A 57,671-nucleotide genomic window follows, 5' to 3' on the forward strand; every position below is an offset into this window, starting at 1 on the left:
GTCGGGGCCACCGGTGGTGGGCGGAGGCGTCAGCGATCCGCCGCCGCCGGAGAAGGAGCCCCCGCCGCCGCCGATGCCGCTGCTGCCGAGGCCCGGCGCGCCGCCACCGAAGCCGCCGCCCGCGCCCCCGGCGCCGACGCCGCCGCCACCGCCGCCCGGCAGGCCGGACGGCGGCTTGCGGTCGTCGGGACGGTAGTCGTCGGAGCCGGTCTGCGGGGTTGGCACGACCAGTTTGGGACGCTCGGTCTCCACCGCGGCGGGCAGCGGCGACATCGCCGAGTTGGCCGCCTGCTGGTTGTCGCGGTACCAGTTGTCCAGGTGCGACTTGGTGTCCCACCAGCCGCCGCGCTTGTTGTCGTCGGCGTTGCCGTCGACCTTCATCGTCGCCTCGAGGTCGTCGGCCTTGTCGCGGAACGCGCCGTCGGCGTACGAGGCGGGGTTGCTCTGGTAGTCCTTGCGCAGGGCGGCCAGGAAGCCCGAGGCGCTCTCGCCGTCGCGCGCGTCGTCGAGCTCGGTGCCGTTGGGCAGGCTCCACTCGTTCCAGCCGAAGTCGTCCATGAGCGGGATCGGGATGCTCGCCACCGACTTGCGGATGTCACCCTCGATCCGCGACAGCGCCCCGCTGACGTTGCTGGCGTGGGTGATGAGCTCCTCGATCTCCTTGCCGATGTCGCCGAGGTGCTCGCGGTACGCGTCGCCGCCGCTGCCCTTCCACCCGCTGAGCAGGCCGGGCAGGCCGCCGCTGTGCGGGCGCTCCTGGCCGGGCGCGATCGGGCCGACGAAGGACCGCCCGACGAGCGCGTCGCGCAGGTAGCCCAGGCCGGTGGAGAGGTTGCTCCACCCGACCCCGACCGAGCCGACCGTCTCCGGGTCCGCCGACAGCGTCACCTCGCGGACGCACCGCTCCCAGGTTCCTCCAGCCATGACCTTCTCCCCCTCAGGCCGTGTACGGGTAGGTGGGCTGCTCGCCCGTCGCCGGCGGCGGGGCGGCGGACTCCAGCATCCGCTCGATCTCCTTGCCGTTGGCGGCGTTGCGGGCCTCGGTGTCGCGGAACGCCTTGGCGATGTCCTCGGTGCCCTGCTTCAGGGTGGCGAGCTTGGTGGAGAGCGCCTTGAGGTGGGCCTCCATGTTCGCCGTCGACTTCGTGAGCGCCTGCCACTGCATGCGAGCGTCCTCGTACGCGCCGAACGGCGTGCCGTTGGGCACCGTCTGCGCGTTGTTGCTGTCGCCCTTCATCCGCTCCTTGATGCGTTCCATCTCGTAGCTGATGGTGTCGTCGACGTACTGCTTGAGGCGCTCGACGTAGTCCGCCGCGGCGTCCAGGTCCTCGACGCTGACGTGCAGATCGCCGGTGTCCGGCGGCCTGATGTCACCCATGCTGCTGCCCTCCCCGCTGCCGGCGCACGGCCGGTCCAATACGGACGCAGCGTATCGAGAGACCGCCAGTCGGGGCACCCCCACCCCGTGTGACGGGACATCGACGGACGCGAAGTCCCGGAATGTGACGGAGCGCGGAACCCCCGTGGGGATTCCGCGCTCCGATGTGGTTCGGCGGTGCTACTGCTGGGCGCCGGTGGGCAGCTTCAGCCCGTTGACCGGGGTCAGCGGCAGCAGCTTCCGGCCGGTCGGGCCGATCTGGATCTCGGTGTCCATGGACGGGCAGACGCCGCAGTCGAAGCAGGGCGTCCAGCGGCAGTCGTCCTGCTCGTACTCGGCGAGCGAGTCCTGCCAGTCCTGCCAGAGCCAGTCCTTGTCCAGGCCCGAGTCCAGGTGGTCCCAGGGCAGGACCTCCAGCTCGTCACGCTCGCGGGTGGTGAACCAGTCGAGGTCCACCCCGAACGACGGGAGCACCTCGGCCGCCGCGTCCACCCAGCGCTGGTAGGAGAAGTGCTCGCTCCAGCCGTCGAACCGGCCGCCGTTCTCCCAGACCCGGCGGATCACCGCGCCGACCCGGCGGTCGCCCCGGGACAGCAGGCCCTCGATCAGCGACGGCTCGCCGTCGTGGTAACGGAAGCCGATGGCCCGGCCCAGCGAGCGGTCGCTGTTGATCGCCTGCTTGAGCAGCCTCAGCCGGCCGTCGATGACCTCCGGGCGCTCCATGGCGGCCCACTGGAACGGGGTGTGCGGCTTCGGCACGAAGCCACCGATCGAGACGGTGCAGCGGATGTCCTTCGATCCGGTCGCCGCGCGGCCGGCCCGGATGACCTCGTGCGCCATGTCGGCGATCTCGAGGACGTCGTCGTCGGTCTCGGTGGGCAGGCCGCACATGAAGTAGAGCTTCACCTGCCGCCAGCCGTTGGTGTACGCCGTCACGACGGTGCGGATCAGGTCTTCCTTCGACACCATCTTGTTGATGACCTTGCGGATCCGCTCCGACCCGCCCTCGGGGGCGAAGGTCAGGCCGGTCCGCCGGCCGTTGCGCGACAGCTCCTGCGCCAGGTCGATGTTGAAGGCGTCCACCCGGGTCGACGGCAGCGAGAGCGACACGTTGGTGCCCGCGTACTGCTCGGCGAGGCCGGAGCACATGTCGCCGATCTCGGAGTGGTCGGCCGACGACAGCGACAGCAGGCCCACCTCGTGGAAGCCGGAGAACTCCAGCCCCTGCTGCACCATCTGGCCGACCGTGGTGATCGAGCGCTCCCGCACCGGACGGGTGATCATGCCGGCCTGGCAGAACCGGCAGCCGCGGGTGCACCCGCGGAAGATCTCCACCGCGTACCGCTCGTGGACCGTCTCGGCCAGCGGCACGAGGGGCTTCTTCGGGTACGGCCAGGCGTCCAGGTCCATGGTCGTGCGCTTGTGCACCCGGAACGGCACGTCCGGGCGGTTCGGCACGACCCGCTGGATCCGGCCGTCCGGCAGGTAGTCCACGTCGTAGAAGCGCGGCACGTAGACGCTCTCGGTGCGGGCCAGCCGCAGCAGCAGCTCGTCCCGGCCGCCCGGGCAGCCCTCGGCCTTCCAGTCCCGGACGATCGCCGTGATCTCCAGCACCGCCTCCTCGCCGTCGCCGAGCACGGCGGCGTCGACGAAGTCGGCGATGGGCTCCGGGTTGAACGCGGCGTGCCCGCCGGCCACGATCACCGGGTCGGCGTCGGCGCGGTCGGCCGCGAGCAGCGGGATGCCGGCCAGGTCGATCGCGGTGAGCAGGTTGGTGTAGCCCAGCTCGGTGGAGAAGGAGACACCGAACACGTCGAAGTCGCGCACCGAGCGGTGGGCGTCGACGGTGAACTGCGGCACGCCGTGGGCGCGCATCAGCTTCTCCAGGTCCGGCCAGACCGCGTACGTCCGCTCGGCGAGCACGTCGGGCAGCTCGTTGAGCACCTCGTAGAGGATCTGCACACCCTGGTTGGGCAGACCCACCTCGTACGCGTCGGGGTACATCAGCGCCCACCGGACGCTCGCCGCGTCCCAGTCCTTGACCACGGCGCCGAGCTCGCCACCCACGTACTGGATGGGCTTGGTCACCTGGGGCAGCAGCGGCTCCAGCCGCGGCCAGACCGAATTGGCCGCGACCGGGCGCGGCGTCGTCGACGGGGCACTCATGATGCCCAAGGGTACGCGGTCCCCCGCCACGCCCACCCCCACCTGCACCCCCGGTCTGGTTGATCAAGAAGTTCGCGTCGGGATCGGCGCGGATTCCGACGCAGACCTCTTGATCGACGGGTGGGTCGGGCGGGATTCGGCGGGGGTGGCGGGACGGTACTAACCTCGCTACGGGCGCGAGAGGAGATTGCCGCGATGTCGCAGCCGCAGCCGGGGGCGGACCGGCCGGCCGACGGGGGCACGCCGGCCACCGGCCGGACCGGGGATCCGGTGGTCGCCGGACCGCCCGCCGACGGTCCGCCGCGAGCCGACGCCGCGCTCCCGAGCACCACGGAGGCGCCGTCCGCGCCGGAGCCCGCGCCGTCCGCCACACCGGACGCCGAGGCCCGGCCCGCCGCACCCGATCCGCAGCCGGCCGCACCGGCCGAGGCCGCCCGAGAGGACGAGCAGGCCGCGCAGGCCGAGGCCGCGGACGCGGAGGCCGCCCCGCAGGACGAACCCGACGCGCCGGATGCCGACGCCGACACCGCCGAGCAGGCCCGGCCCGCGGACCCCGACCCCACCCCGGTCGCGCCGGCCGCCGCCCGCGGTTCCGCCGCCGTGCCCGGCCCGCCCCGCGCCGCCGGCTCCGCCCGGGTCACGCCCCGCCCCGACCCCACCCGCGTGGAGCACCGCCCGGATGCCACCCGGGTCGAGACCCCGGCCGAGCCCCCCGCGCCGCGCTGGAGCGGTTCCGCGGCGGTTCCGCCCCCGCCGCCGCGCAAGCGCGCCTGGGGCGAGTCGGCCGAGCCCACGCCGGTGCCGCCGGCCGACTCGCCGGAGCACCAGGTCCCGGTGGACCCGTGGGCGGGCGTGGACACGACCGGTTGGGACCTGCACTCCGCCGACTTCCCGGCGCTGCCGCCGACGCTGCCCTACACGTCGCCGTACCCGGTGCCGCACCCGCCGCCCGCGCACGTCCCGCACCGACCCGCCCCGCCGGTGGCCGCCGCGCCGCCGGTCAGCCCGCCACCGGTCGGCCCGCCACCGGTCGCTCCGAACCTGCCGGTGACCCGGCCGGTCCCGCCGCCCGCGCCGCCGAAGCAGCGCCGCGGGAAGAAGAACCCGCCACCGGTGACCGCGCCGCCGGGGTGGGAGCCGCCCAAGGGGTACGTGGCCGTGCCGGTCCGCCGCCGGCGCCGCTGGCCGTGGGTGCTGCTGCTCAGCGTCGCCTGCTGCTGCGGCGTGCCGCTCTGGTGGGCCCAGCCGCTCTCCGCCCAGTACCCGGCGACCGCCAGCCTGCCCGACCAGCTCGGCTCGCTGCGGCTGCGCCAGGACGACCGCAGCCAGGCCGCCGCCGCGGAGCTGAAGCAGCAGGTACGCCAGGCGCACCTGCTCGCCGAGGACACCTTCGCCGGCATCTACACGACGAGCGACGGCAAGCGGGTGACCCTGTTCGGCGGCACCGGTTTCCGGCTCAGCCCGGAGTCGGACGCCAGGGCCGAGCTGGACCGCCTCGCCGACCGGTACGCGCTCGAACCCTCGGTGGCGGTGGACACCGGTGTCCGGGGCCGGTACGAGCGCTGCGCGGTGGGCCGGTCCGACGGCGACGCGGTGGTCGTATGCACCTCGGTCGACCACGGCAGCCTGGCCACCGGTGTCTTCACCCGACTGTCCGTCGAGGACAGCGGCCGGCTGCTGAACGACCTGCGGCAGCAGGTGGTGACTCCCGAGCAGTCCTGAGCGATCGTCACCGTTCGCAACGTATCGAACACGTAAAGGTTCCGTCTTCCTCCCGGGTCGGATCGGTCCGAGGGGTGACAATCAGGACATGTCGCGGCGTTGGCTCTTCGCTGACCAGCTGGGGCCGCACTTCCTCGACGAGCGGACGCAGCCGGTTCTCCTCATCGAGTCCAAGGCGGTCTTCCGGCGGCGGGTCTACCACCGGCAGAAGGCCCACCTCATCCTCTCCGCGCTCCGGCACCGCGCCGCCGAGCTGGGCGACCAGGCGATCTTCCTGCGCGGCGAGACGTACCGGCAGGCGCTCAAGCAGGTCCGGGAGCCGCTGGAGGTGTGCCACCCCACCTCGCGGCGGGCCCTGGAGTTCGTCCGGAACCTGGACGGGGTCACGGTGCTGCCGGCCCGCGGCTACGTGACCAGCATGGCCGACTTCGCCGACTGGGCCGACGTCCGGCGCGGCGCGCTGCGGATGGAGGCGTTCTACCGGTTCGCCCGGGAGCACCACGGGGTGCTGCTGGACGGCCGCGAGCCGGCCGGCGGCCGGTGGAGCTTCGACGCCGGGAACCGCGAGCCGCCACCGAGGGACGGCCGGCTCGGCGTCCCGGCCCCGTCGATGCCGAAGGAGGACGACATCGACGCGGAGGTCCGGGCCGACCTGGACCGCTGGGCGCGGGAGGGCATCCGGTTCGCCGGGCGGGACGGTCCCCGCCGCTTCCCGGCCACCGTCGGCGAGGCCCGCTCCCGGCTGCGGCACTTCCTCCGGCACCGGCTCGCCGCCTCCGGCCGGTACGAGGAGGCCATGCTCTCCACCGACCCGTGGCTGGCGCACAGCGTCCTGTCGTCCTCGTTCAACCTGGGCCTGCTGGACCCGCTGGCGGCGGTCCGGGGCGCCGAGCGGGCGTACCGGCGGCAGGAGGCGCCGCTGGCCGCGGTGGAGGGCTTCGTCCGGCAGGTGCTGGGCTGGCGGGACTACATCTGGCACACCTACTGGTACTTCGAGCGGGGCTGGCGGGACAGCAACGCGCTGGGCGCCCGGGGGTCCCTGCCGAGCTGGTGGCGCGACCTGGACACGGAGGCGGTCGACGCGCGCTGCCTCGCCGACGTGCTCACCGGCGTCCGGGACCGGGGCTGGGTGCACCACGTCCCCCGGCTCATGGTGCTCGGCAACTACGCCCTCCAGCGCGGCTGGCGGCCGTCGGAGCTGGTCGAGTGGTTCCACAGCCGGTTCGTGGACGGCTACGAGTGGGTGCTGACCGGCAACGTGGTCGGCCTGAGCCAGTACGCCGACCTGGGCCGGATGACCACGAAGCCGTACGTGGCCGGTGGCGCGTACATCAACCGGATGAGCGACTACTGCGGCGGCTGCCGCTACGACCCGCGCCAGCGGCTCGGCACGGACGCCTGCCCGTTCACCGCCGGCTACTGGGCGTTCCTGGCCGGCAACCGCGGCCGGATCCCGGCCAGCGCCCGGATGACCCGGGCCATGGCGCAGCTGGCGCTCCTCGGGGACCTGGACGCGGTGGTCGCACAGGAGCGGCGGCGCGGCAACGACCCGCCGTGACGCCTCAGGCGGTCGGGTCGGCGGTGGGCTCGGCGCGCTTGGGGGCGTACCGCGGCACGTACTCCTGGCCCGTGAGCTTCTGGATCTCGGCCATCATCTCGTCGGTCATCTCCCGCAGCGACGTGCGGTCGTCCGAGCGGCCGGTGAAGTCCAGCGGCTTGCCGAACCGGATGGTGATCTTTGCCCGGCCCGGGCGGGGCACCCGCGTGCCGATGGGCTGCGCCTTGTCGGTGCCGGTCACGCCCACCGGGATGATCGGCACGCCGGCCGCCACGGCCAGCCGGGCCGCGCCGGTCCGCCCCCGGTAGAGCCGGCCGTCGGGAGAGCGGGTGCCCTCCGGGTAGACGGCCACCAGGTCGCCGGCCTTGAGCACCGGGATGGCCGCGTCGAACGCGGACAGCGCCGCCCGGCCGCCGGCCCGCTCGACCGGGATGGCGCCCAGCCCGGTGAGCACGAACTTCGAGAACGCGCCCTTCACGCCGGTGCCGTTGAAGTACTCCGACTTGGCCCAGAAGGCCAGGTGCCGGGGCACCACCGTGCCGAGCAGCAGCTCGTCGGCCACCGAGAGGTGGTTGCCCGCGAAGATCGCGCCGCCGGTCGCCGGGATGTGCTCCAACCCCTCCACGTGCGGACGGAAGGCCAACCGCAGCGTGGGCGCCACGGTGAGCTTGCCGATGGTGTAGAGCAGGGGCACGGGTCCTCCGGCGGTCGTACGTGAACAGGCGCTGTCACGGTAGCGGACGGGTCCGCATCCGACGGATCGGGTGGTCAGCCCGTCCGCGGGGTGGTCCGGCGGCGCGGACGCCGCCGGACCTGCCCCGACCTCATACCCGCCGGACGGCCACCGTCACCCGCTCGCCCTCGCCGACCTCGCCGGCGAAGCCGTCGACGCCCTCGGCGAAGTCGACCGTGTCGGCCAGCACCTCCCGGGCCACGAAGTCGGTGTACGCGGCGACCGCCGCGCGCACCTCCTCCGAGGCGGAGACGGCCACCACGATCCGGTCCGAGACGTCCAGGTCGGCGTCCCGGCGGGCCTGCTGCACCACCCGGACCACGTCCCGGGCCAGCCCCTCGGCGGCCAGCTCCGGGGTGACCTCGGTGTCCAGCACGACCACGCCCTCGCCGCCGGGCAGCGGCGCGGAGTGCTCGGCGTCGGCGGCGACCAGGCGCAGCTCGTACTCGCCCTCGGCCAGCGTGACCCCGGCCGCGACCGGGGCGCCGTCGACCAGTTCCCACTCCCCGGCCTTGACCGCCTTGATCACCTGCTGGACGGCCTTGCCGACCCGCGGGCCGAGCGCCCGCGGCACCACGGTGAGCACCTGCTGGCAGTAGTCGGACACCGCATCGGTGAACTCGACGGCCTTCACGTTGACCTCGTCGGCGACCAGGTCGGCGAAGGGCCGCAGCTGGGCCGCGACCGGGGAGGCCACGGTCAGCTTCGACAGCGGCAGCCGCACCCGCAGGCCCTTGGCCTTGCGCAGCGACAGCGCCGCCGAGGCGACCGCCCGGACGTTGTCCATGGCGGCCACCAGCTCGTGGTCGGCCGGGAACTCCTCCGCCGACGGGAAGTCGGTCAGGTGCACCGACCGCTCGCCGGTGAGCCCGCGCCAGATCTCCTCCGCGGTCAGCGGCGCCAGCGGCGCCACCACCCGGCAGAGCGTCTCCAGCACCGTCCAGAGCGTGTCGAACGCGTCGGCGTCGCCCGCCCAGAACCGGTCCCGCGACCGGCGCACGTACCAGTTGGTGAGCGCGTCCAGGTAGGACCGCACGCTGGCGCAGGCGCCCGAGATGTCGTACGCGTCGAGCTGCCCCTGGACCGTCGACACCAGCTCGTTCGTCTTCGCCAGCACGTACCGGTCGAGCAGGTGCGTCGAGTCGGTGCGGCGCTTCGCCGAGTAGGAGTCGGCGTTGGCGTAGAGCGAGAAGAAGTACCAGACGTTCCAGAGCGGCAGCAGCACCTGGCGGACCGCGTCGCGGATGAGCGTCTCGGTGACCGCCATGTCGCCGCCGCGCAGCACCGGCGAGGACATCAGCATCCAGCGCATCGCGTCCGACCCGTACGCGTCGAAGACGTGGTAGACGTCCGGGTAGTTGCGCAGGCTCTTGGACATCTTGCGCCCGTCGGAGCCGAGCAGGATGCCGTGGCTCAGGCAGTTGCGGAACGCGGGCCGGTCGAACAGGGCGGTGGCCAGCACGTGCATGGTGTAGAACCAGCCGCGCGTCTGTCCGATGTACTCGACGATGAAGTCGCCCGGGTAGTGGTGCTCGAACCACTCGCGGTTCTCGAACGGGTAGTGCACCTGGGCGAACGGCATCGAGCCGGACTCGAACCAGCAGTCCAGCACCTCGGGCACCCGGCGCATCATCGACTTGCCGGTCGGGTCGTCCGGGTTGGGGCGGACCAGGTCGTCCACCGCCGGCCGGTGCAGGTCGGTCAGGCGTACGCCGAAGTCCCGCTCGAGGTCGGCCAGCGAGCCGTACACGTCGACGCGCGGGTAGTTCGGGTCGTCGGACTTCCACACCGGGATCGGCGAGCCCCAGAACCGGTTCCGGCTGATCGACCAGTCGCGGGCGTTGGCCAGCCACTTGCCGAACGAGCCGTCCTTGATGTGCCCCGGCGTCCAGTTGATCTGCTGGTTGAGCTCGACCATCCGGTCCTTGAACCGGGTCACGGCCACGAACCAGGAGGAGACCGCCTTGTAGACCAGCGGGGTGTCGCAGCGCCAGCAGTGCGGGTAGGAGTGGGTGTAGGTGTCCTGCCGGAGCACCACCCCCCGCTCCTTCAGCTCCCGGATCACCGGCTTGTTCACGTCGAAGACCTGCTCGCCCTGGTACGGCGGCACCAGCCCGGTGAACCGGGTGTGGTCGTCCACGGTGACGACGGTCGGGATGCCGGCCGCGTTGCAGGTGTTCTGGTCGTCCTCACCGAAGGCCGGGGCCAGGTGGACGATCCCGGTGCCGTCCTCGGTGGTGACGAACTCCGCGCCGAGCACCTGGTAGGCGTTCTCGCCGGCCTGGTCCACGAGGAAGTCGTAGAGCGGCGTGTAACGACGACCGACCAGGTCCCGGCCGTGCACGGTGCCGACCTGCTCGTAGCCCTCCAGCTCCTTGGCGTACGCGCCGAGCCGGGCCGCGCCGACCAGGTAGCGGTCGCCGTCGCGCTCCAGCACCGCGTACTCGATGTCCGGGCCGACGGCGAGCGCCAGGTTCGACGGCAGGGTCCACGGCGTGGTGGTCCAGACGCCGAGCCGCACAGGGCCGCGCACCAGCTCGGGGGCCGAGTCGTCGGCGGTCAGCTCGAACCACACGGTCAGCGTGGGGTCGTGCCGGTCCTTGTAGACGTCGTCCATCCGGGTCTCGGTGTTCGACAGCGGGGTCTCGCACCGCCAGCAGTACGCCAGCACCCGGAAGCCCTCGTAGACCAGACCCTTGTCGTGCAGGGTCCGGAAGGCCCACATGACGCTTTCCATGTAGTCCAGGTCGAGCGTCTTGTAGTCGTTGCTGAAGTCGACCCAGCGGGCCTGCCGGGTGACGTACCGCTCCCAGTCCTGGGTGAACTCCAGCACCGACGTGCGGCAGGCCTCGTTGAACCGGGCCACGCCGAGGTCGAGGATCTCCGCCTTGGTGGTGATGCCGAGCTGCTTCTCGGCCACCACCTCGGCCGGCAGGCCGTGGCAGTCCCAGCCGAACCGGCGCTCGACGTGCCGGCCGCGCATGGTCTGGTAGCGCGGCACCACGTCCTTGACGTACCCCGTGAAGAGGTGGCCGTAGTGCGGCAGGCCGTTGGCGAAGGGCGGGCCGTCGTAGAAGACGAACTCGTTCTTCCCGTCCTCGCCGGCGGGGCGGGCCTCGACCGACGCCTCGAAGGTCTTGTCGGCCGCCCAGTGCTCCAGGACCCGGCGCTCGACCGCGGGCAGGTCCGGGCTCGCCGGGACGCCGGCGGCGGTCGGGTCGTGCAACGGATAGGCCATCGGGGGTCGCTCTCCTCAGCAGCTCACATGTCCGTGTGGGTCTGCGAGGACGAACCCGTTCCCGGTACGCCGTGCCGGCGCGCCCGGGGCTGGGCCCGCGGTACCACCCCGCTTGGCGGCCGAGGTGCGACCGCCCGCTCGTTGGCCGGCTGTGACGGGCCGTCCCGTCCGGTTCTACTGAGCCGGGAACCCGGCCGTTCTTCCGGAGGCTCACCGGTGATGGCCGGGTCGTCGCCTGTGCCCACAAGCGTACTCGACCCACCCGCCGTTCCACCTCCGAGTATCGGCCCGGCCCGGCGATCATGAGGTTGACGGCGACATGCGAGATCGTCATCGCCGTCAACCTCATGATCGACGCGGAGGGGGTCGGGGTCAGTGGGTGGGGGCCGGGAGGGTGGTGGTCCAGAGGGAGGCGCCGGCGCGGTCGCGGAGGTGCACCGTCAGGGCGGCCGTCTCGCCGTCGATCTCGACCTCGCCGAAGTGCTGGAAGCCCTCCGCCGGCGACGTGTTGGCGCGGGGCGGGGCGTGCACGAAGACGGCCTGGGGGCCGAAGGTGCCGTCCAGGGCGTTCGGGCCGAACGCGCCGGCGTGCGCCGGGCCCGAGACGAACTCCCAGAACGGGGTGAACTCGCCGACGGCCGCCCGGGCCGGGTCGTAGTGGTGGGCGGCCGTGTAGTGCACGTCGGCCGTGAGGAAGACGAGGCCGGTCACCCCGGCCCGGTGCACGGCCCGCAGCACCTCGGCGAACTCCCGCTCGCGGCCCGCCGGCGCGCCCGGGTCGCCCTGCGCCACGCCCTCCTGCGCGCCCGGGCCGTCCGGCACCACGAGGCCGATCGGCAGGTCGTTGGCGACGACCTTCCAGGTCGCCCGCGACCGGGTCAGCTCGCGGACCAGCCACTCCCGCTGCTCCCGGCCGAGCAGGCCGCGCCCCGGGTCGGCGTAGGTGTTGCCGTCGTTCGGGTCCTTGTACGTGCGCATGTCGAGCACGAACACGTCCAGCAGCGGCCCGTACGACAGCTTGCGGTACAGCGGGCCGTCGGCGGGGGCCGGCACCCACTCGTGGAACGCCTGCCGGGCCCGGGCCGCGAGCACGTCCACCCGGCGCTCGGTGTACCGGTCGTCGTCGAGGATCTCCCCCGGGTACCAGTTGTTCAGCACCTCGTGGTCGTCCCACTGGTTGACCTGGGGCACCTCCGCGGCGAACGCCCGCAGGTGCTCGTCCAGCAGGTTGTACGCGAACTGCCCGCGGTACTCGGTCAGGGTCTCGGCGACCTTGCTCTTCTCCGGCGTGACCAGGTTGCGCCAGACCCGCCCGTCGGGCAGCGTGACGCTCTCGGTGAGCGGCCCGTCGGCGTAGACGGTGTCGCCGCTGCACAGGTAGAAGTCGGGGCGGCGCTCGCGCATCGACCGGAAGATGGCCAGGCCGCCGAAGTCGGGGTTGATCCCCCAGCCCTGCCCGACGATGTCGCCGGTCCAGACGAAGCGCACGTCCCGGCGCTGGTGCCGCCCCGGCGCCGTGGCGAACGAGCCGGCCAGCGGCTCGCTGCACAGGCCGGACCGGTCCAGGCTCTCCACCCGGACCCGGTAGTACAGCCGCTCCCCCGTCGGCAGGCCGCGCAGCCGCACCCGGCCGGTGAAGTCGCCCGTCGGGTCGAGCACCGGACCCCGCACCACCCGCGCCCCGCGCAGGTCGGGCCGGCGGCTCACCTCCACGAGCATCCGGCCGGGCCGGTCGGCCCGGGTCCAGACCAGCGCCGAGTCGGCGGTCACGTCGCCGCTCTGCACGCCGTGGGTGAGCAGCGGCCGCCCGGCCGGCCGCCAGGCGGGTGCGGCGAGCGCGCCGGGCGCGCCGAGCAGCGCGCCGCCGGCGACACCGGCGCCGGTCAGCAGGCCGGCGCGGAGCAGCGTACGTCGGTCGAATTGCGTCATGGGTCCTCCCGTTTCGACAGGTCGCCAGGTCGGTCTACCGGGCGGACGTGACCGGGGGCGGCGGGCGAGGTGACCGGCACCTCAACTGCGGCTGTCGAAACGCGGCAGCGGCCCCCATGACCACCGTCACACCACCGCACCGTCACACCGCCCCGGCCCGGATCCGTCGTGTGGGCGTAGGCACGAGACGAAGGAGGCGGCGATGAGCCGGATGGACACGGCGGCGGTGGCGCCGGAGGCGTACCGGGCGGTGCTCGGGCTGGAGAAGTACGTCCAGAAGAACGTGGACCACACCGTGCTGGAGCTGGTCAAGCTGCGGGCGTCGATGTTGAACGGCTGCTCGTTCTGCGTCGACATGCACAGCCGGGACGCGCTGGGGGCGGGTGAGTCCAGCCGGCGGCTGTTCGCCGTCGCGGCGTGGCGGGAGGCCCCCTTCTTCACCGAGCGGGAGCGGACGGCGCTGGCGCTGACCGACGCCGTGACCCGGCTCGGCGAGCACGGCGTGCCGGACGACGTGTGGGACGCCGCCGCGAAGGTCTGGTCGGAGAAGGAACTGGCCGATCTGGTGGTCGCGATCGCCACAATCAACGTGTGGAACCGGATCTCGGTGAGCACCCGTACCGAGCCGCCGCTCGAGGTGTGACCTCACCCTCGTCGGCGGCGCAGGCGGCCGGTGCGCTCACCGCGCACCGGCCGATGCTGCTCGGGCTGGCGTACCGGCTGCTGGGCAGCCGGCACGACGCCGAGGACGTGCTCCAGGAGGCGTACCTGCGGTGGCTGGCCGTCGACCGGGACAGCGTGGCCGAGCCGCGCCGCTACCTGTCGCGGGTCGTCACCCGGCTGGCCCTGGACCGGCTACGGGCCCGGCAGGCGGCCCGGGAGACCTACGTCGGGCCGTGGCTGCCCGAGCAGGTGCCGACCGATCCGTCCCCGTTCGGCCCGCTGGACACGGTCGAGCAGCGGGAGAGCGTCTCCACCGCGCTGCTGCACCTGCTCGAACGGCTCACCCCGCCGGAGCGCGCGGTGTACGTGCTGCACACCGCCTTCGCCCTGCCGTACGCCGAGATCGGCGAGCTGCTGGACCGGTCGGCGGCGGACTGCCGGCAGCTGCACCACCGCGCGGTGGCCCGGATCGCCGAAGGCCGGAAGCGGTTCACCGCCGGCCCGGCCGAGCAGCGGCGGCTGCTCGACGCCTTCCTGGCCGCGGCGCGCGACGGTGACCTGGCCCGGCTGACCGGGCTGGTCGCGGCCGACGCCACCGCCTGGAACGACGGCGGCGGCCGGGTCTCCGCGGCCCGCAACCCGGTCCACGGGGCGGACCGGATCGCCCGCTTCTTCACCGGCCTCTACCACCAGCGCCACCCCGACGTCCGGGGCGTCCCGGTCGAGCTCAACGGCGCGCCCGCGCTGGAGCTGAGCTGGCCGTCGGGTCCCCGCTACACGCTCTCGGTGGCCGCCGCGGACGGCCGGATCACCGCCGTCTACCTGATCGGCAACCCGGACAAGCTGCCGGGCTGAGGACGCGCGACGGCCCCGGCCCGCAGACGCGGATCCGGGGCCGTGGCGAAATCGGTCAGCCCAGTTCGGGGAACCAGAGGGCGATCTCGCGCTTGGCGCTGTCCACCGAGTCGGAGGCGTGCACCAGGTTCTCCCGGTTGGAGAGGGAGAGGTCGCCGCGGATGGTGCCCGCGGCGGCCTTGCGGCCGTCGGTGCTGCCGATCATCCCGCGTACCACCTCGATCACCTGGTCGCCGGAGAGCACCAGGGCCACCAGCGGGCCGCTCGTCATGAACGCCTTCAGCGGCGGGTAGAACGGCTTGTCCACGTGCTCGGCGTAGTGCTGGTCGGCGAAGTCGCCGTCCAGGGTGCGGGTCACCAGCGCGTCGATCCGCAGGCCCTTGCGCTCGAAACGGGCGAGGATCTCCCCCACCAGCCCGCGGCGGACCGCGTCGGGCTTGATCAGTACGAGCGTCCGCTCGTCCGGGCTGCTGCTGGACACGCTGGTTTCCTCCTGTGCGCGGAACCGGGTCGGGCTGGGTACGGTCAGCGTAGCGACCCGGTCCCGGCGCCGGCGCGGCGGCTGCTCCTTCCCTGGGTCGCCGCGGCGGCCTAGCCTGGCCCTGGAACCCCTGGGAGGTCCACTGTGGCGAATGGCGGGAACCGACCCATCGCGCCGGTGCGCAAGCTGATCGGCGCGGTGCTGGGCACCGTGGCCACGTTCGTGACCCTGTTCGGGCTGGGCATGACGAGCTGGGCCATCGTGGCGCTGGGCGTCGCCCTGCTGGTCCTGGCGATCGCCCTGGCGACGGTCCGGGGCGGCGGCCGCACCTGGGTGGTCGGGCTGGGCCACGTGCACAGCGCCTCCGAGCCGCCCACCCAGTACGCCTTCGGCCGCTGCGAGCTGCAACTGGTGATCGACGCGCCCGGCCTGCCGCCCCGGTCCAAGAAGATCATCGAGCCGCGGGTACCCGTCGCGAAGTGGCCCTCGCTGGGCCAGGCGTTGCCCGTCCGGGTCGCCCTGGACGACCAGCGGCACGTGCGCGTCCTCTGGGACGAGGTGCCCACCCACGCCGAGACGGCCGCCGCGGTCGCCGACCTCCCGCCCGAGTTCGCCGACCCGGGCCCGGTCGACGACGTGCTCATCGGGCAGGAGGCCCCGCCGTGGGCCGACCGGGCCCCGGAGGACGACTTCCGCGACGACTTCCGCGACGACTTCCGCGACGACTTCCCGCCCGCGCCCGACCCGCTCGTCGACGACCTCACCGTGCTGCCCGAGGACCGGGAGCCGGTCGTGGTGCACCAGCGCCCCGGCGGCGGGGTCGTGCTGGAGGGGCAGCTGGTCGAGCCGGCGCCGGCCGGCCCGCTCCCCCGTCGCGCCCCGACGCCGCGCCCGCCCGCCGAGGAGCGGTTCGACACGGTGGACCCCATCGACGTCCCGCTCGACGAACCGGCCGGCGAGGCGCCGCCCACTCCGGAGGAGCTGGACGAGGCGATCTTCGGCCCGGCCGGCGACGACGAGCCGGCCGAGGCCGCGAGCCCGATCAGCGGCGTCGGCATCACCCTGCTCGTCACGGACCTGGACCGCTCGCTGGACTTCTACCGGGACCTCGGCTTCGCCGAGCTGGACCGGGGCGAGGGCAACGCCGTCCTCTCCTCCGGCCCGACCCGGCTGGTGCTGCGCCGGGTGACCGGGGCGGCCCCGATGAGCCGCCGGCTCGTGCACGTCAACCTCGAGGTCGCCGACATCCAGGCGGCCTACCAGCGGCTGCGCGAGTCGGGCGTCCGGTTCACGTACGCCCCGCGGGTGGTCAACCGGGGCACCAAGCTGGAGGTGTGGGCGGCCGCCTTCCGCGACCCCGACGGGCACGGCGTCGCGCTCACCCAGTGGCGCACCCTCGCCGACGCCTGAGCGCTCAGCCGAGGATGACCCGTCGCACGTGCAGCGCGTACGCCCACACCAGGGCGAAGATGACGCCGAGCGCGAACAGCGACCAGTGCAGCAGCCCGGAGAGCAGCAGCAGGCCCTGGAGCACCGTGCCGGCGTGCCAGGCCCACGGCCGCTTCATCTGACCGGCCAGCACCACGCAGGCGACCGCCAGCGCGACGATCGCGGCGACGGCCGCGCCGCCGAGGTCGCCACCGACCACCCGGATCGGCTGGATGGCCAGCAGCAGCACCAGCGCCTCCAGCGCGAGGGTGCCGGCGCCGAGGCCCCGGACGGCCTTGTCGGGGTTGCGCAGCCCGGAGCGCCGCGGCCCGCCCTCGGTCGGGGCGCCCTCGGTCGGGGCGCCCTCGGCTTGGGCGCCCTCGGCTTGGGCGCCCTGGCCGGGGCGGTCGTCCGCCGGGCCGGTCATCGCTTGAGCAGCCGGCGGGCGTCGGCCACGGTCACCACCGATCCGGTGATCAGCACGCCCACCCCGGCCAGCTCACCCGGCACGTCGGACTCGGCCTCGGCGACGGCCGACTCGATGGCGTCCGGCATCTCCTCGGCCACCTGTACCCGGTCCGGCCCGAAGACCTCCCGGGCCAGCGCGGCCAGCTCGTCGACGGGCATCGCGCGGGGCGAGCTGTTCGCGGTGACCACGATCGAGTCGAGCACCGGTTCGAGCAGCTCCAGCAGGCTGGCCGCGTCCTTGTCGCCGAGCACGGCGAGCACGCCGACCAGCTTGCTGAACGCGAACTCCTCCTGGAGCGCGGTGACGGTGGCGGCCATCCCGTGCGGGTTGTGCGCGCCGTCGAGCAGGATCGTCGGGGCGGTGCGGACCTTCTCCAGCCGGCCCGGCGAGCTGGCTGCCGCGAAGCCCTCCCGGACCGTCTCGATGTCGAGCTGCCGCCGCGCGCCCGCGCCGAGGAACGCCTCGACCGCGGCCAGCGCCACGGCCGCGTTCTGCGCCTGGTGCGCGCCGTGCAGCGGGATGAAGATCTCCTCGTACACCCCGCCGAGGCCCTGGATGGTGAGCACCTGGCCGCCGACCGCCACGGCGCGGCGCAGCACGCCGAACTCGGCGCCCTCCCGCGCGACGGTGGCGCCCACCTCGGCGCAGCGTTCCAGGATCGGCCGGGCGGCCTCCTCCTCCTGCGCCGCCGCGATCACCGTGGCGCCGGGGTGGATGATGCCCGCCTTGTGCAGCGCGATGTCCTCGATGGTGTCGCCGAGCCACTCGGTGTGGTCCAGCCCGATCGGGGTGATCACGGCCACCCCGGCCTGGATCACGTTGGTGGCGTCCTCGGCGCCGCCGAGCCCCACCTCCACCACGGCCACGTCGACGGGGGCGTCGGCGAAGGTGGCGAAGGCCAGCGCCGTGGTCAGGTCGAAGTAGGTCAGCGGCTCGTCGAAGCGCTGGTCGACCAGCTCGGCGAGGGGCGCAACCTCGCGGTACGTGGCCACGAAGCGGTCCTCGCTCACCGGCTCGCCGTCCAGGCTGATCCGCTCCCGGACGGTCTCCAGGTGCGGGCTCGTGTAGCGGCCGGTGTGCAGCCCGAAGGCCCGCAGCAGCGCGTCGATCATCCGGGCCGTCGAGGTCTTGCCGTTGGTCCCGGTCAGATGGATCGACGGGTACGCCCGCTGCGGGCTGCCGAGCAGGTCGAGCAGGCTCTCGATCTTCTCCAGCTCGAAGCGCATGCGGGTGAAGCCGCGCGCGTTCAGCGCGGCCCCCACCTCGGCGAATTCGGTGCGGTCGCTCACGCGAGTTCACCCTTCGTTCGCGACTGCGGGGCTCGCAACCCCGGCTCACTCCTCGCGCTCACGCCGGCAACGCCTCCAGGGCGGCGTCGATCCGGACCAGGTCCGCCTCGGCCACCGCCAGCCGCTCGCGGATCTTGGCGACCACCGGCTCGGGCGCCTTGCCGACGAACGCCGGGTTGTCCAGCTTCGCCCGCGCCTGCGCGGCCTCCTTCTCGGCGGCCGCCCGGTCCTTGGTCAGTCGGGCCCGCTCAGCGGCCACGTCGATCGACCCCCGCGTGTCCAGCGCCACGCTGACCTCGCCGGGCATGGCGAGGGTGGCGCTGGCCTGGAAGTCGTCGCCGGGTGCGTCGAGCCGGACCAGCGAGCGGACCAGCGGCTCGTGCGTCGCGATGCCCGCGCCGGCCAGGCCGTCGAGCCGCGCGGCCACCCGCTGCGTCGGGCGCAGCCCCTGATCGGACCGGAACCGCCGGATCTCGGTCACCACCCGCTGGAGGGTGCCGACCTCGACCTCCGCGGCGTCGTCGACGAGGGTACGGTCGGACGCCGGCCAGGCGGCCGTCATCACCGTCTCCCCACCGGTAAGCGCGGTCCACAGCTCGTCGGTGACGAACGGGATCACCGGGTGCAGCAGCCGCAGCAGCTGGTCCAGCACGTGCCCCAGCACCCGGCGAGTGGCGTCGGCGGCCGGCCCGCCCTCGGCGAGCACCGGCTTGCTCAGCTCCACGTACCAGTCGCAGACGTCGTCCCACGCGAAGTGGTAGAGCAGGTCACAGACCTTCGCGAACTCGTACGCCTCGAACTGCTCGTCCACCTCGGCCGTGACGTGCGCCAGCCGGGACAGGATCCACCGGTCGACGGTCGACAGCTCCGCCGCGGCCGGCAGCGGCCCGTCGGTGTGCGCGCCGTTCAGCAGCGCGAACCGGGTGGCGTTCCAGAGCTTGTTGCAGAAGTTGCGGGAGCCCTGGCACCACTCCTCGCTGACCGGCACGTCCTGGCCGGGGTTGGCGCCCCGGGCCAGGGTGAACCGGGTGGCGTCGGCGCCGAACCGGTCGATCCAGTCCAGTGGGTCGACCACGTTGCCGAACGACTTCGACATCTTCTTGCCGTGCTCGTCGCGCACCATGCCGTGCAGGGCCACCACGTCGAACGGCTGCACGCCGTCCATCGCGTAGAGCCCGAACATCATCATCCGGGCGACCCAGAAGAAGAGGATGTCGTAGCCGGTGACCAGCACGCTGGTCGGGTAGAACTTCGCAAGGTCCGGCGTGCGCTCCGGCCAGCCGAGCGTGGAGAACGGCCAGAGGCCGCTGGAGAACCAGGTGTCCAGGACGTCCTCGTCCTGCCGCCAGCCCTCGCCGGTCGGCGGCTCCTCGTCCGGGCCGACGCAGACGATCTCGCCGGCCGGGCCGTACCAGACCGGGATGCGGTGGCCCCACCAGAGCTGCCGGGAGATGCACCAGTCGTGCATGTTGTCGACCCAGGCGAAGTACCGCTTGGCCAGCTCGGCCGGCTCGATCTTCACCCGGCCGTCGCGCACCGCGTCGCCGGCCGCCTTGGCCAGCGGGGCGGTGTTGACGAACCACTGCAGCGACAGCCGCGGCTCAACCGTCGTCTTGCACCGCGAGCAGTGCCCCACGGCGTGCACGTACGGCCGCTTCTCGGCGACGATGAGGCCCTGCTCGCGCAGCGCCGCCACGATGGCCGGCCGGGCCTCGTAGCGGTCCAGGCCCTGGAACGGGCCCGGCGCCGTGATGATGCCGCGCTCGTCCATGATCGTGAGCTGCGGCAGGTCGTGCCGCTGGCCGATCTCGAAGTCGTTCGGGTCGTGCGCCGGGGTCACCTTGACCATGCCGGTGCCGAAGCTCGGGTCGACGTGCTCGTCGGCCACGATCGGGATCCGCCGGTCGGTGAGCGGCAGGTCCACCTCAGTGCCGATGAGGTGCCGGTAGCGCTCGTCCTCCGGGTGCACCGCAACCGCGGTGTCGCCCAGCATGGTCTCGGCCCGCGTGGTGGCCACCACGACCTCGTCGCTGTAGCGGATCGAGATCAGCTCACCCTCGTCGTCGGTGTGCTCGACCTCGATGTCGGACAGCGCCGTGAGGCAGCGCGGGCACCAGTTGATGATCCGGTTCGCCCGGTAGATGAGCCCGTCGTCGAAGAGCTTCTTGAACATGGTCTGGACGGCCCGGGACAGGCCCTCGTCCATGGTGAAGCGCTCGCGGTCCCAGTCGACCGCGTCGCCGAGGCGGCGCATCTGGCCCAGGATGGCGCCACCGGACTCGGCCTTCCACTGCCAGACCCGCTCCACGAACTTCTCGCGGCCCAGGTCGTGCCGGGACAGGCCCTCGCCGGCGAGCTGCCGCTCGACCAGGTTCTGGGTGGCGATGCCGGCGTGGTCCATGCCGGGCAGCCAGAGCGCCTCGAAGCCCTGCATCCGCTTGCGCCGGTTCAGCGCGTCCATGAGCGTGTGCTCGAACGCGTGCCCCATGTGCAGCGAGCCGGTGACGTTCGGCGGCGGGATGACGATGGTGAAGGGCGGCTTGTCGCTGTCCGCCGACGCCCGGAAGTGGCCGGCGGCTACCCACTGCTCGTACCGTCGCTGCTCTACCTCGCCGGGCTGGTACTGGCCGGCAAGGGTCGGGGCGTCGGGGCGTCGGGCATCCAGTCTCTCGGTCACCCTGAAAGTCTACGGAGCGCTTTGGGAGACCCCGCGTGCGCCACCTGTTAGTTCGCGTACGGTGGCGTACATGTCCGACGCGCACCTCACCGAGCGTCCGGTCGACGAGGGCCCCGAGCCGGTCGACCTGACCGACGAGCCGATCCGGCTGAGCCGCCGCGACCCCGCCCTGGAGCCCGAGCGACGCCCGGTCTCCCGCCGGCGGAAGATCGCCCTGGCGGCCGCGCTGGTGGCCGGGCTGGGCGGCGCCGCGGCGCTGGGCCTCGGCGGCTGGCGGGTGCTCGCCGAGAAGGACACCGAGCTGAACGCACCGGCGACCGTGGCCGGGCTGACCCGGGACGACAGCGACCGGGCCCGCAGCACCGCCGACTACCTGCGCGACGGCTTCGCCGCCGACATCGAGTTGGACCACAGCTTCGGCACCGTCTACACGGACCCGGCGGACGCCAAGCGGTCGGTGCTCCTCTTCGGCGGCACCACCCTGCTCTGGCAGCCCGAGCGCGACCTGGACAGCCTCTTCGGGCTGATGGCCGACGAGACCGGCAAGGTGACCGGCCTGCGCAAGGTTGACGCCGGCGGCCTGGGCGGCGTCATGAAGTGCGGCACGACCAGCGGCGACGGCGGCGACTTCGCGGTCTGCGGCTGGGCCGACCACGGCAGCGTGGCGATGGGGATGTTCCCGGGCCGGTCCGTGGACGACTCCGCGGCGCTGTTCCGCCGGCTCCGCGAGGGCATCCAGCACCGCTGAGAAACGCCGCAGAAACGCAGTCAGGGCCACCCGTGATGGGTGGCCCTGACTGGAAGATTGTCCGGCGGTGTCCTACTCTCCCACACCCTCCCGAGTGCAGTACCATCGGCGCTGGAGGGCTTAGCTTCCGGGTTCGGAATGTTACCGGGCGTTTCCCCTCCGCCATGACCGCCGTAACTCTATGAACATGTCAAACAACCAGCCTGTGGTTGTCGTTTGTTCAGAGTTGCACAGTGGACGCGTAGCAGCTTGGTAGTCAAGTCCTCGGCCTATTAGTACCGGTCAACTGAACCCGTTACCGGGCTTACATTTCCGGCCTATCAACCCAGTCGTCTAGCTGGGGGCCTTACCCCACAAATGTGGGTGGGATACCTAATCTTGAAGCGAGCTTCCCGCTTAGATGCTTTCAGCGGTTATCCCTTCCGAACGTAGCTAACCAGCCGTGCCCCTGGCGGGACAACTGGCACACCAGAGGTTCGTCCGTCCCGGTCCTCTCGTACTAGGGACAGCCCTTCTCAAGTATCCTACGCGCACGGCGGATAGGGACCGAACTGTCTCACGACGTTCTAAACCCAGCTCGCGTACCGCTTTAATGGGCGAACAGCCCAACCCTTGGGACCTGCTACAGCCCCAGGATGCGACGAGCCGACATCGAGGTGCCAAACCATCCCGTCGATATGGACTCTTGGGGAAGATCAGCCTGTTATCCCCGGGGTACCTTTTATCCGTTGAGCGACACCGCTTCCACATGCCAGTGCCGGATCACTAGTCCCGACTTTCGTCCCTGCTCGACCTGTCAGTCTCACAGTCAAGCTCCCTTGTGCACTTGCACTCAACACCTGATTGCCAACCAGGCTGAGGGAACCTTTGGGCGCCTCCGTTACCCTTTAGGAGGCAACCGCCCCAGTTAAACTACCCACCAGACACTGTCCCTGAACCGGATAACGGTCCGAAGTTAGATACCCAAATCAACCAGAGTGGTATTTCAAGATTGCCTCCACCCATACTGGCGTATGAGCTTCACCGGCTCCCACCTATCCTACACAAGCTAACTCAAGTACCAATGTCAAGCTATAGTAAAGGTCCCGGGGTCTTTCCGTCCTGCCGCGCGTAACGAGCATCTTTACTCGTAGTGCAATTTCGCCGGGCCTGTGGTTGAGACAGTGGGGAAGTCGTTACGCCATTCGTGCAGGTCGGAACTTACCCGACAAGGAATTTCGCTACCTTAGGATGGTTATAGTTACCACCGCCGTTTACTGGCGCTTAAGTTCTCCGCTTCGCCCCGAAGAGCTAACAGGTCCCCTTAACGTTCCAGCACCGGGCAGGCGTCAGTCCATATACATCGAATTACTTCTTCGCATGGACCTGTGTTTTTAGTAAACAGTCGCTTCCCCCTGCTCTCTGCGGCCATACAACGCTCCACCCGCGCGGGGCTTCACGTCTCCGGCCCCCCTTCTCCCTAAGTTACGGGGGCAATTTGCCGAGTTCCTTAACCACAGTTCGCCCGATCGCCTCGGTATTCTCTACCTGACCACCTGTGTCGGTTTGGGGTACGGGCCGCTAAGAACTCGCTAGAGGCTTTTCTCGGCAGCATAGGATCACTGACTTCACCTGAATCGGCTCGGCATCACGTCTCAGCCTATATGGCGTGCGGATTTGCCTACACGCCGGCCTACACGCTTACCCCGGCACAACCACCGGCCGGGCTCAGCTACCTTCCTGCGTCACCCCATCGCTTGACTACTACCCGCCAGGTTCCCACGCTCGCCATCCGCAGTCCGAAGACTTTGGATGGTTCGGGTGGTTAGCACAACGAGGTTCGTCAGGGTCGCTCTTTCGCGGGTACGGGAATATCAACCCGTTGTCCATCGACTACGCCTCTCGGCCTCGCCTTAGGTCCCGACTCACCCAGGGCGGATTAGCCTGGCCCTGGAACCCTTGGTCATCCGGCGGAAGGGTTTCTCACCCTTCTTTCGCTACTCATGCCTGCATTCTCACTCGTGCCGCGTCCACAACTAGGTCACCCCGTTGCTTCACTCGCGGCACGACGCTCCCCTACCCATCCACACACCTGCACAAGGAATCAAGTCCAAGCGAGGTTGAAATGTGAATGCCACAGCTTCGGCGGTGTGCTTGAGCCCCGCTACATTGTCGGCGCGGAACCACTTGACCAGTGAGCTATTACGCACTCTTTAAAGGGTGGCTGCTTCTAAGCCAACCTCCTGGTTGTCTATGCGACCCCACATCCTTTTCCACTTAGCACACGCTTAGGGGCCTTAGCTGGTGATCTGGGCTGTTTCCCTCTCGACTACGAAGCTTATCCCCCGCAGTCTCACTGCCGCGCTCTCACTTACCGGCATTCGGAGTTTGGCTGATTTCGGTAAGCTTGTGGGCCCCCTAGACCATCCAGTGCTCTACCTCCGGCAAGAAACACGCGACGCTGCACCTAAATGCATTTCGGGGAGAACCAGCTATCACGGAGTTTGATTGGCCTTTCACCCCTAACCACAGGTCATCCCCCAACTTTTCAACGTTGGTGGGTTCGGCCCTCCACGCGGTCTTACCCGCGCTTCAGCCTGCCCATGGCTAGATCACTCCGCTTCGGGTCTAGAGCATGCGACTAAAACGCCCTATTCAGACTCGCTTTCGCTACGGCTCCCCCACACGGGTTAACCTCGCCACATGCCACTAACTCGCAGGCTCATTCTTCAAAAGGCACGCCGTCACCCCGCAAGGCTCCGACGGATTGTAGGCGAACGGTTTCAGGTACTATTTCACTCCCCTCCCGGGGTACTTTTCACCATTCCCTCACGGTACTCGTCCGCTATCGGTCACCAGGAAGTATTTAGGCTTACCAGGTGGTCCTGGCAGATTCACGGCAGATTTCAGGGGTCCGCCGCTACTCGGGAACACCCACAGGAGGTCAACAACTTTCACCTACCGGACTATCACCGTCTACGGTCAGCCATTCCAGACTGTTCGACTAGCCATTGACTTTGTAACTCCTCGAACGAGTGTCAGCTCATTCAGCAGGGTCCCACAACCCCGACCACGCAACCCCTGACAGGTATCACACGCAGCCGGTTTAGCCTCAATCCGCTTTCGCTCGCCACTACTCACGGAATCACTAGTTGTTTTCTCTTCCTACGGGTACTGAGATGTTTCACTTCCCCGCGTTCCCCCCACACACCCTATGTGTTCAGGTGCGGGTGACACCACATGACTGGTGCCGGGTTTCCCCATTCGGACACCCTGGGATCACAGCTTGGTTGACAGCTCCCCCAGGCCTATCGCGGCCTCCCACGTCCTTCATCGGCTCCTGGTGCCAAGGCATCCACCGTTCGCCCTTGACAACTTGACCACAAAGATGCTCGCGTCCACTGTGCAATTCTCAACAAACAACCAACCCACAACCCGAACCGCCCCACACCTCGACCTCAACAGATCCGGTTTGCGGGGCCAGGCCATGCCTGGCGCCTCACGGAGCTCCGCTCCGCTCAAGGCTCTGAAAGACAACCGTAGTTGTTCTTTCAGGACCCAACAGGGTGCTTACCGCCGGCCCCCAGCCGCACCACCAGACCGTTCCCTACCAGCAAGCTGGTCGTACTAGATCAAAGTGGCCGTTGCCAGGATCCGACTCGCCAGTGTCTCCGCCATTGAGCACCCCGACCCGACATTCGCGGGCCGCGGGCTCCTTGCACCCTTTCGGGTGAAGGTGCTCCTTAGAAAGGAGGTGATCCAGCCGCACCTTCCGGTACGGCTACCTTGTTACGACTTCGTCCCAATCGCCAGCCCCACCTTCGACGGCTCCCTCCCACAAGGGGTTGGGCCACCGGCTTCGGGTGTTGCCGACTTTCGTGACGTGACGGGCGGTGTGTACAAGGCCCGGGAACGTATTCACCGCAGCGTTGCTGATCTGCGATTACTAGCGACTCCGACTTCACGGGGTCGAGTTGCAGACCCCGATCCGAACTGAGACCGGCTTTTTGGGATTCGCTCCACCTCACGGTATCGCAGCCCATTGTACCGGCCATTGTAGCATGCGTGAAGCCCTGGACATAAGGGGCATGATGACTTGACGTCATCCCCACCTTCCTCCGAGTTGACCCCGGCAGTCTTCGATGAGTCCCCGCCATAACGCGCTGGCAACATCGAACGAGGGTTGCGCTCGTTGCGGGACTTAACCCAACATCTCACGACACGAGCTGACGACAGCCATGCACCACCTGTGACCGCCCCCGAAGGACCTGCCATCTCTGACAGTTTTGCGGCCATGTCAAACCCAGGTAAGGTTCTTCGCGTTGCATCGAATTAATCCGCATGCTCCGCCGCTTGTGCGGGCCCCCGTCAATTCCTTTGAGTTTTAGCCTTGCGGCCGTACTCCCCAGGCGGGGCGCTTAATGCGTTAGCTGCGGCACAGGGAACCGGAGAGGCCCCCCACACCTAGCGCCCAACGTTTACAGCGTGGACTACCAGGGTATCTAATCCTGTTCGCTCCCCACGCTTTCGCTCCTCAGCGTCAGTATCGGCCCAGAGACCCGCCTTCGCCACCGGTGTTCCTCCTGATATCTGCGCATTTCACCGCTACACCAGGAATTCCAGTCTCCCCTACCGAACTCTAGCCTGCCCGTATCGACTGCAGGCCCGCAGTTGAGCTGCGGGTTTTCACAGTCGACGCGACAAGCCGCCTACGAGCTCTTTACGCCCAATAAATCCGGACAACGCTCGCGCCCTACGTCTTACCGCGGCTGCTGGCACGTAGTTGGCCGGCGCTTCTTCTGCAGGTACCGTCACTTACGCTTCGTCCCTGCTGAAAGAGGTTTACAACCCGAAGGCCGTCATCCCTCACGCGGCGTCGCTGCATCAGGCTTCCGCCCATTGTGCAATATTCCCCACTGCTGCCTCCCGTAGGAGTCTGGGCCGTGTCTCAGTCCCAGTGTGGCCGGTCGCCCTCTCAGGCCGGCTACCCGTCGTCGCCTTGGTAGGCCATCACCCCACCAACAAGCTGATAGGCCGCGAGCCCATCCCAGGCCGAAAAACTTTCCACCCAGCCTCATGCGAGGCCAGGTCCTATTCGGTATTAGCCCCGGTTTCCCGGGGTTATCCCAAAGCCTAGGGCAGGTTGCTCACGTGTTACTCACCCGTTCGCCGCTCGAGTACCCCGAAGGGCCTTTCCGCTCGACTTGCATGTGTTAAGCACGCCGCCAGCGTTCGTCCTGAGCCAGGATCAAACTCTCCAACAAAAACTTGTTGAAAACATGTCCTGACAACAAAAGTGTTGCCAAAGGAATCCCAACCAATCAGACCACAGCCTGACCAGTCCGGGGTATAAATCAATTTGGCACTGGCTTATCAAGCACCCTGTTGAGTTCTCAAAGAACAACCACACACCATCCGGAAACCCCGCATCAGCAGGACCCCCGTCCGGGGCAACCTCTCCAACTTACCCGGCCCGACTTTCGCTGTCAACCTCGTGTTTGAGGTGATCAACTTGGTTCGGTCCGATCCACGCTGACGCACGCCGTAGATGGCGGTCGTTGCTGTCGTGGATTCCGGCGGACCGGCCGATCGCCGCTTTCGCGGCCACCCGCCCGGCTCCCTGCCGGCTTTCGAACTCTACCCGGTCGGCTTCGCGATCGCAACCCCGTGTTTCTCGGAGTGGCTCGCACCGCCCGGATCCTCAGTCTGGCTCGGCGTCACCGCCACCAGCCTGGCGCCCGTTCTCGGCCGGTTTGTCCGGCCTCCCGCGTGCAGAGAGAAAGTTACGCGGACGGCCCCGAGAAGGCAAATCAATGATCGTCATTGCAAGATCCGGAGGCGGCCGCCCCCAGAGACTCGAGCCGGCTGGAAAGGCACGTACGGACCGGACCGCCGGGGGCGCATCCGTGCCAGAGTGTTCGACATGGATGACGTCTCCCGGTTCCCGGCGACGCTCGCCGAGGAGGCCCTGCTCGGGCTCCTGCTGCCCTTCTGGCAGCTGGTCATCGGCGCCTTCGTGCTCGTCGTCGTCGTGGCGTCGGTGGGACGTCTCGCCCGGCGCGGGCCCTCCCGGATGGCCACGGCCCTGCTCGTCACGGCCGCGGCCATCGCCGGCTTCACCGTCGTCGGCGTGCTCCTGGAGAACTGAGCGAGCCTCAGAGCCGCCGGTTGGCGAGGCTCGGCAGCTCGGCGCGGATCGTGCGCAGCCGGTCCCGGTCGAGGTCGCTGACGGCGAAGCCCGGCCCGTCGGCCACCTGGGCGAGCACCGTCCCCCACGGGTCCACCACCATGCTGCGGCCGAAACAGGTGCGCCCCGGCTCGTGGTCGCCCGTCTGGCCGGCGGCCGCCACGTAGCACTGGTTCTCGATCGCCCGGGCCCGGAGCAGCACCTCCCAGTGGTCGCGGCCGGTGTGCATCATGAACGCGGCCGGCACCACGAGGAGTTCCGCACCGCCGTCGGCGGCCAGCTGGCGGTAGAGCTCCGGGAACCGGAGGTCGTAGCAGATCGACAGGCCGACCCGAAGGCCCTCGACGTCGACCACCACGGGCTTCTCACCGGGCGCCACGGTGGCGGACTCCTGATAGGAGACGCGGCCGGGAATCTCGACGTCGTACAGGTGGATCTTGCGGTAGCTGGCGGCGAGCGCGCCGTCGCGGTCGAAGACCAGCGACGTGTTCCAGGTGTGCTCGGGATCCGGCCCGGCCTCGTGGAACGAGCCGGCGATCACCCACATGCCGAACCGCCGGGCGGCGTCGGCGAAGAACCGGCCCACCACCCCGTCGACCGGTTCGGCCGGCGGCATGCCGGCGGCCGGGCCGAGGTAGTCCACGTACTCCGGAAGGACCGCGAGATCCGCGCCGGCGGCCGCGGCCCGGGCCAGGAGGCCCTCGGCGGCGGCGAGGTTCGCGGTCCGGTCCTCGCGGGCGTTGAGCTGGCAGACGGCGACGCGCATGAGGCTCAGCGTACGGTCGGACGGCGGGCCGCGACAGGGCTCAGACGCTGGCCAGGACGAGCGCGCCGGCGGCGAAGCCGAGCCCGGCCAGTTGCACCGGGCGGAGCCGTTCCCGGTCGACCGCGAGCGCGAGCAGCACGGTGCTCGCCGGGTAGAGGGCGGCGATGGCGGCCACCACGCTCAGGTGCCCCCGGCCGGCGGCCGCCAGGAACAGCGCGTTGGCCGCCGAGTCGAGCAGGCCGGCGGCCGCGGCCCAGCGGAGCACCCGCGGTCCGAGCCGCAGGCGCACGCCGGTGCGCACGGCGAGGGCCAGACCGAAGGCGATCGAGCTCGCCCGTACCGCGGCCACCGGCCACATGCCGGCGCCCTCGTCGGCCTGGGCCAGCAGCGCGAAGAAGATCCCGAACAGCAGCCCGGCGCCGAGCGCCATGCCGATCAGGCGGCCGGACACCCGGCCGCTGGTGCCGCCCTCCCCCAGGCTGACCAGCGCGATGGCCACGACGGCGAGCCCCGCGCCGGTCAGCGCCAGGGCGCCCGGCGAGTGGGCGGTGACCAGCCCGGCGACGATCGGCACGACCGCCGCGGTGATCGCGGTGACCGGTGCGACGACCGCCATCATGCCGCCGGCCAACGCCTTGTAGAGCAGCATCACGCCGGCCGCGCCGGCCACCCCGGCGGACAGTCCCCAGGCCAGGTCCAGCGGACCGGGCGTGCCGGGCACGATCAGCACGAGGGCGAGCAGCAGCGGGACGCTGAGCAGTTGCGACACCACGGTCACCGCGATCGGGTCGGCGTGCCGGGACGCCTTGCCGCCGGAGAAGTCGGCCGTGCCGAACGCGACCGCGGAGACCGCCGCGAGCACAATGGGGAACATCAGGCAGTCGTACCACAATATTGACCGCGAAGGATAGTGTGATGACCGACGCCGGAGGGCGGGTGGGCGCGGTGACCTCCGCGGTGGCCCGACAGGTACGCGAGCTGCGGGCCGCCCGCGGCTGGTCCTTCGAGGAACTGGCCGGCCGCTCCGGGGTGAGCAAGGGCATGCTCGTGCAGATCGAGGGAGCGCGGACCAACCCGAGCGTCGGCACCCTCTGCCGGGTCGCCGACGCGTTCGGCGTCAACATCGCCCGGCTGCTGGAGCCGGCCGAGGAGAGCACCGTGCGGGTCTCCCGGGCCGACGACGCGCCGGTGCTGTGGCGGGGCGAGCACGGCGGCACGGCGCGGCTGCTCAGCGGCCTCGGCGAGCCGGACCTCGTCGAACTCTGGGACTGGCGGTTGGAGCCCGGCGAGGCGCACCACTCCCCCGACCATCCGCGCGGCACCCGGGAGGTGCTGCACGTGCTGGCCGGGACCGTCACGGTCACCGTCGAGGGCGTCGACCACGAGGTACGCGCCGGCGAGACGGTCGAGTTCCACGCCGACCGCGAGCACGGCTACCGCAGCGGGGGCGACGAGCCGGCGCGGCTCGTGATGGTGGCGGTCACCCCGTCGGGCGAGTGGGATCGGCGGACCCGGTCACGCGGACCGCGCCCGAGCTGACCCGGGCGCGGTCGCGGTGGCGGTCAGGCCGACTTCTCCTCGCGGTCCCGGCGGGCCCGGCGACCGGTGAACTCGCGGGGCACGATCGTCGGGTTGACGTTCTCCAGGACGACCTCGCGGGTGATCAGCACCCGGGCAGCGTCGGGGTTGCTCGGCACCTCGTACATCACGGAGAGCAGGACCTCCTCCATGATCGCCCGCAGGCCACGGGCGCCGGTGCCGCGGAGCATGGCCTGGTCGGCGATGGCCTCCAGCGCGGGCGGCTCGAACTCCAGCTCGACGCCGTCGAGCTCGAACAGGCGCTGGTATTGCCGGACCAGGGCGTTGCGCGGCTCGGTGAGGATGCGGACCAGCGCGGAGCGGTCGAGGCTGCGCACGTTGGTGATCACCGGGAGCCGGCCGATGAACTCGGGGATCAGCCCGAACTTGAGCATGTCCTCCGGCATGACCTGGCTGAAGATGTCGTCGGTCGACCGCTCGGACACCGACCGGAGCCGGGCGCCGAAGCCGGTGCCGCCGGAGCCGGTGCGGGCCTCGATGATCTGGTCGAGGCCGGCGAACGCGCCACCACAGATGAACAGCACGTTGGTGGTGTCGATCTGGATGAACTCCTGGTGCGGGTGCTTGCGCCCGCCCTGCGGCGGCACGTTGGCCACCGTGCCTTCCAGCATCTTCAGCAGCGCCTGCTGCACGCCCTCACCGGAGACGTCCCGGGTGATCGACGGGTTCTCCGACTTCCGGGCGATCTTGTCGACCTCGTCGATGTAGATGATTCCGGTCTCGGCGCGCTTGATGTCGTAGTCGGCGGCCTGGATCAGCTTGAGGAGGATGTTCTCCACGTCCTCGCCGACGTAGCCCGCCTCGGTGAGCGCCGTCGCGTCGGCGATCGCGAACGGGACGTTGAGCATCCGGGCCAGGGTCTGCGCCAGGTGGGTCTTGCCGCAGCCCGTCGGGCCGAGCAGCAGGATGTTGGACTTGGCCAGCTCGACCCCGTCGCTGCCCGAACCCGGTGCGCCGGCCGCCTCGGCCTGGATCCGCTTGTAGTGGTTGTAGACCGCGACGGCGAGCGCCTTCTTGGCCTGCTCCTGACCGACGACGTAGTTGTCGAGGAACTGGCAGATCTCCATCGGCTTGGGAAGCTCTTCCCACTTCACCTCGCCGGACTCGGCCAGCTCCTCCTCGATGATCTCGTTGCAGAGATCGATGCACTCGTCGCAGATGTAGACCCCGGGGCCCGCAATGAGCTTCTTGACCTGCTTCTGCGACTTGCCACAGAAGGAGCACTTCAGTAGGTCGCCGCCGTCACCGATCCGTGCCACCTACGTTCTCCCTGCACTCGTCGGCCGGTCCGCCGGCCCCTGACCTGCGGGCGCCGCGCGCCCGTCCGTCCTGTCGTCCCACCTCGCCGGTCCGACCCAGCGAAGCGGCACAGACCCGACGTTACCCGCTGCCGGAGGTTTCTCCGACCCCCAAAACGGGTGTGTCAGAGGTCGGCCGGGAACGATGCCCCGGCCGACCTCCGACCTCGCACTGCTCAGCTGGCGGCGTGAGACGCCAGCAGACCCTTCTTGCGGCTGGTCAGGATGGTGTCGACCAGCCCGTACTCCTTGGACTCCTCGGCCGTCATGATCTTGTCACGGTCGATGTCCTTGCGAACCTGCTCGATCGGGCGGTTGCAGTGGCGGGACAGCATGTCCTCCAGCTGCGTCCGCATCCGCAGGATCTCCCGGGCCTGGATCTCGATGTCGGACCCCTGCCCGTAGCCGCCCTCGGTGGCCGGCTGGTGGATGATGATCCGCGAGTTGGGCAGCGCCATCCGCTTGCCCGGGGTGCCCGCCGAGAGCAGCACCGCCGCCGCGCTGGCCGCCTGCCCGAGGCAGACGGTCTGGATGTCCGGGCGGACGTACTGCATGGTGTCGTAGATCGCCGTCATGGCGGTGAAGGAGCCACCCGGCGAGTTGATGTACATGATGATGTCGCGGTCCGGGTCGGTGCCCTCCAGCGTCAGCAGCTGGGCCATCACGTCGTTGGCCGACGCGTCGTCCACCTGGACGCCGAGGAAGATGATCCGGTCCTCGAAGAGCTTGTTGTACGGGTTGGACTCCTTCATCCCGTACGACGTGCGCTCGACGAACGACGGCAGCACGTAGCGGTTGTGCACGGCCGCGAACTGGGGCGGCAGGCTCAGGTCGGTCATCGTCAGCTCCTCAGCTCAGGGTCCCGGCGCCATCCGGAACCTGCGCGGCCCCGATGATCACCTTGTCGATGAAGCCGTAGTCCATGGCCTCCTGGGCGGTGAACCAGCGGTCGCGGTCCGAGTCCGCCTCGATCTGCGCCTGGCTCTGGCCGGTGTGGTGCGCGACCCGCTCCTGGAACATCCGCTTCGTGTAGAGCATCTGCTCGGCCTGGATCGCGATGTCCGACGCGGTGCCGCCGAGGCCGCCGGAGGGCTGGTGCATCATGATCCGCGCGTGCGGCAGGGCGTACCGCTTGCCCTTGGTGCCCGCGCAGAGCAGGAGCTGGCCCATCGACGCGGCCATGCCCATGGCCACGGTCGACACGTCGTTGTCGATGAACTGCATGGTGTCGTAGATCGCCATGCCGGAGTAGACCGAGCCACCCGGCGAGTTGATCCAGAGGTTGATGTCGCGGTCCGGGTCCTCCGCGGCGAGCAGCAGCAGCTGCGCGCAGATGCGGTTGGCGACCTGGTCGGTCACCTCGCTGCCCAGGAAGATGATCCGCTCCTTGAGCAACCGGTTGTAGACCGAGTCGTCGAGGTTGCCAATGGAGTCGCCACCGCGGGCCTCGATCGCCCGGAGCGACTTCTTGGGGATGTGCATGTCGGTCATGGCAGCCCTTCGCTCTCCGTACCGTCCTACCCGACACTAACCGCTCGGCCGGGAGGCGTACTCCCGGTCGGGGCACTGTTCGCTCTAAGCGCAGTCACCCGTGGGGCGTACCCGGAAAAGGGTTTCGGCCGCCGCCCGGCGCACAGCGCGGGACGGCGGCCGACACCCGGACGATCAGTGCTCGTGGTTGTGCTCGGCCTCGTTCTGGGCCCGCAGCGCGTCGAGGGTGACCTCGTTGCCCGCCGAGTCCTTGATCTTGATCTTCTCCATCACCGCGGCGAGCGCCTTGCCCCGGCGGACGTCGCCGAAGACGGCCTGGGCGGCGCCGGAGCGGACCAGCTGGTCGTAGTACTGCTGCGGGGCCATCCCGGCGCGCTGGGCGCGGTGGACGATCTCGTGACCGAACTCGTCGTCGGAGACCTGGACGTCCTCGGCGTCGGCGAGGGTGTCCAGCAGGAGCTGGATCTTGACGCCCTCGGTCGCGGCCTCGGTCAGCTCGGTGTCGATCTGCTCCTCGGTCTTCTCCTCCGCGGCGAGGTACTCCTCCAGGGAGGCGCCGATGCGCTCGAGCTGGTCGACCATCGCGGCCTTGCGGCTCTCGACCTCCTCCTTGACGACGCCCTCGGGCGCCGGCACCTCGGCGGTGGCGACCATCTGCTCGAGGGCCTTGTCGCGGGCCGCGTAGATCTGCTCGACCTGCTTGCCCCGGGTGACCCGCTCGCGCAGGTCGTTGCGCAGCTCCTCGATGGTGTCGAACTCGCTGGCCATCTGGGCGAAGTCGTCGTTGAGCTCGGGGAGCTCCTTCTCCTTCACCGTGCGGACGGTCACCGCCACGTCGGCGTCCCGGCCGGCGTAGTCGCCGCCGACCAGCTGGGTGGTGAAGGTGGTGCTGTCGCCGGCGGCCAGGCCGACAAGGGCCTCGTCCAGGCCCGGCAGGAGCTGCTTGCTGCCGACCTCGTGCGAGATGTTGCTCGCCTGCCCGCCCGGCACCTCCTCGCCGTCGACGGTGGCGTTCAGGTCGATCTGGACGTAGTCGCCCTCCTGGGCGGCCCGCTCGACGGTCTTCAGCGTGGCGAACCGCTCGCGCAGGCTGTTGACCTGCTCGTCGATCTCGCTGTCGGCGATCTGGATCTCGTCGACGGTCACCTCGATGGTGGCCGGGTCCGGCAGGGTGATCTCCGGACGGACGTCCACCTCGGCGGTGAAGTTGAGCGAGTCACCGTCGTTGAACTCGGTGATCTCGACCTCGGGGCGGCCGAGCGTCTTCAGGTCGTGCTCCCGGACCGCGGCCAGGATGTTCTCCGGGATGGCCTCCTGCACCGCCTCGTTGAGGACGGTGCCCCGGCCCACCCGCTGGTCGATCACGGCGGCGGGAACCTTGCCCCGGCGGAAGCCGGGAACCTGGACCTGCTGGCCGATCTCCCGGTACGCCTTCCTGAGGCTCGGCTCGAGCTCGACGAACGGCACCTCGATGGCGAGCCGCACGCGCGTCGGGCTCAGAGTCTCGACGGTGCTCTTCACAGGCGTACTCCTTGACGGATCTCAGTTGAGTCTGGGCGTGTTTGCGCGCATCGAGTGTAGGCGAGCCGGCCTGCGGCATCGGCAGCGCCCGGGTACCGCGCGGAAAAAATCGGCGGTTCCCGGACGACCCGGTCGCGAACGACAGTCGGGGTGGCGGGATTTGAACCCACGGCCCCTCGCTCCCAAAGCGAGTGCGCTACCAAGCTGCGCCACACCCCGTGGCGACGAAGAGTGTATGCCGTCCGGGCCCCCCGGACGGGCACCGGGGCGCGCCACACGCGCGAGGTGGCGGGCCGCCGGCGGGCCGTTCCGCCAGAACGGCGAGGTGGCGGGGTCCCGGGCGGTGGGAAGCCGCTAGGTCGCCGGAGTGGTGTGGAGCCGCAGCGTTCGGGTCGCGTCGGCGCGCGGGTACGCGCTGCGCGTCCGGTTCCGGGATTCGGTAGGCTGTCGGGCGCGTCCCGCGAGAGCGGGACGGTTGCGGGCGTAGCTCAATGGCAGAGCTTCAGTCTTCCAAACTGACGGTGCGGGTTCGATTCCCGTCGCCCGCTCCACAGCACTCCGGCCCAGGCAGACCGCATCATCGCGGCACCTGGGCCGTTCGCTTCTCCCCCATGGTTGGATCTTGCGGGCCATCCGCGTGCCATTCATCGGCGGCGTCGGCCCTCCCCGCCGATGCGGCGGTCCATCGCGGAGGCGATCTCGCGGTCACGCTCGCTGGTGGCGTGCTGGTAGATCAGGGCCGCCCGCATGGTGGCGTGGCCCATGCGGTGCATCAGCTCGCGGGTGCTGGCTCCCGAGGCGGCGGCGAGGGTGTTGCCGGTATGGATTGGTTCGGCAGTGCCAGCACCGGCCTGCGGATGAGGCACCACCACGTCCGCAGCGGTCGGCATCGCGAGCCGGGGCCGCGTCCAGGCCGCCGACTTGTGCCGCGGCCACATCTACACCGATTTGCCGGTCAACTCGACCCGAAACGATCGCGAGTCAAGTTCTTTGAGGATTTGCGCGATCCACTCAATAAAGGCCATACCTGCGCCGGAAAATACTTCAGAATACTCCCGAGATTTGTTCGCAAGAAAATATGCACGATCTATAGCGCGTTGATATTTCATAGCGGTGTCGGCGGGATATTCGGCACGATCCGCACCGTCGCTCGTGTTTGCCGCGCGCTCCATCCTGCCGTAGAAGACTGCCAATGCCGTATACACATGCATTGCAGTCAGGAGCCGGTCGAGAGGCCATTCCTGCTTGTCCCTGGCGTTGTGCCAGGGGGGAGTTATTTTAGGTGAAAGCTGAGGTCTAAATCCTGAGGAAAACAGATGCTCGGTGTAATCCACGTCCATGAACTTAAGGTGCATTGATTCATGCAATATGGCCTCACCGGCACGGACCGGAGTGGTCAGCACTCTCGGAGAAAGAAAGATCGTGCCCGGGAGGCCTGGAACGGTTAACGAGCCGAATTGCGCAGCAGTAGTTGCCAACACGACCATAAATGTATGAGAAAGCGCACTCCTCCCTAATTCAGGAAGCAGCCTGTTGACTATCTTCGCACCTTCGGAAATGTTTCTCAGCTCTTCCTCTTTGGGTTGCTCGATACGAAACCCAGGAAGTCGCTCTAGGCATTGCGTCTTGAACCGGCGTGCTCCGACGGAGTCCACGGCTGTATCGGTCCAAACGTATCCACGATATGCGCCACCAATGCGCCCGCACCCAGCCGCTTTGCCAAGCAGTGATGTGCGATCCGATCTAGCACACTCAGCCGCCGACGAGAGCAGTTCATTGAATTCCTGATAGCCGATAGCATCGCGCCCCAACATGAGGAGACATACGCCATCTTCGATAGTTCTTCGTACGAGGGCGTCAGTTAGTATGAGCCCTTTTAGCTTGTCGTCCGCAGCAGCGATGCTGTCAATGAGCGCTCGCGCCCCCGGTGTTGTCTCGGCAATCGTTGAGAGCAATGGCAGATACTGATTGATAAGCTGCGTCGAGATGTGTTCGTAGCTCCCAAATGGAACGCCTTCGGCGAGAGCCTTCTCTGCTATCAGCAACTTTTCGTCGTCGATTAGACTGTCCACTTATTAACCTCGTAGTATGCAATCCATCGAGTGCCTACATCACCCGGATTTCGGAAAGTGTTGGAGCAGCACGCGGAATGAAGGAAGGCGAGCGCCACGGAATTTATTGATTTAGAATCCCAAACCCCCGCTCCGCGACCGGTCGCAAGCCCGAGTCGATCGCGCATTCGGCAACTTCAGCCGATGCCGCAGAGAGTGCCACTGGGCACAATCCTTCCTGCGGAGCCGACATTTCGATACGCCGCGCCACTCGCCCGGCACTCGCGTTTCCGCGGGAGGCAACTCAAGGCCGATGCAGCCATTTGAGCCGTCCGAGAGAACCGCTGAAGCCGAGTTGGTCAACCCTAGTCGCGTACGGTCGGCTCTTCCTCTGCTGCCGCCCTGTCCCAGTCGGCGTACAAAAGAATGCAGATTTTCCCGGCCGGTTTGGGCGTACCGTCACCTGCTTCGCGGGGAGCGACCTGACTGATAGTGTCGAGCCCACGGATTATTATGTCTGCGAGCGCATCTTGTGGGGACTCTGCCACTTGGCTCGAACGGCGCGCAGTCTTCTCGCTCTTCGCTTCTACGTCCATTGCTTAGTTCTCCTCTTCGCTTGTCCGACATCATAGCGAGACGGAGGTGCGAGACGGAGGGGATTGCCGAATTGCGCTCTTCATAGATCAAGGCGGCCCGCAAGCGGGCCGCGCCGGCCCGGCCCCGGCCTGCTGGCGACCTCCGGCCGGCATCGGCCGGGCCGGCCGGCCACGCTTTGGGATTAGACCTTGAGGACCTCGGGGCTCCGCCCCGAACCCCGGCCCTCCTCAGAGATCCAGCCTGGGGCGGATCCCCTCGCCGGGCACCACAAGGGCTACCAGCCTCCCTGGACGGGGCCAAGGTCGTTCGTCCGGTAGGGCGCTCCACCTTGTCCCCGTCCAGGGAGGCTGGAAGGTCTGCAACTGCCCGACGAGGAGATCCGAGCCTTCGCCCGCGCCACGTTGTTTCTAAGCGAGGGCTGCTGGAAGCGACCTGCGCTCGCTCGGCTTCTGCCGCCATTCAAGGTCGTTAGACCATTTAAGCGTCAGACTTTGAATTGAGCGGGCGTGCGGAGGAGTTCCCTTGCCTAACTGGCGGCCCTGCCTTCTCTTCGGTCGAATCAGGACCAATTCGAGCGCCAGGCCTCGATAAGCCGCCCCAGGGCCTCCAGCCTCGCTTCCTGCTAGTGATCGGCAGCCATAATTCCAAAGCGGCGAAGAGTGCGAAGACAGCAGTCAGCGCAACGCTTGCAATAAGCAGTGGGCGCGGTAATCCTTCCAAGCGAATAATCTTGCGGAATGAGTAGAAGAGTAGTACTGCAGGGCCGCTGAGGAGCGACAGGGCCGGAATGAAGTATGCTAGCCACGCATAAGATTGACCCACGGCCCCCGGCAATAGAACCCGGAGCCTGAAGGTGCGATGCAGTACGGATGAGGGTGGCGCAAGAAACATCTCAATATCATTCTCGTACATGTCGGGGTACTTGATCCTGATGATCTGGTCGTGCAAGTACACGAGGTGGGTGACATCAGCGAGCTGGGCCATGTACGAGTAGGCAAGATAGGAAATTACAACAGGGAGTCCGGCAGTAATTGGAGCCAAGTTCTTCAGTTTCACAAAGGACAAGCTTGCCTCAGTGACGTTGCCGGATAATAGAATCAAGAAGACGGCGGCAAGCAGGGTGGCGGAGACAGCTGTCTTCCTCATTCGAGACTCCAGGTCTCTTTGGGAGGTTCGCAGTTCCGCTAGGACTTCTCGCGTCAACTCCTCGCCGATGTTCCCTGTGAATGCAAGTTGGGCTTTCGCTCTTAGCACTTCTCTCGCAGACATCGTTGCCAGACCCGCCTAACGTGCTCGATCCCCACGGCCTAGCCGACCGTAATGCCCGGCTGCAAGTTCTGGCTCGGGCGAACCGCGCTACAACGCGCTGCGCGGCGCAGGTCGAGCCAGGTCACTGTCGAACGATCTTCGGCCGGGTTCACACTTCCTGAACCGGGATTCCTCGGCGGGGGTCAGGTGACCCCAGCTTGACCCCAGCGGAGCGCAACGCCACGCGATTCGAGGAGCGCCGGCACCAAGCCGGCGGCGAGGTAACCGGCACACCCGCTGGCCACGCTCCCTCCTACGGATCAGATGGTCAGCAGCCGCGTGTCGTACAGCCATCCGTACAGCCCAGACAGCCAGCCAACGCCGACGACATCCGACAGTGACGGACGGGCTGAGCAGGAGAACGGCTCCCCTACCAGCCCGCTCCGATCTTCTTCTAATCCCCAGGCCGCTTTGGGCCACGGGCGCCGGAGCTGACAGACGGGCGTTGAGACTCGGCCAGTAGGACCGCTCTACCTTGTCCCCGCTCGGACGGACTGGACGGTCTGCGACTGCCCAACGAGGCAACCCTGAGGGTCACACGTAGGTCAGCACCCCAGTCGACTTCTGCAAGAGAGACAACGCAGCCTCCGCAGTCATGACGCCTTGGCGCACCGCTTCCCGAATACGGAAGAGGTCAGCAGTATCGATCACTAGCCCGCCACCGCTTGCGAAGTCCTGCACATCACCCGGGTTGGAGGAGAGAGGTCGCGGCCGGCGGGCTGGACTACTTCCAGCCTGCTGGTTGACGATGTACCACTGGGCATCTGGGATGCGTCCCTCTGCTGCCGCATACCGCGTCGCAGCTCTCCCGACTTGCAGCAAATCGCCAGTCTTCGCTGTACGCCGCCCACCGTAACCCTTGACTTCTGCCACGGCGAGCCAGCTTCCGGCGCTGACCCGCAGGTCTTCCAGCTTCTCCGAGGCGTTCGATCGAAGCTTGTCCGACTCGATGACCTCAAATCCGATTTCTTCGAGAGCCGACTTGACCTCATCAACTAGCTCGTCGCCCTGGGCCGTCAGCAGCCGGCGCTCTGCCGCGTCCGCGGCTGCCCGAGCGGCCTCCCGCGCAGCAACCAGCTGGGCTCGAGTCGCGGCGAGCTCAGCTAACACTTCAGCCTCGCGCCTTAGATGGTCCGCAAGTTCCTTCGCGACAGCGACCTCAGCAGTAGTTCGCCATGGGTCTTCGTTCGCCCAGTCTGGGCCGGATGGAAACCGGACGCGGTCCTCTCGACGCCACTGTGCGAATGCGGCAGTCACCCACTGCGAGTTGTCGGGCGCATCACGGGGCAACCACCACCAGGGCATGCCTTGCGGCCGAAGCCAGATCCCCGCACAGGGGAATCCGCCCTGCTCTCGAACGAAAGCTGCGATCCCCTCGTCATCGCGGACCCAATCCCCTGAGTCGCTCGCCGTGTTCCTGAATACCAGGGTTCGCGGGGATTGCGTATACAGGAAGGGTGCCAGCGACCGGCGGGACAGCTCCGACGCCTCCTCCGGCACTGTCGCGTCCGGTCCCAGCAGACGACCAGCGACACCCGCCTTAGACTTGGCCGTGTAATGGCTGAGATCTTCACGTTGCTCGTTGCCATGGAAGCCTGGACCACCAAACTGCAGCACGCGCAGGTGCCCGTCGATGGATGGGGATGCGCCAAGTACAACGAAGGCGTCGTAGTCGGACTGGCGAACCTGAAAGTTGATGTTCCGCTGCGAACTTAAGTACGTGACCTTGCCGGCTTCCCGGCCCACTGCCTGACCCAGCTCGCTGTCTGCGTCGAACCCATAGGCGAGGACCCACGGCCTCGGCTCGTCACCGAATACCTCCGACATGCATGCCCCCTAAGCAAGGTCTGGCCAAGCAAAGCCAAGCCGCGGCCGTGCCCGTCACGTGCCGATTGGGCGGTCCGCCGTGAACAGAGAGGGCCAACAGCGATGGGAGACGACGAAGGCCCGGATCCAGATCTCCTCAAGAGAATGGTCTTCCGCCCTGTGGTGGCGGGTTGAGGATTCGGATCTTTGCAGCTTTCGCGACGGATTACAGCCCCCTACCAAAGCCCTGCTCCCGCCAGAGTCTACGACTGCCGCACGACTTGGCGCGTCCCGCATCAGCGTTCGCCGCCGTGCCACCCACGTGCCAGTAGCCGGTACCCCGGACGGTGGTCAGGGGGCACAACCGGTCACTAAATTCCCGCGCCGACCTGGCTCATCAGCACCCTGTCGGCCGTGATCTTCGTCCTTCCAAACTGACGGTGCGGGTTCGATTCCCGTCGCCCGCTCCACCGGCCTCCGGGCCAGTTCAAAGGCCGCATCCCGCAGCCGGGCGGCCACTGCCCGCTTCGTCCCACCGCCGTGGCGACAACCGACGGGAACCCTTGGCGCTCCGCGCGCGTCGGTGACGGTATGAAGCTGCGCGCCGCGATTCTGGTCGCCCTGGCCGCCCTCGGCCTCGGCCTCGTTGTGTTCGTCTCCCCGGCGCAGCCTGCCTGGGCCTGCTCCTGCTCCTTGCGACCGGACCAGGAGGACGAGCGGGCGGACCTCATCGTGGTCGGCACCGTCACCGAGGTGACCGACACGGCGGTGCAACTCGCGGTCGAGTCGGTCGAGAAGGGTGGCCGCAGGGCAGATCCCGCGCTCCGGCTGGCCGTGCGCCCCGGCGAGGCGAGCTGTGGCTACGACTTCCGCGCGGGCGGCCGCTACCGGGTGAATTCCGTCGGCGGCGCCACCGGGTTGTGTGTCGGGATCCGCCAGTTGCCGGACCGACCGTCCGCGCCCGCAGCGGCCTCGACGCCGGCCACGGCAGCACCGCCGCCGGCACGGTCGCCGGGCAGCTGGTGGCGCCCGACCGCTGTCGCCCTGACGGTCCTCGCCGTCGGACTGGTCGCCGCGGCCTGGTGGCGGCGACGGACCGGAGCGGGCGGCCGAACACGCGGGCCGGCGACGGATCAGTAACGGGCTCGCCGAACCGCCTTCCGGCCTCGCCCAGTGTGCCGCCGAGGCCTTGTCAGCGCTCTCCCTCCGATGGACTCATCCGCCTCGCGCCAGTCGCACGAGACGCCTCCCGGCGACGGCCCCGGTGCGGGCCGCGCCGGGGATCGGCGGGCGGCGGAGGCTGCGTACGATGCGGGGCCGGACATCCCCTCGTCGGGTGGAGGTAGGGACGGATGTCAGGGCAGCGGGACGGTTTCGCCCTCGGCGTGGACCTCGGCACCTCGAACACCGTGGCCGTGCTGCGCTGGCCCGACGGGCGTACGCGCCCGTTGCTGGTGGAGGGTCAGCCGATCCTGCCGTCCGGTGTGTACGCCGACACCGAGGGACGCCTGCACGTCGGGCGGGACGCGCTGCGGCTGGCCCACGCCGACCCGGACCGCTACGAGCCGAACCCGAAGCGCCGCGTCGACGAGGCCGAGGTGCCGCTCGGCGACCGTCGGCACACCCCGGCCGAGCTGCTCGGCGCGGTCCTGCGCGCGGTGGGCGAGGCGGCCGTGGGCGCGCTCGGGTTCCTGCCGCCCGCCGTGGTCACCTGCCCGGCCACCTGGGACGCGGACCGGCGGGAGGTGCTCGCCGAGGCGCTCGCCCTGGCCGGCTGGCCGTCCGCGGCCGAGCACACCCTCTCCGGGCCCACCCCGCCCGGCACCCGGCTGCTGCGTGAGCCGGTGGCGGCGGCGCGCTACTACACCGAGGTGCTGCGCCGGCCGGTGCCGGTCGGCGAGTCGGTGGCCGTCTTCGACTTCGGTGGCGGGACGCTGGACGTCGCCGTGGTCCGCAACGAGGGCGCCGACCCGTGGGGGGACTCCGGCTTCACCGTGACCTCCTGCGGCGGTCTCGACGACCTGGGCGGGCTGGACCTCGACGCCGCACTGCTCGCGCTGCTCGGTGAGCGGATCGCCGCCACCCATCCCGCGCAGTGGGCGCGGCTGAGCGAGCCGGCCGATACCACCGGATGGCGGGAACGGCTCCAGTTCGTCGAGCACGTCCGGGACGCCAAGGAGATGCTGTCCCGCACCACGACGGCGCCGGTGGCCGTGCCGGGTGTCCCGGCCGCCGTGTCGCTGACCCGCGCGGACCTGGAGGGCGTGGCCACCCCGCTGCTGGGACGGGCCATCGTCGAGACCCGGCGGGTGATCGCCGCCGCCGGGCTGACCCCGGAGCGGCTCGCCGGACTGTTCCTGGTGGGCGGCTCGTCCCGGATCCCGTTGGTGGCGCGGCTGCTCCACGCCGAGCTGGGGATCGCGCCGGCCGTGCTGGAACAGCCCGAGCTGCCGGTCGCCGAGGGCGCGCTGACCGACCTGCCACTGCGGCGGAACGGCTCGGCCGCCGCGCCACTGCCGCTGGCGCCCGTCGGCGCGGCCCCCGCCGGGACGCCAGCCGCCGGCGATCAGCGGACACCCGTCCTCCCGGCCGCTGCCGCGCCCGCCCCGGACGGCACCACCGTCGCCTCCGGCCCTCCGCAGCCGGCTGCGCAGGGCACGCCGCTCGCGGGGCCCAACGGCACGCGGGTCGCCCCTGGACCACCGGGCACGCCGCTCGCCGCCGGACCGCACGGCAGCGCCGTGGCCCCGCACTCACCGGCCCCGGGTACGCCGGCCTCCGCGCCCCTGCCGCCCGGCTCGCCCGTCGGCGGCGTACCCCCGCAGGGGCCCGGGATCCCGCACCAGCCGGGCGGGTGGCCGGGCGGGCCGGGCGTACCTCAGACCGGTTCGCCGGGCCGCGGGCGCCGGGCCTTGTGGGTCTCGGTCGGCGCGGTGGTGGCCCTGACCGGGGTGGCCACCGCGGCCGTCCTCTACCTGACCCGGGACCGCCATCCGGAGCTGGACTTCCAGGCGTTCGGCAAGGGCATCCGGGTCGCGGCGGCCGGCGAGCGGCCGGCGGAGATGTTCACGGCGGTCGCGGGCGACCGGGCCTACCTGGCCTATCCGCGCGAGGACAAGCGGCTGGCGGTGGTCGCCGTCGAGGCGCGCACCGGCAAGCAGCTGTGGAGCGGGCAGAGCGCCACGACGGCCGACCGGTGGGCCGGCCTGGTCGCGCTGCCCGGCGCGGTGGCGCTGCTCGCGGACGCCGCGGGCAGCAGCACGAAGCGCCAACTCGAGGTGCTCGACGGTCGCTCCGACGGGCCGCGCTGGCAGCACACCGTGCAGGGGGACGACGAGCTGTTCGTCGGCAAGGACGTCGTGGCGCTCACCGACCACGAGCGGAAGCGGCTGGTCGGACTCGACCTGCGCACCGGCGACCAGGCCTGGGAGCTGCCCGACCTGACCGACCAGTACGGCAACACGCGGAACAGCGTGCACCCGGTGACCACCGACGAGGCGGTGTCCGGCCCCGGGTACGGCGACGGGTCGCCCCGCGACCCGGAGCAGGGCCCGGTCGAGCAGCTCGTGCAGGTGAGTGCGGACGAGTCCGTCCGGCTCATCGACCTCGGCTCCGGCGGTGAGGTCCGCCGCTGGAAGGCCGTTGCCGAGCCGGACGACCTGGTGGCCGCCCACGAGGACCGGCTCTACGTGGCGGGCGACGACGGGCGGCTGCTCGCGTACGACCTGGGGAAGCAGGCGCAGCCGAGCGTGCTCTACCGGGCCGAGGACGACGAGCGGCGGACGAAGGCGCTGGTGCCGTGCGGGGAGCACCGGGCCTGCCTGCTGGAGGTGACCGGCTCCGACGACGGGACCGCGCACGTGGTGGCCGCCGGGGAGGGCCAGAAGCTCAAGCAGTGGGCGGTGCCCGGGATGACGGAGCTGGTGCCGGTGGGCGAGCGGGTGCTGGCCCGGCGGATCTACCCGGAGCCGGCCGCGACGCTCTTCGCGCCGGACGGGACGCGGGTGCTCGACGCCGAGGAGGGGGTGGCCGTCCGGGTGGACGCCGGCAACCTGCTGCTCTTCGCCGACCCGCTGGGCAGCTCGGTGGACGACCGCAGCGTGGCCGGGGTGGGCGCCGAATCGGGCGCGGTGGCCCAGCTCGGCGAGCTGAAGGACGTCCGGGGCGAGTCCTGCTCGTGGAACACCGAGGTCATCGCGTGCGGTTCCGAGGAGGACTTCGTGCTGCACCCCTTCGTCAAGGAGTAGCGCCGAGGTCGCGGAAGACGGCCAGCGCCGCCGGGTCCTCGATGGTCGGCGGCACCGGCTCGTCGCGGCCCTCGACCAGCCCGCGCATGGTCCGGCGGAGGATCTTGCCGGAGCGGGTCTTGGGCAGCGCCGGCACCACGGTGACCCGGCGGAACGCGGCCACCGGCCCGATCCGCTGCCGCACCAGGGCGACCAGCTCGCCGGCGAGCGCGTCCGGGTCCGCTCCGGCGCCGGCCTTCAGCACCACGTACCCGCTGGGCACCTGCCCCTTGAGCGGGTCGGCCACGCCGATCACCGCGCACTCGGCGACGGCCGGGTGCCCGGCCAGCACCTCCTCCATGGCCCCCGTGGAGAGGCGGTGCCCGGCCACGTTGATCACGTCGTCGGTGCGGCCCATCACGTAGAGGTAGCCGTCGTCGTCGAACCGGCCCCCGTCGCCGGTCAGGTAGTAGCCGGGGAAGGCAGCCAGGTAGGAGCGGACGTAGCGCTCGTCGTCGCCCCACAGGGTGGGCAGGCAGCCGGGCGGCAGGGGCAGCCGGATGACGATCGAGCCGTCGGTGCCCGCCGGCACCTCCCGGCCGCCGCCGTCGACCACCCGGACGTCGTACCCGGGGACGGGCACCGACGGGGAGCCCGGCTTGATCGGCAGCGGCTCCAGGCCGCGTGGGTTGGCCGCCACCGGCCAGCCGGTCTCGGTCTGCCACCAGTTGTCCACCACGGGTACGCCGAGCCGCTCCCCCGCCCACGCCCAGGTGTCCGGGTCCAGCCGCTCGCCGGCCAGGAAGAGGGTGCGCAGGCTACTCAGGTCGTACCGGGCCAGGAGCGCGCCGTCCGGGTCCTGCCGGCGGATCGCCCGGATGGCGGTGGGCGCGGTGAACATCGCGGCCACCCGGTGCTGGGCGACCACACGCCAGAACGCCCCCGCGTCCGGGGTGCCGACCGGCTTGCCCTCGTAGAGCACGGTGGTCGCGCCGGTGAGCAGCGGCGCGTACACGATGTAGGAGTGGCCGACCACCCAGCCCACGTCGGAGGCGGCCCAGAAGACGTCGCCCGGCTCGATGCCGTAGACGTTCCGCATCGACCAGCGCAGCGCCACGGCGTGGCCGCCGTTGTCCCGCACCACGCCCTTGGGCCGGCCCGTGGTGCCGGAGGTGTAGAGGATGTAGAGGGGGTCGGTGGCGGCGACCGGCACGCACGGCACCGGCTCGGCGTCGGCCATCACCTCGTCCCAGGTCAGGTCGCGGCCGGGGAGCAGCGGAGCGGGCTCCTGGGGGCGCTGCACGATCACGCAGTGCGCCGGGGCGTGGGCCGCCTCGTCCAGCGCGGCGGCGAGGATCGGGTGGTAGGGCACCACCCGGTCGGCCTCGATGCCGCAGGAGGTGGCCACCACCACGGCCGGGCGGGCGTCGTCGATGCGGACGGCCAGCTCGTGGGCGGCGAAGCCGCCGAAGACCACCGAGTGCACGGCGCCGATCCGGGCGCAGGCCAGCATGGCGATCACCGCCTCCGGCACCATGGCCAGGTAGAGCAGCACCCGGTCGCCCCGGCCGACGCCGAGCCGGCGCAGCGCTCCGGCGAACCGGGCGGTCTCGGCGAGCAGCTCGGCGTAGGTGAGGGTGCGGACCGTGCCGGTGACCGGGCTGTCGTGGATCAGCGCGGGCTGGTCGCCCCGGCCGGCGGCCACGTGCCGGTCCAGGGCGTTGTGGCAGGTGTTCAGCACGGCGTCGGGGAACCAGCGGTACAGCGGCGCGCCGCTGTCGTCGAGGATCCGCTCCGGCGCCCGGTGCCAGTCGAGGTCCGCCGCGGCCTCCCGCCAGAAGCCGGCCGGGTCGGCGATGCTCCGCTCGTACGCTGATCGATACGCGCCCATCCCGTCATGCTGGCCCCGGGCCCGGGCCGGCGCAACGGCCCACCGGACCGGATGCGCCGGAAGCGCACCCCGGCTCGGTGAACGGCCCGGCTCCGCCCGTGGAGGTCACCGTTTCCACCCGCTCCGCCAGGGGTACGGCTGGCACATGGAGACGAACACGAAGGCGTACCTGGTGGGCGGTCCCCGGGACGGCAGCAGCCAGGACGCGGGTGACCAGGCCCTGTTGGAGATCGAGATCGACGGCATGATCCACCGCTACATCCGCACCACGAAGCAGCACGACGGCGGCACCGTCTACAACTACGACGGGATGGTGGCCCCGGGCGGCGGCGAGCCGGGCGTCGAGGACCCGGCCGCGCGGGTCGCCTCCCCGAAGGCCGACGCCGAGGGGCAGTGACCTCTCTCAGCCGACCGGGCGACGGATGAACTGCGCCCGGCCGGGTAATGCGAGCGCCGTCCTGGTGGAGTGACGACCGGCGTCGCGGCGTTCCGCGACCGGGCGCGCGGGCGGGCGGCGGGGGGCCGCCCCGCCCGCGGCCACGGTCGTCAGTTGCCGGTCACCCAGTTCCAGGCGGAGACCACCCACTCGGTCTGCTGGAGGTAGGCCACCCCCACGCCGACCAGGAAGAGCGCGGTCACCAGGTGTGCACCCCGGGCGCTGCGCCGGACCCGCCCGAGCTGCCGCTCCAAGACCAGCCGGCCGACCAGGCGGGCCAGCGCGAACAGGCCGACCGCGGTGAGCAGGCTGAGCACGAAGGTGAGCAGCGGGGCGGCCAGGTCACCCCGGCCGGAGATCGCCCAGATGCCCCAGCAGACGAAAGCGAACAGCGCGCCGGCCGCGCTCCACTCCCCGCCCCGGCGGAGCTGCGCGACGTGCCAGCCCACCGGCCGCCGAGGAGGGGTCGACTCGCCGGTCCAGTCGCCCGGGTCGACGGACGGGAACTGCTCGGTCCGGGGCGTACGCGGCTGGCCGACCGGAGCCACCCCGCGCCGGTACGCGTCCCGCTGCGGGGGCACGACCCCGACGCCGGGCTGCGGCGGCACCTCGACCGTCCGCTCGGCCCACGGCTGTGTCTGGTCCGCCATCTCGTGTCCTCCCCCTCGACCGACGCCGACCACGGTTCCGAGGGTAGCGAGCCGGCAAATAGGGTGCCGACCGCGAAGGTGATGGGTTAGACACACCGGATGACCGACGCGCTTGTCCCCCGGGCCGAGGACTTCGACGAGATCTCCGCACTGCTGACGCTGGCCTTCCACGGCGAGGTCCACCCCGAACTGCGGGAGGTCGAGCGCCGGGTCTTCGAACCGGACCGGGCGCTGCTGGTCCGGGACGGCGGGACCGCCGTGGCGCACGCCGCCGCGTTCACCCGCGAGCTGGCCGTGCCCGGGGCGAGCGTGCCGGCCGCCCACGTGACCATGGTGTCGGTCGCACCGACCCACCGCCGGCGCGGGCTGCTCACCGGGCTGATGCGCCGGCAGCTCCGCGAGATCCACGACGCCGGCCGGGAGCCGCTCGCCGTCCTGTGGGCCAGCGAGGGCCGGATCTATCCCCGGTTCGGCTACGGCCTGGCCGCGCAGCGGCTCGTCCTGGCCGGCGACACCTCCGGGCTGCGCCTGCCGGACCCCACGCCCGCCGAGGGCACTCTCCGCCTGGACCTCCCCGCCCCGCACCGGACCGAGCTGGCCCGGCTGTACGAGCGGGTACGCGCCGACCGTCCCGGCTGGTCGCAGCGGGACGAGCGCTGGTGGGACTACGTGCTCGCCGACGTGAAGGGGCTGCGGGGCGGCGCCACCGAGCGGCGGGTGCTGCTGCACGAGGGGCCGGACGGTCTGGACGGGTACGCGCTCTACCGGACGAAGGAGGACTGGTCCGGCACCGGGTCGCGTGCCGAGGTCCAGGTGGGCGAGGTCGTGGCCGCCCGGCCGGAGGCGTACCTGGCGCTGTGGCGGCTGCTGCTCTCGATCGACCTGACCCGCCGGGTGTCCTTCCCGATCGCCGCCGTGGACGAGCCGCTGTTCCGGCTGGTGGACGAGCCGCGGCAGCTCGGCGCCCGGCTCGCCGACGCCCTCTGGGTCCGCGTCGTGGACGTGCCGGCCGCGCTCGCCGCCCGCCGGTACGCCACCGACGTCGACGTGGTGATCGAGGTCACCGACGACCTGCTGCCGGAGAACACCGGCCGGTGGCGGCTGGCCGGTGGCCCGTCCGGCGCGGAGTGCGCGGCCACCTCGGCGCCGGCCGGGCTGGCCTGCGACATCCGTGCCCTCGGCGAGCTCTACCTGGGCGGCGCCGGCCTGGCCGCGCTCGTGGCCGCCGGCCGGGTCCGGGAACTGGTTCCGGGGACGGCGGTGGCGGTGGGCGCGGCCCTCGGCTGGCACCGCGCCCCCGCTCCCATGGAGGTCTTCTGACCGCTCGGGCGGTACGGTCGGGTGATGGGGGATGCGGAGCGCCGCCGGCGGCGGCTGCGGCACCACGGTGACGGCGGAACACCGGAGCACGAGGGTGCGAGCGCCAGCACGTCCGCCGTGCACGACGACGACGGCTCCCGGTCGCCGCGGGGTGTCCAGCGCGCCGAGTCGGACGACGGCTCCAGGTCGCCGCGCGGCGCCAGACGCGCCGAGCTGGAGTCGTCGGAGCCGCGGGGCCGGCGGCCGCCCGCCGAGGAGGGCGAGCGGGGGTTGCGCGGCCTGGTCGGCTCGGGATCCTCGCAGGTGAGCGTGACCGCGGCGCTGCGGGCGCGGGACGCCGCGCGGCCGACCGACGAGGACCTGGCCGAGGCCGAGGCCCGGGTGGTGATCGTCCGCCGCAACTGGGTGCCCCGCGAGGAGCTGCCCCGCTCCGGGCGGTGACGGGCGCGTCCCGGCGGCCACGCCCGTCCGCGGCGCGTCAGGCGGGCAGGTCGGGAAGCTCGCAGCTCTGCTCGTAGTCGGCGACCTGGGCGATCCGGCGGGCGTGCCGGGGGTTGCCGGAGAAGGCGGTGGTGAGGAACGCCTCGACCAGGGCCGTGGCCTCGTCCAGGGTGTGCTGCCGGGCGCCCACCGCGATGATGTTGGCGTCGTTGTGCTCGCGCGCCAGCTGGGCCGTGTCGATGTTCCAGGCGAGCGCCGCACGGACTCCGGCGATCTTGTTGGCGGCGATCTGCTCGCCGTTGCCGGAGCCGCCGATGACCACACCGAGGCTGCCGGCGTCGTCGACCACGCGCTGCCCCGTGTGCAGGCAGAAGGCCGGGTAGTCGTCGTCCGGGTCGAAGGCGTGCGGACCCACGTCGACCACCTCGTACCCCTGCTTGGCCAGGTGGTTGGCCAGGTGCACCTTCAGCTCGAAACCGGCGTGATCGGATCCCAGGTAGACGCGCATACCGCGCAGTCTGACAGGCCCGCCCCCGTGCCGGCGCGCGGGCGGCGGCACGGAGGCGGTTTCGTCACACGCCTCAGCGCGGCAGTTCGGCGACGACCAGCCCGGCCCGCGCCTTCGGGGTGAACCAGGTGCTCTTGCGGGGCATCTTCTCCCGGGCCAGGTTCACCGCCACGAAGTCGTCCACGGTCACCGGGGCGACGAGGACGGCCAGCTCGGCCCGGCCGGCGTCGACCTCGCCGGTGAGCCAGCTCGCCGGGTAGTCGCCGCCCACGTAGGTGATCCGCTTGTCGCCCGGGTCGAGGCCGAGCGCGTCGCGCAGCAGCAGCCGCTCGACCAGGGCGTGGTCGAGGTTCTCCAGCCGACCGCCGCCGACGTGCGGCAGGCGCACGGCGTACCCCTGGCCGGCGAGGTGGAGGTGCACGGCGCCGCCGGTCGCCGGGACGCCGACCGGGCCGGCGACCGGGGTGATCTCCGCGCCCGCGGCGCGGAGCCGGTCGAGCAGCTCGCCGGGAGTGGTGGTCAGCTCGCTGACCAGCCGGTTGTAGGGCTGGATGGCGACCGAGGCCGGCGTGGTGATCACCGAGAGGAAGCGCGGGAAGCCGCCGGTCTGCGCGGCCAGGCTGCGGTGGTTGCCGTCGGCGACCACCAGCTCGCCGCCGCCCGCCAGGGCGGTCAGCTCGTCCTGCGCCGGGCCCGGGCCGAGCAGCCAGATGGCGTGGGTTCGGCCGGCCTGGTCCACGTCGGTGGCGGCGGGGGCGCCGGCCGACTCGGTCGCCGCCGCGAGCGCCGCGTGCAGCTCGTCGCCGCGCCCGGTCTGGAGCAGGAGTACGGGTGAGAGCAGGTGACCGAGCGCCTCGGCGAGGGCGACCCGCTCCCGCACCTTGGCGATGAACACGTCCTCGTTGCGGATCACCAGGCCGGGCTCGTCCGCCCGGGTGGAGATCTGGTCGGTGTCGACCATGGCGAACAGCCCGTAGGCGGTCTCCTCGCCCGGCGCGCTGATCCGGTACAGGACCACCACCTGCTCGGCCGGCGTGTAGCTGCCGTCCGCCTTGGCCTCGGCGAGGCGGGCCACCGCGTCGGGGAGCGCGTCGAGGAAGGACTTCCCGAGGCTCCCCGGCGCCCGGTGGGGCATCTCGATGCCCAGGGCGCTGTGCGGATTCGCCTCGACGATGGCGGTGATCTCCGCGTCGTCGGCGAACTCGTCGTAGTTCTGCGCGCCGGTGCCGCCAGTGGTGATCCAGGCCCGGGCGATCGGATGCACGACCGTCATGCCCGCTGACGCTACCCGCGCGGTCGGGGACGCCGGTGCCGGACCCGCGCGCCGTCCACCAGATGAAAGGGTCAGCCGTTGCGGTGCCGGCCGGGGGCCGGGCTGCCGCCCGGCGCCGCGGCCGGGCGGGAACCGCCGGAGGTGGCGAGCCGCACTGTCGTCGACCCAGCCGGGGCGGCCGGGCGGGAACCGCCGGAGGTGGCGAGCCGTACCGTCGTCGACCCGGCCGGGGCGGGGCGGCCGGCCGCGGCGCTGGTGCGGACCGCGCCGGGGGTCCGCACGGGCTGGGCCGCGTCGGCGGGCGGGGTCATCCGCGAGGTGGCCACCACCCGGGCGACGCCGACCACGATCGGCGGGGCCAGCAGGCCGGCCATCTCGGCCGGGACCGCCGGCCAGTCGCCCTCGGCCACCGACCAGTACGTCGCACCGGAGTCCTCGGTCGCCGTCTGCGGCGCCTCGTCGGACCGGCGGCGGTGCTTAGCCATGGGAACGCCTCCAGGAGCTGCCGGGCTGCGGCCCCGGGCGGGCCGCCGGCTGGGACACCCGGTGAAACGAGCCCCGCACCGGCCCGGTGACGGGGCGGCGCGGGGCTCGTCCGGCACGGCTCAGTCGAAGATCGGGCCCTGCTCCCGGGTGCGCTTCAGCTCGTAGAAGCCGGGCGTGCCGGCCACCAGCAGGACGCCGTCCCAGAGCCGGCCGGCCGCCTCGCCCTTCGGCTTCGGCGTGATCACCGGGCCGAAGAACGCGACCTGCTTGCCGTCCGGGCCCGGGGCGTGGATCACCGGGGTGCCCACGTCGGTGCCCACCGGCCGCATGCCGGCCTCGTGGCTGGCCCGCAGCGCGTCGTCGTACTCGGTCGACTCGGCGGCGTCGGCAAGCGCCGGGTCGAGGCCGACGTCGGTGAGCGCGCCGACCAGCATGTCCCGGCCCAGCTCCTCCTTGCCGAGGTGGATGCGGGTGCCCATCGCGGTGTAGAGCTTCGCCAGCGTCTCCCCGCCGTGCGCCTGCTCGACGGCGATGCAGACCCGCACCGGGCCCCAGCCCTTCTTCATCAGATCCTGGTACTGCTCCGGCAGGTCCCGGCCCTCGTTGAGCACGGACAGGCTCATCACGTGGAACCGGATGTCCACGTCCCGGACCTGCTCGACCTCGAGCAGCCAGCGGGAGGTGATCCACGCCCACGGGCACAGCGGGTCGAACCACATGTCCACGGCGACACGTTCGGTCACGGTGTCATCCCTTCACGACTCCACACGCCGGAGCTCCGGCGCCTTCCCCTCCGATCCTCACCCCACGCGGCATCGACCGGTACCGGAATGAGAGCGTGACCTCGGCCACCGAAGGGTGACCGTGCATGGAAGACTCGGTTTCGGACCGGCCGTCACGAGCGGGCCGGGAGGCCGGTGCCGCGGGGCGCGGCGAGACGAGTGGGATGGAGACGAACAGTGCCGGGAGTGCGCAACCTGACCCAGGTCGAGGCCACCGAGCGGGCCCGCCTGCTCGACGTCACCGGGTACGACATCAAGCTTGACCTGTCGACCGCGGTGCAGGCCGACGGCCGCACGTTCCGGTCGGTGACCGAGGTCCGGTTCCGCTGCGCCGAGCCGGGAGCGAGCACCTTCATCGAGACGGCCGCCGAGTCGGTGCGGTCGGCGACGCTGAACGGCACGCCGATCGACATCTCCGGCTGGTCCGCCGAGAAGGGGCTCACCCTCACCGGCCTGGCCGCCGAGAACGTCCTCGTGGTCGACGCCGACTTCGGCTACTCGAACAGCGGGCAGGGCCTGCACCGCACGGTCGACCCGGTGGACGGCGAGACCTACCTCTACAGCCAGTTCGAGACGGCCGACGCGCAGAGGGTCTTCGCCTGCTTCGACCAGCCCGACCTGAAGAGCGTCTACACCTGGCACGCCACCGTCCCGGAGCACTGGCGGGTGGTGTCCAACATGCCCGTCGAGCGCGAGGAGCCGGCCGGCGAGGCGCTCAAGACCGTCCACTTCGCCGAGTCGGCGCGGATGAGCACCTACATCACGGCGCTCTGCGCCGGCCCGTACCACGAGGTGCGCGACAGCCACGACAGCATCGACCTGGGCGTCTACTGCCGGGCCTCGATGGCGCAGTACCTGGACGCGGACGACCTGTTCCTCATCACCAAGCAGGGCTTCGACTTCTTCCACGAGAAGTTCCAGGTGCGCTACCCGCTGCCCAAGTACGACCAGCTCTGGGTGCCGGACTTCAACGCCGGCGCCATGGAGAACTTCGGCTGCGTCACGCACGCCGAGTCGCACTACATCTTCCGCTCGCAGGTCACCGACTTCGAGTACGAGCAGCGGGCCAACACGATCCTGCACGAGCTGGCGCACATGTGGTTCGGTGACCTGGTCACCATGCGCTGGTGGAACGACCTGTGGTTGAACGAGTCGTTCGCCGAGTGGGCCAGCCACTGGTGCAACACCCACGCCACCCGCTTCTCCGACGCCTGGACGACCTTCCTGTCCATCCGGAAGAACTGGGGCTACCGGCAGGACCAGCTCTCCTCCACCCACCCGGTCTACTGCGAGATGCCGGACCTGGAGGCGGTCGAGGTCAACTTCGACGGCATCACCTACGCCAAGGGCGCCAGCGTGCTCAAGCAGCTCGTGGCGTACGTGGGCGAGGAGCCGTTCCTGGCCGGCCTGCGCGCCTACTTCGGCAAGCACGCCTGGGGCAACGCCACCTTCGACGACCTGCTCTCCGAGCTGGAGACCGCCTCCGGCCGGGAGCTGCGCAAGTTCGCCGCCCAGTGGCTGGAGACGGCGCAGGTCAACACGCTGCGCCCCGAGGTGGTCATCGGCGCCGACGGCGCGTACGAGCAGGTGCTGGTGCGGCAGGAGGCGCCGGCCGGCCACCCGACCCTGCGGACCCACCGGATCGGCGTGGGCCTCTACGACCTGACCGACGGCCGGCTGGTCCGGCGGGAGCGGGTCGAGGTCGACGTGACCGGCGAGCTGACCGAGCTGTCCCTGCTGCACGGCAAGCCCGCCGCCGACGTGCTGCTGCTCAACGACGACGACCTGACCTACACCAAGCTGCGGCTCGACGAGCGGTCCATGGCGACCGTGGTGCAGCACATCGCCGGCTTCGACTCGTCGCTGGCCCGGGCGCTCTGCTGGACCGCCGCCTGGGACATGACCCGCGACGCCGAGCTGTCGGCCCGGGACTACGTGGCGCTGGTCCTGGCCGGGCTGCCGGCGGAGACCGACATCAACCTGGTCACCGCCACCCTGCGCCAGGCGACCACCACGCTCACCTTCTACGCCGACCCGGCCTGGGCGCCGACCGGCTGGGCCGACCTGGCCCGCACCGCCCGCACCGCGCTCGCCGCGGCCGAGCCGGGCAGCGGCTTCCAGCTCGCCTGGGCCCGCGCGTACGCCTCCGCGGCCCGTTCCGGCGAGGACCTGGCGACGCTCCGGGGCTGGCTGGACGGCGCCGAGGTGCCGGCCGGGCTGACCGTCGACACCGAGCTGCGCTGGACCGTCCTCCAGTCGCTGGTGGCCAACGGCGCAGCCGGGGCGGCCGACGTGGAGGGCGAGCTGGCCCGCGACCGGACCGCCAGCGGCGAGCGGGAGGCCGCGTACGCGCACGCGCTGGTGCCGACCGCCGAGAACAAGGCGGCGGTGTGGGCGCAGCTCACCGGCCCGGAGGCGCTGCCGAACTGGCGCAACCGGGCGCTGCTGCAGGGCTTCACCCACCCGGCGCAGGTGGAGATCACCGCGCCCTACCGGGAGAAGTACTTCGCCGCTGCGGCGCAGGTGTGGGCGCAGCGGGACAGCGAGCCGGCGCAGGAGTTCGTCCAGCTCGCCTACCCGGCGTACCTGGTCGAGGAGGACACGGTGGCCGCCACCGATGCCTGGCTGGCCCAGGAGGGTCACCCCGCGCCGCTGCGCCGGCTGGTCGCCGAGGGCCGCGACGGCGTGGCCCGGGCCCTCAAGGCCCGCGCCCGGGACGCCCGGACCGCCTGACCATCCGGGGGCGGCCCGGGCCAGGCCCGGGTCGCCCTCCCGCAGACACGAGAAAGCCCGGCCCGCGTTTCGCGGGCCGGGCTTCGTCGTACTGCGGGTGGGCTCAGCCCTTGCCGGCGTGGCTGGCGAGCTGGTCGAGGCCCTGGATGATGCCGCCGGCCAGGTCGCCGCCGCCGAACGAGGCCACCATGGAGAGCGCGGCCAGCTTGGCGTACGTGTCCGGGATGCGCTTGCGCGCGTAGCGGCCCGTGACGATCTCGAGCTGCCGCTGGTTGGGCGACACGGCGATCAGCACCGACCGGTCCGGCTCGGCGAGCTGGCGGTGCAGCCGCTGGGCGTGCTCCCGGATCGGCTCGTCGAGGCCGCCCACGTAGACCGAGAACACCAGGCCGGTGCCCTGGTCGGCCAGGCGGAGCGCCTCGTCGATGCGGAGCAGCTGACGGGTCGAGAACGGCCCGTCCAGAACCTCCGGCGGGTTACCCGTCCCCGTCGCGGCCTGCTTCTCACCAACGGTCACTTGCGCCTCCGGTTCCACCGGCCGGCGCCTCCCGGCCGGCCTGCTCCTGCTTGCGGCTGGTCAGCGCCGGCGCCTGCGCGCCGGCGGCCAGTGCGGTGCCGGCCGAGTCGGCCAGCTGCTCCGGACGGCCCAGGAACCAGACCGGAGTGAAGTCGAAGGGCCGGCCCGGCCGGTAGCGCTTGGCGCCGCCACCGCCACCGCCGCGAGTGCCGGCGGCCGCCAGTCCGGCGATCACCAGCACGGCGGCCGCCGGGATGCCGACGAAGACCAGCAACGTCTCGGTAACAGACAATCCCAACGCCCCCAGGCGGAAAGAGAGACCAGGAATGTTCCGGGTCGGGTGGACGGTCATGACGACGCGCGCCCGACTCCGCTTGTGCTGTTCACGTTAGCGGAGTCGACGGCCCGCCAGATTGCGGGGTGGTGATCCCATCCGCCACAGCCGTGCTCCAGTTGCGCGGCAGTCGCTATCAATGTCGCGTCGTCGCCGTAGCGGCCGGTGAGCAGCACCCCGACGGGCAGCCCGTCGCCGGTGCGGCCGACCGGCAGGGAAACGGACGGGTCGCCGGTGACGTTGAAGATGGCGCAGTACGGCGAAAACCGCCGCTGGCGGTCGAAATCCTCGGCCGGGTCGAGGCTGGCGAACGCCCCCACCGACGCCTGCGGCGCGGCCAGGGTCGGGCAGAGCAGCAGGTCGCAGCCGGCGGTACGGCGCACGCCGCGGCGTACCTGGGCCTGGAGTTCGCCGAGCGCGGCCATCAGCGGGCCGGCCCCGACGGCCGTGCCCCGGGCCCGGAGGAACCGGGTCAGCGGCAACAGGTCGCTCTCCCGTTCGGACGGCACCGGGGCGAGCGCCAGCACGTACCAGACGGTCTCGAAGAGCGGCCAGGCCTCGGGGCCGAGCGGCGCGGGGACGTCGACCACCTCGTGGCCGGCCTCGGTGAGCAGCGCGGCGGCCCGGTCGACGGCGGCCACGCAGTCCGGGTGGACCGGCTCGTCGGCGAGCATCGGGGTGGTGAACCGCCCGATCCGCAGCCGGCCCGGGGCGGCGGCGCGGGCCGCGCCCAGATAGCCGCCGTCGGGTGCGGCGGGCGGGAGGTAGGGCTCGCCGGGCACCGGTTGCGCCAGGACGTCGAGCAGCGCGGCCACGTCGGTCACGGTCCGGCCGAGCGGGCCGCTGATGGGCAGCCCGAACGCCCCGAAGCCGATCGGGCCGCCGGAGACGAGGCCCCGGCTCGGCTTGTAGCCGACCAGCCCGCACAGGGCCGCCGGAATGCGTAGCGACCCGCCGCCGTCGGAGCCCTGCGCCACCGGCACTAACCCGCCGGCCACGGCGGCCGCCGCCCCGCCGCTGGAGCCGCCCGCCGTGTGGGCGAGGCTCCACGGGTTGCGGGCCGGCGGCGCCACGAGGCCCTCCGAGTAGAGCGAGCAGCCCAGCTCGGAGGTGGTGGTCTTGCCGAGGCTCACCAGCCCGGCGGCGGCCATGAACCGGACCACGTCGGCGTCGACGGGCGGCACGAAGTCGGCGAAGGCCGCCGAGCCGAAGGTGGTGCGGACCCCGGCCGTGAGGGTGAGGTCCTTGATGGCGGTCGGCACCCCGTGCAGGAGGCCGCGCCGGTCCGCGGGCACCGCGTCGGCGGCGGCCGCCGCCGCCCGGGCGCGCTCCGGGGTGACGGTGACGAACGCGCCGAGGGTGTCGGCGAGCGCGTCCACCCGGCGCAGGTGGTGCTCGACCAGCTCCACGCTGGACAGCTCGCCCCGGCGGATGGCGGCGGCCTGCTCCAGCGCCGTCAGGTCGTGCGGCTCGGCCATGCCCCCATCCTGCCTGGTCACGGCGGCCCTCGCACTCACCACCCGCCGCGCGCCCGCGGCGCGGTCAGCCGTGCAGGAAGCGCAGGGCGTTGCGGGACAGCAGCTTGTCGCGCTGGTCGGCGGTGAGGAAGTCGGCCTTGCGGACCACCTGACCGACCGGCCGCTCCCCCAGCGGGTACGGGTAGTCGCTGCCCACGAGCACCCGGTCCTCGCCCATCGTGTCGACCAGCAGCCGCAGCGCCGCCGGGTCGAAGACCACCGAGTCGACGCTGAACCGGTCCACGTAGGCGCTCGGCGGGGCGCTGGACGCGCCACGGACCAGGTCGCCGCGGCGGTGCCAGGCGTTGTCGGCGCGGCCCAGCCAGAACGGGAAGCTGCCGCCGCCGTGCGCGAAGCAGATCCGCAGCGTCTCCGGCACCCGGTCGAAGACCCCGCCGAGGATCAGCGCCAGCACCGACAGGTGCGTCTCGGCCGGCATCCCGGTCAGCCAGCGGGCCATCCACCGGTCCAGCCGGGGGCCGCCCGGCATGTCCCACGGGTGCACGAAGACCGGCGCGCCCACCTCGGCGCAGTGGGTCAGGAACTGCACGATGCCCGCGTCGTCGAGGTCCCGGTCGCCGACGTGGTTGCCGATCTCCACCCCGGCGTGCCCGGCGGCC

Annotated in this window: 44 protein-coding genes, 2 tRNA genes and 3 rRNA genes (2 of these 49 running past the window's edge); 15 read left to right on the top strand and 34 right to left on the bottom strand. The window is 70.8% G+C overall.

What is annotated here, in order from left to right:
• The 3 genes from GCE86_RS19100 to GCE86_RS19110 all read right to left on the bottom strand — a co-directional run.
• Positions 1-924, bottom strand: partial view of a hypothetical protein gene (locus GCE86_RS19100; RefSeq protein WP_154228223.1) — the 5' portion only. 540 nt of this gene lie to the left of the window's left edge; only the first 924 of its 1,464 coding nucleotides appear in the window; its start codon is at positions 922-924; its stop codon lies beyond the left edge, outside the window.
• Between the two features lie 13 nt (positions 925-937).
• A complete protein-coding gene (locus GCE86_RS19105; RefSeq protein WP_154228224.1) occupies positions 938-1,378 on the bottom strand; it encodes a hypothetical protein in 441 nt (146 codons plus the stop codon).
• Positions 1,379-1,558: 180 nt separating this feature from the next.
• The gene (locus GCE86_RS19110; protein ID WP_154228225.1) at positions 1,559-3,544 is read right to left on the bottom strand and encodes a TIGR03960 family B12-binding radical SAM protein; all 1,986 of its coding nucleotides are present in this window, start codon (positions 3,542-3,544) and stop codon (positions 1,559-1,561) included.
• A gap of 195 nt (positions 3,545-3,739) precedes the next feature.
• Here GCE86_RS19110 and GCE86_RS32150 point away from each other — a divergent pair, with 195 nt between their 5' ends.
• Entirely contained in the window at positions 3,740-5,266 is a 1,527-nt protein-coding gene (locus GCE86_RS32150) for a hypothetical protein (RefSeq protein WP_154228226.1), read from the top strand.
• Positions 5,267-5,354: 88 nt separating this feature from the next.
• Complete coding sequence (locus tag GCE86_RS19120; protein WP_154228227.1) at positions 5,355-6,824, top strand: cryptochrome/photolyase family protein; 1,470 nt, start codon at positions 5,355-5,357, stop codon at positions 6,822-6,824.
• 4 nt (positions 6,825-6,828) lie between these two features.
• On the opposite strand, the gene GCE86_RS19125 is transcribed toward GCE86_RS19120, so the two are convergent.
• The 3 genes from GCE86_RS19125 to GCE86_RS19135 all read right to left on the bottom strand — a co-directional run bounded on the left by GCE86_RS19125 (position 6,829) and on the right by GCE86_RS19135 (position 12,724).
• Positions 6,829-7,518 carry a lysophospholipid acyltransferase family protein gene (locus GCE86_RS19125; protein WP_154228228.1) on the bottom strand — a complete coding sequence of 230 codons (690 nt, stop codon included), beginning with the start codon at positions 7,516-7,518 and terminating at the stop codon, positions 6,829-6,831.
• Between the two features lie 130 nt (positions 7,519-7,648).
• The gene (gene ileS / locus GCE86_RS19130) at positions 7,649-10,795 is read right to left on the bottom strand and encodes an isoleucine--tRNA ligase (protein ID WP_154228229.1); all 3,147 of its coding nucleotides are present in this window, start codon (positions 10,793-10,795) and stop codon (positions 7,649-7,651) included.
• Between the two features lie 372 nt (positions 10,796-11,167).
• Complete coding sequence (locus tag GCE86_RS19135) at positions 11,168-12,724, bottom strand: alkaline phosphatase D family protein (RefSeq protein ID WP_154228230.1); 1,557 nt, start codon at positions 12,722-12,724, stop codon at positions 11,168-11,170.
• Positions 12,725-12,926: 202 nt separating this feature from the next.
• Between GCE86_RS19135 and GCE86_RS19140 the strand changes: the two genes are divergently transcribed.
• Both GCE86_RS19140 and sigJ read left to right on the top strand, forming a co-directional pair.
• On the top strand, positions 12,927-13,367 hold the full coding sequence (locus GCE86_RS19140; protein WP_154228231.1) for a carboxymuconolactone decarboxylase family protein: 441 nt from the start codon (positions 12,927-12,929) through the stop codon (positions 13,365-13,367).
• A complete protein-coding gene (gene sigJ / locus GCE86_RS19145; protein WP_244317019.1) occupies positions 13,364-14,242 on the top strand; it encodes an RNA polymerase sigma factor SigJ in 879 nt (292 codons plus the stop codon). Before GCE86_RS19140 ends, sigJ begins: the two co-directional genes overlap by 4 nt.
• 55 nt (positions 14,243-14,297) lie before the next feature.
• Here sigJ and ndk read toward each other — a convergent pair whose 3' ends face one another.
• Positions 14,298-14,723 carry a nucleoside-diphosphate kinase gene (ndk, locus tag GCE86_RS19150; protein WP_091269875.1) on the bottom strand — a complete coding sequence of 142 codons (426 nt, stop codon included), beginning with the start codon at positions 14,721-14,723 and terminating at the stop codon, positions 14,298-14,300.
• A gap of 144 nt (positions 14,724-14,867) precedes the next feature.
• Between ndk and GCE86_RS19155 the strand changes: the two genes are divergently transcribed.
• Positions 14,868-16,133, top strand: a complete 1,266-nt coding sequence (locus GCE86_RS19155; protein WP_154228232.1) for a VOC family protein — start codon at positions 14,868-14,870, stop codon at positions 16,131-16,133.
• Between the two features lie 4 nt (positions 16,134-16,137).
• Here GCE86_RS19155 and GCE86_RS19160 read toward each other — a convergent pair whose 3' ends face one another.
• From GCE86_RS19160 to GCE86_RS19170, 3 genes are read right to left on the bottom strand one after another with little or no spacing between them, the layout of a single operon-like run.
• Positions 16,138-16,578 carry a DUF4233 domain-containing protein gene (locus tag GCE86_RS19160; protein WP_239542881.1) on the bottom strand — a complete coding sequence of 147 codons (441 nt, stop codon included), beginning with the start codon at positions 16,576-16,578 and terminating at the stop codon, positions 16,138-16,140.
• Positions 16,575-17,909 carry a bifunctional folylpolyglutamate synthase/dihydrofolate synthase gene (locus GCE86_RS19165; RefSeq protein WP_154228233.1) on the bottom strand — a complete coding sequence of 445 codons (1,335 nt, stop codon included), beginning with the start codon at positions 17,907-17,909 and terminating at the stop codon, positions 16,575-16,577. Before GCE86_RS19165 ends, GCE86_RS19160 begins: the two co-directional genes overlap by 4 nt.
• A gap of 58 nt (positions 17,910-17,967) precedes the next feature.
• Positions 17,968-20,586, bottom strand: coding sequence for a valine--tRNA ligase (locus GCE86_RS19170; RefSeq protein WP_154228234.1), 2,619 nt, complete (start codon positions 20,584-20,586; stop codon positions 17,968-17,970).
• 70 nt (positions 20,587-20,656) lie between these two features.
• On the opposite strand from GCE86_RS19170, the gene GCE86_RS19175 reads away from it, so the two are divergent.
• Positions 20,657-21,334 carry a hypothetical protein gene (locus GCE86_RS19175; protein ID WP_154228235.1) on the top strand — a complete coding sequence of 226 codons (678 nt, stop codon included), beginning with the start codon at positions 20,657-20,659 and terminating at the stop codon, positions 21,332-21,334.
• 59 nt (positions 21,335-21,393) lie between these two features.
• Here GCE86_RS19175 and rrf read toward each other — a convergent pair.
• From rrf to GCE86_RS19190, 3 genes are all read right to left on the bottom strand, one after another.
• Positions 21,394-21,510: ribosomal RNA gene (rrf, locus tag GCE86_RS19180) — 5S ribosomal RNA — on the bottom strand.
• A 76-nt stretch (positions 21,511-21,586) separates the two neighbouring features.
• Positions 21,587-24,695 (bottom strand): 23S ribosomal RNA (locus GCE86_RS19185).
• 365 nt (positions 24,696-25,060) lie between these two features.
• Positions 25,061-26,577 (bottom strand): 16S ribosomal RNA (locus tag GCE86_RS19190).
• Together the 16S, 23S and 5S rRNA genes form the textbook arrangement of a ribosomal RNA operon.
• 659 nt (positions 26,578-27,236) lie before the next feature.
• Here GCE86_RS19190 and GCE86_RS19195 point away from each other — a divergent pair.
• On the top strand, positions 27,237-27,461 hold the full coding sequence (locus GCE86_RS19195) for a hypothetical protein (RefSeq protein ID WP_154228236.1): 225 nt from the start codon (positions 27,237-27,239) through the stop codon (positions 27,459-27,461).
• Positions 27,462-27,468: 7 nt separating this feature from the next.
• Here GCE86_RS19195 and GCE86_RS19200 read toward each other — a convergent pair whose 3' ends face one another.
• Complete coding sequence (locus tag GCE86_RS19200; protein WP_154228237.1) at positions 27,469-28,266, bottom strand: carbon-nitrogen hydrolase family protein; 798 nt, start codon at positions 28,264-28,266, stop codon at positions 27,469-27,471.
• A 40-nt stretch (positions 28,267-28,306) separates the two neighbouring features.
• Positions 28,307-29,140, bottom strand: coding sequence for a DMT family transporter (locus GCE86_RS19205; protein ID WP_154228238.1), 834 nt, complete (start codon positions 29,138-29,140; stop codon positions 28,307-28,309).
• A 41-nt stretch (positions 29,141-29,181) separates the two neighbouring features.
• Here GCE86_RS19205 and GCE86_RS19210 point away from each other — a divergent pair, with 41 nt between their 5' ends.
• Positions 29,182-29,805, top strand: coding sequence for a helix-turn-helix domain-containing protein (locus GCE86_RS19210; RefSeq protein ID WP_154228239.1), 624 nt, complete (start codon positions 29,182-29,184; stop codon positions 29,803-29,805).
• A gap of 23 nt (positions 29,806-29,828) precedes the next feature.
• On the opposite strand, the gene clpX is transcribed toward GCE86_RS19210, so the two are convergent.
• The 5 genes from clpX to GCE86_RS19235 form a co-directional block, all read right to left on the bottom strand.
• Positions 29,829-31,124 carry an ATP-dependent Clp protease ATP-binding subunit ClpX gene (clpX, locus tag GCE86_RS19215; protein WP_154228240.1) on the bottom strand — a complete coding sequence of 432 codons (1,296 nt, stop codon included), beginning with the start codon at positions 31,122-31,124 and terminating at the stop codon, positions 29,829-29,831.
• 215 nt (positions 31,125-31,339) lie between these two features.
• Positions 31,340-32,002 (bottom strand): ATP-dependent Clp protease proteolytic subunit, encoded by a 663-nt coding sequence (locus GCE86_RS19220; RefSeq protein WP_091269636.1) that lies wholly within the window; start codon positions 32,000-32,002, stop codon positions 31,340-31,342.
• A gap of 10 nt (positions 32,003-32,012) precedes the next feature.
• Positions 32,013-32,654, bottom strand: coding sequence for an ATP-dependent Clp protease proteolytic subunit (locus GCE86_RS19225; RefSeq protein WP_088960728.1), 642 nt, complete (start codon positions 32,652-32,654; stop codon positions 32,013-32,015).
• Positions 32,655-32,828: 174 nt separating this feature from the next.
• Positions 32,829-34,175 (bottom strand): trigger factor, encoded by a 1,347-nt coding sequence (gene tig / locus GCE86_RS19230; protein ID WP_154228241.1) that lies wholly within the window; start codon positions 34,173-34,175, stop codon positions 32,829-32,831.
• A 145-nt stretch (positions 34,176-34,320) separates the two neighbouring features.
• A tRNA-Pro gene (locus GCE86_RS19235) sits at positions 34,321-34,394 on the bottom strand.
• 258 nt (positions 34,395-34,652) lie between these two features.
• Here GCE86_RS19235 and GCE86_RS19240 point away from each other — a divergent pair.
• Positions 34,653-34,726: transfer RNA gene (locus GCE86_RS19240), tRNA-Gly, on the top strand.
• Positions 34,727-34,819: 93 nt separating this feature from the next.
• Here the strand turns inward: GCE86_RS19240 and GCE86_RS19245 are convergent.
• From GCE86_RS19245 to GCE86_RS19260, 4 genes are all read right to left on the bottom strand, one after another.
• The gene (locus GCE86_RS19245; RefSeq protein ID WP_154228242.1) at positions 34,820-35,113 is read right to left on the bottom strand and encodes a hypothetical protein; all 294 of its coding nucleotides are present in this window, start codon (positions 35,111-35,113) and stop codon (positions 34,820-34,822) included.
• A complete protein-coding gene (locus GCE86_RS19250) occupies positions 35,114-36,247 on the bottom strand; it encodes an aKG-HExxH-type peptide beta-hydroxylase (protein WP_154228243.1) in 1,134 nt (377 codons plus the stop codon).
• Positions 36,248-37,300: 1,053 nt separating this feature from the next.
• Positions 37,301-37,969, bottom strand: coding sequence for a hypothetical protein (locus GCE86_RS19255; protein WP_154228244.1), 669 nt, complete (start codon positions 37,967-37,969; stop codon positions 37,301-37,303).
• A gap of 696 nt (positions 37,970-38,665) precedes the next feature.
• Positions 38,666-39,958, bottom strand: coding sequence for a hypothetical protein (locus GCE86_RS19260; protein WP_154228245.1), 1,293 nt, complete (start codon positions 39,956-39,958; stop codon positions 38,666-38,668).
• Between the two features lie 570 nt (positions 39,959-40,528).
• Here GCE86_RS19260 and GCE86_RS19265 point away from each other — a divergent pair.
• Positions 40,529-41,077 (top strand): hypothetical protein, encoded by a 549-nt coding sequence (locus GCE86_RS19265; RefSeq protein WP_154228246.1) that lies wholly within the window; start codon positions 40,529-40,531, stop codon positions 41,075-41,077.
• Positions 41,078-41,289: 212 nt separating this feature from the next.
• Complete coding sequence (locus tag GCE86_RS19270) at positions 41,290-44,184, top strand: Hsp70 family protein (RefSeq protein WP_154228247.1); 2,895 nt, start codon at positions 41,290-41,292, stop codon at positions 44,182-44,184.
• Here GCE86_RS19270 and GCE86_RS19275 read toward each other — a convergent pair.
• On the bottom strand, positions 44,174-46,054 hold the full coding sequence (locus GCE86_RS19275; RefSeq protein ID WP_154228248.1) for a propionyl-CoA synthetase: 1,881 nt from the start codon (positions 46,052-46,054) through the stop codon (positions 44,174-44,176). The genes GCE86_RS19270 and GCE86_RS19275 overlap by 11 nt on opposite strands.
• A gap of 145 nt (positions 46,055-46,199) precedes the next feature.
• On the opposite strand from GCE86_RS19275, the gene GCE86_RS19280 reads away from it, so the two are divergent.
• Positions 46,200-46,451, top strand: coding sequence for a hypothetical protein (locus GCE86_RS19280; protein ID WP_151461771.1), 252 nt, complete (start codon positions 46,200-46,202; stop codon positions 46,449-46,451).
• Between the two features lie 149 nt (positions 46,452-46,600).
• On the opposite strand, the gene GCE86_RS19285 is transcribed toward GCE86_RS19280, so the two are convergent.
• Entirely contained in the window at positions 46,601-47,140 is a 540-nt protein-coding gene (locus GCE86_RS19285) for a hypothetical protein (protein ID WP_154228249.1), read from the bottom strand.
• A gap of 99 nt (positions 47,141-47,239) precedes the next feature.
• Between GCE86_RS19285 and GCE86_RS19290 the strand changes: the two genes are divergently transcribed.
• Entirely contained in the window at positions 47,240-48,460 is a 1,221-nt protein-coding gene (locus GCE86_RS19290) for a GNAT family N-acetyltransferase (protein WP_154228250.1), read from the top strand.
• Positions 48,461-48,484: 24 nt separating this feature from the next.
• Positions 48,485-48,901 (top strand): hypothetical protein, encoded by a 417-nt coding sequence (locus GCE86_RS19295; RefSeq protein WP_204342428.1) that lies wholly within the window; start codon positions 48,485-48,487, stop codon positions 48,899-48,901.
• A 37-nt stretch (positions 48,902-48,938) separates the two neighbouring features.
• On the opposite strand, the gene GCE86_RS19300 is transcribed toward GCE86_RS19295, so the two are convergent.
• The 4 genes from GCE86_RS19300 to GCE86_RS19315 all read right to left on the bottom strand — a co-directional run bounded on the left by GCE86_RS19300 (position 48,939) and on the right by GCE86_RS19315 (position 51,911).
• Entirely contained in the window at positions 48,939-49,409 is a 471-nt protein-coding gene (locus GCE86_RS19300) for a ribose-5-phosphate isomerase (protein ID WP_154228251.1), read from the bottom strand.
• 73 nt (positions 49,410-49,482) lie between these two features.
• Entirely contained in the window at positions 49,483-50,682 is a 1,200-nt protein-coding gene (locus tag GCE86_RS19305) for a DUF1015 family protein (RefSeq protein WP_154228252.1), read from the bottom strand.
• Positions 50,683-50,753: 71 nt separating this feature from the next.
• The gene (locus tag GCE86_RS19310) at positions 50,754-51,167 is read right to left on the bottom strand and encodes a hypothetical protein (protein ID WP_154228253.1); all 414 of its coding nucleotides are present in this window, start codon (positions 51,165-51,167) and stop codon (positions 50,754-50,756) included.
• Positions 51,168-51,287: 120 nt separating this feature from the next.
• Complete coding sequence (locus GCE86_RS19315) at positions 51,288-51,911, bottom strand: mycothiol-dependent nitroreductase Rv2466c family protein (RefSeq protein ID WP_154228254.1); 624 nt, start codon at positions 51,909-51,911, stop codon at positions 51,288-51,290.
• Between the two features lie 225 nt (positions 51,912-52,136).
• Here GCE86_RS19315 and pepN point away from each other — a divergent pair, with 225 nt between their 5' ends.
• On the top strand, positions 52,137-54,683 hold the full coding sequence (gene pepN / locus GCE86_RS19320; RefSeq protein WP_154228255.1) for an aminopeptidase N: 2,547 nt from the start codon (positions 52,137-52,139) through the stop codon (positions 54,681-54,683).
• Between the two features lie 103 nt (positions 54,684-54,786).
• On the opposite strand, the gene GCE86_RS19325 is transcribed toward pepN, so the two are convergent.
• From GCE86_RS19325 to GCE86_RS19340, 4 genes are all read right to left on the bottom strand, one after another.
• Positions 54,787-55,200: a DUF5130 family protein gene (locus GCE86_RS19325; protein ID WP_091269650.1), complete on the bottom strand. Its 414-nt coding sequence runs from the start codon at positions 55,198-55,200 to the stop codon at positions 54,787-54,789.
• Complete coding sequence (gene ctaJ / locus GCE86_RS19330; protein ID WP_476738999.1) at positions 55,187-55,492, bottom strand: aa3-type cytochrome oxidase subunit CtaJ; 306 nt, start codon at positions 55,490-55,492, stop codon at positions 55,187-55,189. The genes GCE86_RS19325 and ctaJ overlap by 14 nt, the downstream gene beginning before the upstream one ends.
• 56 nt (positions 55,493-55,548) lie before the next feature.
• Positions 55,549-57,012, bottom strand: coding sequence for an amidase (locus tag GCE86_RS19335; RefSeq protein WP_154228256.1), 1,464 nt, complete (start codon positions 57,010-57,012; stop codon positions 55,549-55,551).
• A gap of 64 nt (positions 57,013-57,076) precedes the next feature.
• On the bottom strand, positions 57,077-57,671 hold the 3' portion of the coding sequence (locus GCE86_RS19340) for an amidohydrolase family protein (RefSeq protein WP_154228257.1). It continues 407 nt past the right edge of the window; the window shows 595 of its 1,002 coding nt (coding positions 408-1,002); the start codon falls outside the window, past its right edge; the stop codon is at positions 57,077-57,079.

This window comes from Micromonospora terminaliae, assembly GCF_009671205.1.
GTDB classification, from domain to species: domain Bacteria; phylum Actinomycetota; class Actinomycetes; order Mycobacteriales; family Micromonosporaceae; genus Micromonospora; species Micromonospora terminaliae.

What these genes read in the sequence shown, in the direction of transcription:
- GCE86_RS19305 (WP_154228252.1), bottom strand. Translation starts at nt 50,682, where the DNA reads ATGACGGTCGTGCATCCGATCGCCCGGGCCTGGATCACCACTGGCGGC.
- GCE86_RS19120 (WP_154228227.1), top strand. Translation starts at nt 5,355, where the DNA reads ATGTCGCGGCGTTGGCTCTTCGCTGACCAGCTGGGGCCGCACTTCCTC.
- GCE86_RS19105 (WP_154228224.1), bottom strand. Translation starts at nt 1,378, where the DNA reads ATGGGTGACATCAGGCCGCCGGACACCGGCGATCTGCACGTCAGCGTC.
- GCE86_RS19310 (WP_154228253.1), bottom strand. Translation starts at nt 51,167, where the DNA reads ATGGCTAAGCACCGCCGCCGGTCCGACGAGGCGCCGCAGACGGCGACC.
- GCE86_RS19245 (WP_154228242.1), bottom strand. Translation starts at nt 35,113, where the DNA reads ATGTGGCCGCGGCACAAGTCGGCGGCCTGGACGCGGCCCCGGCTCGCG.
- GCE86_RS19200 (WP_154228237.1), bottom strand. Translation starts at nt 28,266, where the DNA reads ATGCGCGTCGCCGTCTGCCAGCTCAACGCCCGCGAGGACCGGACCGCG.
- GCE86_RS19255 (WP_154228244.1), bottom strand. Translation starts at nt 37,969, where the DNA reads ATGAGGAAGACAGCTGTCTCCGCCACCCTGCTTGCCGCCGTCTTCTTG.
- GCE86_RS19110 (WP_154228225.1), bottom strand. Translation starts at nt 3,544, where the DNA reads ATGAGTGCCCCGTCGACGACGCCGCGCCCGGTCGCGGCCAATTCGGTC.
- GCE86_RS19270 (WP_154228247.1), top strand. Translation starts at nt 41,290, where the DNA reads ATGTCAGGGCAGCGGGACGGTTTCGCCCTCGGCGTGGACCTCGGCACC.
- GCE86_RS19300 (WP_154228251.1), bottom strand. Translation starts at nt 49,409, where the DNA reads ATGCGCGTCTACCTGGGATCCGATCACGCCGGTTTCGAGCTGAAGGTG.
- GCE86_RS19205 (WP_154228238.1), bottom strand. Translation starts at nt 29,140, where the DNA reads ATGTTCCCCATTGTGCTCGCGGCGGTCTCCGCGGTCGCGTTCGGCACG.
- GCE86_RS19140 (WP_154228231.1), top strand. Translation starts at nt 12,927, where the DNA reads ATGAGCCGGATGGACACGGCGGCGGTGGCGCCGGAGGCGTACCGGGCG.
- GCE86_RS19175 (WP_154228235.1), top strand. Translation starts at nt 20,657, where the DNA reads ATGTCCGACGCGCACCTCACCGAGCGTCCGGTCGACGAGGGCCCCGAG.
- GCE86_RS19195 (WP_154228236.1), top strand. Translation starts at nt 27,237, where the DNA reads ATGGATGACGTCTCCCGGTTCCCGGCGACGCTCGCCGAGGAGGCCCTG.
- GCE86_RS19290 (WP_154228250.1), top strand. Translation starts at nt 47,240, where the DNA reads ATGACCGACGCGCTTGTCCCCCGGGCCGAGGACTTCGACGAGATCTCC.
- GCE86_RS19260 (WP_154228245.1), bottom strand. Translation starts at nt 39,958, where the DNA reads ATGTCGGAGGTATTCGGTGACGAGCCGAGGCCGTGGGTCCTCGCCTAT.
- GCE86_RS32150 (WP_154228226.1), top strand. Translation starts at nt 3,740, where the DNA reads ATGTCGCAGCCGCAGCCGGGGGCGGACCGGCCGGCCGACGGGGGCACG.
- GCE86_RS19295 (WP_204342428.1), top strand. Translation starts at nt 48,485, where the DNA reads ATGGGGGATGCGGAGCGCCGCCGGCGGCGGCTGCGGCACCACGGTGAC.
- GCE86_RS19275 (WP_154228248.1), bottom strand. Translation starts at nt 46,054, where the DNA reads ATGGGCGCGTATCGATCAGCGTACGAGCGGAGCATCGCCGACCCGGCC.
- GCE86_RS19265 (WP_154228246.1), top strand. Translation starts at nt 40,529, where the DNA reads ATGAAGCTGCGCGCCGCGATTCTGGTCGCCCTGGCCGCCCTCGGCCTC.
- GCE86_RS19135 (WP_154228230.1), bottom strand. Translation starts at nt 12,724, where the DNA reads ATGACGCAATTCGACCGACGTACGCTGCTCCGCGCCGGCCTGCTGACC.
- GCE86_RS19280 (WP_151461771.1), top strand. Translation starts at nt 46,200, where the DNA reads ATGGAGACGAACACGAAGGCGTACCTGGTGGGCGGTCCCCGGGACGGC.
- GCE86_RS19285 (WP_154228249.1), bottom strand. Translation starts at nt 47,140, where the DNA reads ATGGCGGACCAGACACAGCCGTGGGCCGAGCGGACGGTCGAGGTGCCG.
- GCE86_RS19220 (WP_091269636.1), bottom strand. Translation starts at nt 32,002, where the DNA reads ATGACCGACCTGAGCCTGCCGCCCCAGTTCGCGGCCGTGCACAACCGC.
- GCE86_RS19225 (WP_088960728.1), bottom strand. Translation starts at nt 32,654, where the DNA reads ATGACCGACATGCACATCCCCAAGAAGTCGCTCCGGGCGATCGAGGCC.
- ileS (WP_154228229.1), bottom strand. Translation starts at nt 10,795, where the DNA reads ATGGCCTATCCGTTGCACGACCCGACCGCCGCCGGCGTCCCGGCGAGC.
- GCE86_RS19210 (WP_154228239.1), top strand. Translation starts at nt 29,182, where the DNA reads ATGACCGACGCCGGAGGGCGGGTGGGCGCGGTGACCTCCGCGGTGGCC.
- GCE86_RS19160 (WP_239542881.1), bottom strand. Translation starts at nt 16,578, where the DNA reads ATGACCGGCCCGGCGGACGACCGCCCCGGCCAGGGCGCCCAAGCCGAG.
- GCE86_RS19335 (WP_154228256.1), bottom strand. Translation starts at nt 57,012, where the DNA reads ATGGCCGAGCCGCACGACCTGACGGCGCTGGAGCAGGCCGCCGCCATC.